This window comes from Mesorhizobium sp. M0045, assembly GCF_040323385.1.
Taxonomy (GTDB): Bacteria; Pseudomonadota; Alphaproteobacteria; order Rhizobiales; family Rhizobiaceae; genus Mesorhizobium.
The window spans coordinates 1-55,284 of the sequence record NZ_JAMYUY010000004.1 but is presented as its reverse complement, the minus strand read 5'-3'; the positions used below and the strand labels follow the sequence as shown (position 1 = coordinate 55,284).

Annotated in this window: 62 protein-coding genes and 2 pseudogenes (1 of these 64 only partly in view); 41 read left to right on the top strand and 23 right to left on the bottom strand. The window is 62.6% G+C overall.

What is annotated here, in order from left to right:
- The 7 genes in view from NKJ72_RS07580 to NKJ72_RS07550 are tightly spaced (at most 8 nt apart) and all read left to right on the top strand, a layout consistent with a single transcriptional unit that may run on beyond the window.
- Positions 1-67 carry the final stretch of a carbohydrate ABC transporter permease gene (locus NKJ72_RS07580; RefSeq protein WP_352476490.1) on the top strand. The gene continues 830 nt to the left of window position 1, outside the view, so the window shows 67 of its 897 coding nt (coding positions 831-897); its start codon lies off the left edge, out of view; its stop codon occupies positions 65-67.
- A gap of 2 nt (positions 68-69) precedes the next feature.
- A complete protein-coding gene (locus NKJ72_RS07575; RefSeq protein ID WP_352476489.1) occupies positions 70-936 on the top strand; it encodes a carbohydrate ABC transporter permease in 867 nt (288 codons plus the stop codon).
- 1 nt (position 937) lies between these two features.
- Positions 938-2,035, top strand: a complete 1,098-nt coding sequence (locus tag NKJ72_RS07570; RefSeq protein ID WP_352476488.1) for an ABC transporter ATP-binding protein — start codon at positions 938-940, stop codon at positions 2,033-2,035.
- A gap of 4 nt (positions 2,036-2,039) precedes the next feature.
- A complete protein-coding gene (locus NKJ72_RS07565) occupies positions 2,040-3,152 on the top strand; it encodes a mandelate racemase/muconate lactonizing enzyme family protein (protein ID WP_352476487.1) in 1,113 nt (370 codons plus the stop codon).
- A gap of 8 nt (positions 3,153-3,160) precedes the next feature.
- The gene (locus NKJ72_RS07560) at positions 3,161-3,490 is read left to right on the top strand and encodes an L-rhamnose mutarotase (RefSeq protein WP_023676093.1); all 330 of its coding nucleotides are present in this window, start codon (positions 3,161-3,163) and stop codon (positions 3,488-3,490) included.
- Entirely contained in the window at positions 3,483-4,559 is a 1,077-nt protein-coding gene (locus NKJ72_RS07555) for a Gfo/Idh/MocA family protein (protein ID WP_352476486.1), read from the top strand. Before NKJ72_RS07560 ends, NKJ72_RS07555 begins: the two co-directional genes overlap by 8 nt.
- A gap of 1 nt (position 4,560) precedes the next feature.
- The gene (locus tag NKJ72_RS07550; protein ID WP_352476485.1) at positions 4,561-5,040 is read left to right on the top strand and encodes a MaoC/PaaZ C-terminal domain-containing protein; all 480 of its coding nucleotides are present in this window, start codon (positions 4,561-4,563) and stop codon (positions 5,038-5,040) included.
- A gap of 240 nt (positions 5,041-5,280) precedes the next feature.
- Here the strand turns inward: NKJ72_RS07550 and NKJ72_RS07545 are convergent, their stop codons facing one another.
- The 9 genes from NKJ72_RS07545 to NKJ72_RS07505 form a co-directional block, all read right to left on the bottom strand.
- The gene (locus NKJ72_RS07545; RefSeq protein WP_352476484.1) at positions 5,281-6,237 is read right to left on the bottom strand and encodes a C-terminal binding protein; all 957 of its coding nucleotides are present in this window, start codon (positions 6,235-6,237) and stop codon (positions 5,281-5,283) included.
- A gap of 12 nt (positions 6,238-6,249) precedes the next feature.
- Complete coding sequence (locus tag NKJ72_RS07540; RefSeq protein ID WP_352476483.1) at positions 6,250-7,008, bottom strand: HpcH/HpaI aldolase family protein; 759 nt, start codon at positions 7,006-7,008, stop codon at positions 6,250-6,252.
- A 41-nt stretch (positions 7,009-7,049) separates the two neighbouring features.
- Positions 7,050-7,763, bottom strand: coding sequence for a hypothetical protein (locus NKJ72_RS07535; RefSeq protein ID WP_352476482.1), 714 nt, complete (start codon positions 7,761-7,763; stop codon positions 7,050-7,052).
- Between the two features lie 26 nt (positions 7,764-7,789).
- Positions 7,790-9,100: a TRAP transporter large permease gene (locus tag NKJ72_RS07530; protein ID WP_254818782.1), complete on the bottom strand. Its 1,311-nt coding sequence runs from the start codon at positions 9,098-9,100 to the stop codon at positions 7,790-7,792.
- Between the two features lie 3 nt (positions 9,101-9,103).
- Positions 9,104-9,616 (bottom strand): TRAP transporter small permease, encoded by a 513-nt coding sequence (locus NKJ72_RS07525; protein WP_352476481.1) that lies wholly within the window; start codon positions 9,614-9,616, stop codon positions 9,104-9,106.
- A 77-nt stretch (positions 9,617-9,693) separates the two neighbouring features.
- Positions 9,694-10,671, bottom strand: coding sequence for a TRAP transporter substrate-binding protein DctP (dctP, locus tag NKJ72_RS07520; protein ID WP_352476480.1), 978 nt, complete (start codon positions 10,669-10,671; stop codon positions 9,694-9,696).
- Between the two features lie 89 nt (positions 10,672-10,760).
- Positions 10,761-11,306: a flavin reductase family protein gene (locus NKJ72_RS07515; protein WP_352476479.1), complete on the bottom strand. Its 546-nt coding sequence runs from the start codon at positions 11,304-11,306 to the stop codon at positions 10,761-10,763.
- Positions 11,306-12,400 (bottom strand): LLM class flavin-dependent oxidoreductase, encoded by a 1,095-nt coding sequence (locus tag NKJ72_RS07510; protein ID WP_352476768.1) that lies wholly within the window; start codon positions 12,398-12,400, stop codon positions 11,306-11,308. Before NKJ72_RS07510 ends, NKJ72_RS07515 begins: the two co-directional genes overlap by 1 nt.
- Positions 12,400-13,116, bottom strand: coding sequence for a GntR family transcriptional regulator (locus tag NKJ72_RS07505; RefSeq protein WP_352476478.1), 717 nt, complete (start codon positions 13,114-13,116; stop codon positions 12,400-12,402). Before NKJ72_RS07505 ends, NKJ72_RS07510 begins: the two co-directional genes overlap by 1 nt.
- Before the next feature lie 446 nt (positions 13,117-13,562).
- Here NKJ72_RS07505 and NKJ72_RS07500 point away from each other — a divergent pair, with 446 nt between their 5' ends.
- A complete protein-coding gene (locus NKJ72_RS07500) occupies positions 13,563-13,829 on the top strand; it encodes a hypothetical protein (RefSeq protein WP_352476477.1) in 267 nt (88 codons plus the stop codon).
- Positions 13,830-13,870: 41 nt separating this feature from the next.
- Here the strand turns inward: NKJ72_RS07500 and NKJ72_RS07495 are convergent, their stop codons facing one another.
- The 7 genes from NKJ72_RS07495 to NKJ72_RS07465 form a co-directional block, all read right to left on the bottom strand.
- Positions 13,871-14,089 (bottom strand): hypothetical protein, encoded by a 219-nt coding sequence (locus tag NKJ72_RS07495; protein ID WP_352476476.1) that lies wholly within the window; start codon positions 14,087-14,089, stop codon positions 13,871-13,873.
- A 3-nt stretch (positions 14,090-14,092) separates the two neighbouring features.
- Positions 14,093-14,278, bottom strand: coding sequence for a hypothetical protein (locus tag NKJ72_RS07490; RefSeq protein WP_254818788.1), 186 nt, complete (start codon positions 14,276-14,278; stop codon positions 14,093-14,095).
- Positions 14,279-14,413: 135 nt separating this feature from the next.
- The gene (locus NKJ72_RS07485) at positions 14,414-14,626 is read right to left on the bottom strand and encodes a hypothetical protein (protein WP_254818789.1); all 213 of its coding nucleotides are present in this window, start codon (positions 14,624-14,626) and stop codon (positions 14,414-14,416) included.
- Between the two features lie 94 nt (positions 14,627-14,720).
- Complete coding sequence (locus NKJ72_RS07480) at positions 14,721-15,158, bottom strand: GFA family protein (RefSeq protein ID WP_502901834.1); 438 nt, start codon at positions 15,156-15,158, stop codon at positions 14,721-14,723.
- A 27-nt stretch (positions 15,159-15,185) separates the two neighbouring features.
- Positions 15,186-15,404, bottom strand: coding sequence for a hypothetical protein (locus tag NKJ72_RS07475; RefSeq protein WP_254818791.1), 219 nt, complete (start codon positions 15,402-15,404; stop codon positions 15,186-15,188).
- Between the two features lie 153 nt (positions 15,405-15,557).
- Positions 15,558-15,917: a response regulator gene (locus NKJ72_RS07470; RefSeq protein WP_352476475.1), complete on the bottom strand. Its 360-nt coding sequence runs from the start codon at positions 15,915-15,917 to the stop codon at positions 15,558-15,560.
- Positions 15,914-19,018, bottom strand: coding sequence for a CheR family methyltransferase (locus NKJ72_RS07465; RefSeq protein ID WP_352476474.1), 3,105 nt, complete (start codon positions 19,016-19,018; stop codon positions 15,914-15,916). Before NKJ72_RS07465 ends, NKJ72_RS07470 begins: the two co-directional genes overlap by 4 nt.
- Positions 19,019-19,365: 347 nt before the next feature.
- On the opposite strand from NKJ72_RS07465, the gene NKJ72_RS07460 reads away from it, so the two are divergent.
- A complete protein-coding gene (locus tag NKJ72_RS07460; protein WP_352476473.1) occupies positions 19,366-19,962 on the top strand; it encodes a response regulator in 597 nt (198 codons plus the stop codon).
- A 29-nt stretch (positions 19,963-19,991) separates the two neighbouring features.
- Here the strand turns inward: NKJ72_RS07460 and NKJ72_RS07455 are convergent, their stop codons facing one another.
- Positions 19,992-20,264: a hypothetical protein gene (locus NKJ72_RS07455; RefSeq protein WP_352476472.1), complete on the bottom strand. Its 273-nt coding sequence runs from the start codon at positions 20,262-20,264 to the stop codon at positions 19,992-19,994.
- A gap of 257 nt (positions 20,265-20,521) precedes the next feature.
- Here NKJ72_RS07455 and NKJ72_RS07450 point away from each other — a divergent pair, with 257 nt between their 5' ends.
- Genes NKJ72_RS07450 through NKJ72_RS07415 form a run of 8 tightly spaced genes read left to right on the top strand, consistent with a single transcriptional unit; the run spans position 20,522 to position 29,478 of the window.
- On the top strand, positions 20,522-21,628 hold the full coding sequence (locus NKJ72_RS07450; RefSeq protein WP_352476471.1) for an NAD-dependent epimerase/dehydratase family protein: 1,107 nt from the start codon (positions 20,522-20,524) through the stop codon (positions 21,626-21,628).
- Complete coding sequence (locus NKJ72_RS07445; protein ID WP_352476470.1) at positions 21,625-22,704, top strand: NAD-dependent epimerase/dehydratase family protein; 1,080 nt, start codon at positions 21,625-21,627, stop codon at positions 22,702-22,704. Before NKJ72_RS07450 ends, NKJ72_RS07445 begins: the two co-directional genes overlap by 4 nt.
- Positions 22,701-23,993, top strand: a complete 1,293-nt coding sequence (locus NKJ72_RS07440; protein ID WP_352476469.1) for a TIGR04295 family B12-binding domain-containing radical SAM protein — start codon at positions 22,701-22,703, stop codon at positions 23,991-23,993. The genes NKJ72_RS07445 and NKJ72_RS07440 overlap by 4 nt, the downstream gene beginning before the upstream one ends.
- Entirely contained in the window at positions 23,978-25,078 is a 1,101-nt protein-coding gene (locus NKJ72_RS07435; protein ID WP_352476468.1) for a glycosyltransferase family 4 protein, read from the top strand. Before NKJ72_RS07440 ends, NKJ72_RS07435 begins: the two co-directional genes overlap by 16 nt.
- 2 nt (positions 25,079-25,080) lie before the next feature.
- Entirely contained in the window at positions 25,081-26,211 is a 1,131-nt protein-coding gene (locus tag NKJ72_RS07430) for a CgeB family protein (RefSeq protein ID WP_352476467.1), read from the top strand.
- Entirely contained in the window at positions 26,208-27,302 is a 1,095-nt protein-coding gene (locus NKJ72_RS07425; protein WP_352476466.1) for a CgeB family protein, read from the top strand. Before NKJ72_RS07430 ends, NKJ72_RS07425 begins: the two co-directional genes overlap by 4 nt.
- Positions 27,299-28,408, top strand: coding sequence for a CgeB family protein (locus NKJ72_RS07420; protein ID WP_352476465.1), 1,110 nt, complete (start codon positions 27,299-27,301; stop codon positions 28,406-28,408). The genes NKJ72_RS07425 and NKJ72_RS07420 overlap by 4 nt, the downstream gene beginning before the upstream one ends.
- 23 nt (positions 28,409-28,431) lie before the next feature.
- The gene (locus tag NKJ72_RS07415; RefSeq protein WP_352476464.1) at positions 28,432-29,478 is read left to right on the top strand and encodes a UDP-glucuronic acid decarboxylase family protein; all 1,047 of its coding nucleotides are present in this window, start codon (positions 28,432-28,434) and stop codon (positions 29,476-29,478) included.
- A gap of 243 nt (positions 29,479-29,721) precedes the next feature.
- Here NKJ72_RS07415 and NKJ72_RS07410 read toward each other — a convergent pair whose 3' ends face one another.
- Positions 29,722-31,554, bottom strand: coding sequence for a hypothetical protein (locus NKJ72_RS07410; RefSeq protein ID WP_352476463.1), 1,833 nt, complete (start codon positions 31,552-31,554; stop codon positions 29,722-29,724).
- A 160-nt stretch (positions 31,555-31,714) separates the two neighbouring features.
- Here NKJ72_RS07410 and NKJ72_RS07405 point away from each other — a divergent pair, with 160 nt between their 5' ends.
- The 11 genes and pseudogenes from NKJ72_RS07405 (at position 31,715) to NKJ72_RS07355 (ending at position 40,665) form a co-directional block, all read left to right on the top strand.
- Positions 31,715-32,818, top strand: a complete 1,104-nt coding sequence (locus tag NKJ72_RS07405; protein ID WP_352476462.1) for an inositol-3-phosphate synthase — start codon at positions 31,715-31,717, stop codon at positions 32,816-32,818.
- Positions 32,815-33,411, top strand: a complete 597-nt coding sequence (locus NKJ72_RS07400) for a histidine phosphatase family protein (RefSeq protein WP_352476461.1) — start codon at positions 32,815-32,817, stop codon at positions 33,409-33,411. Before NKJ72_RS07405 ends, NKJ72_RS07400 begins: the two co-directional genes overlap by 4 nt.
- 15 nt (positions 33,412-33,426) lie before the next feature.
- Positions 33,427-34,530 (top strand): CgeB family protein, encoded by a 1,104-nt coding sequence (locus tag NKJ72_RS07395; protein ID WP_352476460.1) that lies wholly within the window; start codon positions 33,427-33,429, stop codon positions 34,528-34,530.
- Positions 34,530-35,333, top strand: coding sequence for a nucleotidyltransferase family protein (locus tag NKJ72_RS07390; protein WP_352476459.1), 804 nt, complete (start codon positions 34,530-34,532; stop codon positions 35,331-35,333). Before NKJ72_RS07395 ends, NKJ72_RS07390 begins: the two co-directional genes overlap by 1 nt.
- 2 nt (positions 35,334-35,335) lie before the next feature.
- Positions 35,336-36,097, top strand: a complete 762-nt coding sequence (locus NKJ72_RS07385; RefSeq protein ID WP_352476458.1) for a TIGR04290 family methyltransferase — start codon at positions 35,336-35,338, stop codon at positions 36,095-36,097.
- Entirely contained in the window at positions 36,090-37,022 is a 933-nt protein-coding gene (locus NKJ72_RS07380; RefSeq protein WP_352476457.1) for a glycoside hydrolase 5 family protein, read from the top strand. Before NKJ72_RS07385 ends, NKJ72_RS07380 begins: the two co-directional genes overlap by 8 nt.
- A gap of 20 nt (positions 37,023-37,042) precedes the next feature.
- Entirely contained in the window at positions 37,043-38,107 is a 1,065-nt protein-coding gene (locus NKJ72_RS07375; protein ID WP_352476456.1) for a glycosyltransferase family 4 protein, read from the top strand.
- A gap of 7 nt (positions 38,108-38,114) precedes the next feature.
- Entirely contained in the window at positions 38,115-39,104 is a 990-nt protein-coding gene (locus NKJ72_RS07370; protein WP_352476455.1) for a GNAT family N-acetyltransferase, read from the top strand.
- A pseudogene (locus NKJ72_RS07365) lies at positions 39,101-39,898 on the top strand (class I SAM-dependent methyltransferase); the annotation flags it as partial. The gene NKJ72_RS07370 and the pseudogene NKJ72_RS07365, both read left to right, overlap by 4 nt.
- Before the next feature lie 192 nt (positions 39,899-40,090).
- Positions 40,091-40,309 (top strand): hypothetical protein, encoded by a 219-nt coding sequence (locus NKJ72_RS07360; RefSeq protein WP_023676213.1) that lies wholly within the window; start codon positions 40,091-40,093, stop codon positions 40,307-40,309.
- Between the two features lie 179 nt (positions 40,310-40,488).
- Positions 40,489-40,665, top strand: a complete 177-nt coding sequence (locus tag NKJ72_RS07355) for a hypothetical protein (RefSeq protein WP_254818813.1) — start codon at positions 40,489-40,491, stop codon at positions 40,663-40,665.
- Between the two features lie 11 nt (positions 40,666-40,676).
- Here the strand turns inward: NKJ72_RS07355 and NKJ72_RS07350 are convergent, their stop codons facing one another.
- Entirely contained in the window at positions 40,677-41,261 is a 585-nt protein-coding gene (locus NKJ72_RS07350) for a sigma-70 family RNA polymerase sigma factor (protein ID WP_254818908.1), read from the bottom strand.
- Positions 41,262-41,557: 296 nt separating this feature from the next.
- Between NKJ72_RS07350 and NKJ72_RS07345 the strand changes: the two genes are divergently transcribed.
- The 3 genes from NKJ72_RS07345 (at position 41,558) to NKJ72_RS07335 (ending at position 42,559) form a co-directional block, all read left to right on the top strand.
- Entirely contained in the window at positions 41,558-41,761 is a 204-nt protein-coding gene (locus NKJ72_RS07345; RefSeq protein WP_254818814.1) for a hypothetical protein, read from the top strand.
- A 118-nt stretch (positions 41,762-41,879) separates the two neighbouring features.
- Positions 41,880-42,227, top strand: coding sequence for a DUF982 domain-containing protein (locus NKJ72_RS07340; RefSeq protein ID WP_254818815.1), 348 nt, complete (start codon positions 41,880-41,882; stop codon positions 42,225-42,227).
- 32 nt (positions 42,228-42,259) lie between these two features.
- Complete coding sequence (locus tag NKJ72_RS07335; RefSeq protein WP_352476454.1) at positions 42,260-42,559, top strand: DUF982 domain-containing protein; 300 nt, start codon at positions 42,260-42,262, stop codon at positions 42,557-42,559.
- Positions 42,560-42,600: 41 nt separating this feature from the next.
- Here NKJ72_RS07335 and NKJ72_RS07330 read toward each other — a convergent pair whose 3' ends face one another.
- From NKJ72_RS07330 to NKJ72_RS07320, 3 genes are all read right to left on the bottom strand, one after another.
- Entirely contained in the window at positions 42,601-43,098 is a 498-nt protein-coding gene (locus NKJ72_RS07330; RefSeq protein WP_352476453.1) for a hypothetical protein, read from the bottom strand.
- An 82-nt stretch (positions 43,099-43,180) separates the two neighbouring features.
- Positions 43,181-43,816, bottom strand: a complete 636-nt coding sequence (locus tag NKJ72_RS07325; RefSeq protein WP_352476452.1) for a LysE family translocator — start codon at positions 43,814-43,816, stop codon at positions 43,181-43,183.
- Positions 43,817-44,097: 281 nt separating this feature from the next.
- Positions 44,098-44,928, bottom strand: coding sequence for an SIR2 family NAD-dependent protein deacylase (locus NKJ72_RS07320; protein WP_502894251.1), 831 nt, complete (start codon positions 44,926-44,928; stop codon positions 44,098-44,100).
- A 214-nt stretch (positions 44,929-45,142) separates the two neighbouring features.
- Here NKJ72_RS07320 and NKJ72_RS07315 point away from each other — a divergent pair, with 214 nt between their 5' ends.
- From NKJ72_RS07315 to NKJ72_RS07270, 10 genes are all read left to right on the top strand, one after another.
- A complete protein-coding gene (locus tag NKJ72_RS07315; RefSeq protein ID WP_352476450.1) occupies positions 45,143-45,922 on the top strand; it encodes a heme-binding protein in 780 nt (259 codons plus the stop codon).
- Positions 45,923-46,026: 104 nt separating this feature from the next.
- A complete protein-coding gene (locus NKJ72_RS07310) occupies positions 46,027-47,784 on the top strand; it encodes a methanol/ethanol family PQQ-dependent dehydrogenase (RefSeq protein ID WP_352476766.1) in 1,758 nt (585 codons plus the stop codon).
- A 16-nt stretch (positions 47,785-47,800) separates the two neighbouring features.
- Positions 47,801-48,634, top strand: coding sequence for a substrate-binding domain-containing protein (locus NKJ72_RS07305; protein WP_352476449.1), 834 nt, complete (start codon positions 47,801-47,803; stop codon positions 48,632-48,634).
- Positions 48,631-49,164 carry a c-type cytochrome gene (locus NKJ72_RS07300; protein WP_352476448.1) on the top strand — a complete coding sequence of 178 codons (534 nt, stop codon included), beginning with the start codon at positions 48,631-48,633 and terminating at the stop codon, positions 49,162-49,164. The genes NKJ72_RS07305 and NKJ72_RS07300 overlap by 4 nt, the downstream gene beginning before the upstream one ends.
- Positions 49,165-49,202: 38 nt before the next feature.
- Positions 49,203-50,177 carry a cytochrome c oxidase subunit II gene (gene coxB, locus NKJ72_RS07295; RefSeq protein WP_352476447.1) on the top strand — a complete coding sequence of 325 codons (975 nt, stop codon included), beginning with the start codon at positions 49,203-49,205 and terminating at the stop codon, positions 50,175-50,177.
- On the top strand, positions 50,174-52,150 hold the full coding sequence (gene ctaD, locus NKJ72_RS07290) for a cytochrome c oxidase subunit I (protein ID WP_352476446.1): 1,977 nt from the start codon (positions 50,174-50,176) through the stop codon (positions 52,148-52,150). The genes coxB and ctaD overlap by 4 nt, the downstream gene beginning before the upstream one ends.
- Positions 52,147-52,752: a cytochrome c oxidase subunit 3 gene (locus NKJ72_RS07285; RefSeq protein WP_254818826.1), complete on the top strand. Its 606-nt coding sequence runs from the start codon at positions 52,147-52,149 to the stop codon at positions 52,750-52,752. Before ctaD ends, NKJ72_RS07285 begins: the two co-directional genes overlap by 4 nt.
- 1 nt (position 52,753) lies before the next feature.
- Complete coding sequence (locus NKJ72_RS07280) at positions 52,754-53,095, top strand: hypothetical protein (RefSeq protein ID WP_352476765.1); 342 nt, start codon at positions 52,754-52,756, stop codon at positions 53,093-53,095.
- Positions 53,092-53,976, top strand: a complete 885-nt coding sequence (locus NKJ72_RS07275; protein WP_352476445.1) for a cytochrome c oxidase assembly protein — start codon at positions 53,092-53,094, stop codon at positions 53,974-53,976. Before NKJ72_RS07280 ends, NKJ72_RS07275 begins: the two co-directional genes overlap by 4 nt.
- Positions 53,957-54,526, top strand: coding sequence for a c-type cytochrome (locus NKJ72_RS07270; protein WP_352476444.1), 570 nt, complete (start codon positions 53,957-53,959; stop codon positions 54,524-54,526). Before NKJ72_RS07275 ends, NKJ72_RS07270 begins: the two co-directional genes overlap by 20 nt.
- 538 nt (positions 54,527-55,064) lie before the next feature.
- On the opposite strand, the pseudogene NKJ72_RS07265 reads toward NKJ72_RS07270, so the two are convergent.
- Positions 55,065-55,284 (bottom strand): annotated as a pseudogene (locus NKJ72_RS07265) (hypothetical protein); the annotation flags it as partial.

Genomic DNA, 55,284 nt, shown 5'->3' with positions numbered 1-55,284 from the left:
CCTGTTCACCGTCTATTTCTACCGCAAGCTCGCCGCGGCGCGCACGCAGATCGCGGCGGAGTGGTGAGGATGGACCAGAACAGCCTGCATCGCGTCGGCAACAAAGCGCTCGGCATCGTTCACGGCATCGGACTGTTTATGGCCATGCTGGTCATCTGCCTGCCCGGCATCTGGATCGTGCTGTCGTCGCTGCGGCCGACCGTCGAGATCATGGCCAAGCCGCCGGTGTGGATCCCGCAGCAACTCTCGCTCGATGCCTACATAGCCATGTTCAGCGGCGTCGGCCAGGGCGGTATTCCGGTGCTCGACTACTTCCGCAATTCGCTGATCATCTCGGTGACCTCTACGGTGATCGCCATCGTTATCGGCATGGCCGGCGGCTATGCCTTTGCGCGCTACCGCTTTCGCGCCAAATCGGCGATGTTCCTTGGCCTGATGCTGACGCGCACGGTGCCTGGCATTGCGCTGTCGCTGCCGCTGTTCTTCGTCTTTGCGCGGCTCGGCATCATCGATACGCATTTCGGGCTGATCCTGGTCTATGTCGCGCTCAACGTGCCCTTCACCGTCTGGCTGATCGACGGCTTTTTCCGCCAGGTGCCGAAAGACCTTGCCGAGGCGGCGCAGATCGACGGCTGCACGCGCTGGCAGGCCTTCTGGCAGGTCGAGTTTCCGTTGGCCGGGCCTGGCATCGCCTCGGCCGGCATCTTTGCCTTCCTCACCTCCTGGAACGAGTTCGCGCTCGCCTCGCAGCTGACACGCTCGATCAACTCCAAGACCCTGCCGGTCGGCCTGCTCGACTATACGGCCGAATTCACCATCGACTGGCGCGGCATGTGCGCGCTTGCCGTGGTTATGATCATACCGGCGCTCACGCTTACCTTCATCGTCCAGAAACATCTCGTCGGCGGCCTCACTTCCGGCGCGGTGAAAGGCTGACATGGCAACCGTATCGCTCAAGAAACTCACCAAGAGCTATGGTCCGGTGGCGGTCGTGCACGGCATCGACCTCGAGGTCGCCGACCGCGAGTTCATCGCGCTTGTCGGGCCGTCCGGCTGCGGCAAGTCGACGACCCTGCGCATGATCGCCGGCCTCGAGGCGATCAGCGACGGGATCATCGAGATCGGCGGCCGCATGGTCAACGACCTGCCGCCGCGCGCCCGCAACATCTCGATGGTGTTCCAGTCCTACGCGCTCTATCCGCATATGACGGTGCGCGAAAACCTCGGCTTCTCGCTGAAGATAGCCGGCGCCGCGAAGGAAGAAATGGACCGTCGCGTAGCCGAAGCGTCCGGCATTCTCGGCCTCGACCAGTTGCTCGACCGCCGGCCGTCGCAGCTGTCGGGCGGACAGCGCCAGCGCGTCGCCATGGGTCGCGCCATCGTGCGCGATCCCGACGTCTTCCTGTTCGACGAGCCGCTTTCCAATCTCGATGCCAAGCTTCGGACGCAGATGCGCACCGAGATCAAGAAACTGCATGCCAAGGTCCGGTCGACGGTGATCTACGTCACCCACGACCAGGTCGAAGCGATGACATTGGCCGACCGCATCGTCATCATGCGTGACGGGTTCATCGAGCAGGTCGGCTCACCCGACGAGGTCTTCCGCCGGCCGCAGACACGCTTCGTCGCCGGCTTCATCGGCTCGCCGCCGATGAATTTGCACGAGGCTGACGTCGACGACGGACAGCTGCTGTTCGCCAGCGGCGAGAGACTGCCTCTGCCCAGCCAGTTCAAGGCAAATGTCGGAACCGGCGACAAGGTCGTCTTCGGCCTCAGGCCCGACGACATCTATCCGACGGGACACGGCATCAGCTCCGGCGAAGAGGTCGACGTCCACCAGCTGGAACTGCCGGTGACCGTCACCGAACCGCTTGGCAACGAGACGCTGGTGTTTGCCGAATTCAACGGTAGCGACTGGGTATCCCGCATGCTCAATCCAAAGCCGCTCAGGGCCGGAGACCGGGTCAGGATGAGCCTGGACCTGTCGCAGGCCCATCTGTTTTCTGCCGAAACGGGCAAAACATTGCGAGGTTAAAATCATGGCAAAGATCGAGAAAGTCGAACTGCGCATGGTCGACTTGGTGCCGAAGGTCAAGCGCACCGATGCCATCCAGAGTTTTGTCAGCCAGGAAACACCGATCGTCACCATCACCGACGCCGACGGCGCGGTCGGCACCGGCTACAGCTACACGATCGGCACCGGCGGCTCCTCGGTGATGCGGCTCCTGGCCGACCACCTTGCGCCGCGGCTGATCGGCCGCGACGCCGACATGATCGAGGCGATCTGGCGCGAGCTGGAGTTCGCCACCCATGCCACGACGATCGGCGCGATCACGGCAATCGCGCTGGCGGCCATCGACACTGCGCTTTGGGACCTGCGGGCGAGGAAGCAGAACCTGCCGCTGTGGAAGCTTGCCGGCGGCGCCAAGGACCGCTGCCCGCTCTACACCACCGAAGGCGGCTGGCTGCATATCGAAACCGAGGCACTGGTCGAGGATGCGCTGGCCGCCAAGGCCAAGGGGTTTCGCGGCTCGAAGGTCAAGATCGGCAAGCCGCACGGTTCCGAGGATCTTGCCCGGCTGACGGCGGTGCGCCGGGCGGTTGGAGACTCCTACGAGATCATGACCGACTGCAACCAGGGCTTTTCAGTCGACGAGGCGATCCGCCGGGCCGAGCGCTTGCGTGAACTCGACCTCGCCTGGATCGAGGAACCGCTGCCGGCCGACGACATTGACGGTCATGTGCGGCTGTCGAGTGCCACATCGACGCCGATCGCTATCGGCGAGTCGCTCTATTCGATCCGGCATTTCCGCGAATATATGCAAAACGGCGCGTGTTCGATCGTGCAGGTCGATGTCGGTCGCATCGGCGGCATCACGCCGTGGCTGAAGGTGGCGCATGCAGCCGAGGCGTTCGACATACCGGTCTGCCCGCATTTCCTGATGGAACTGCATGTCAGCCTGACATGCGCCGTTCAGAACGGCAGATATGTCGAGTATATTCCCCAGCTCGACGAGCTGACCGGCAAGAAAATGCGTATCGAGGACGGGCACGCGCTGGCGCCGGACGAGCCCGGCATCGGCATCGACTGGGACTGGGATGCGATCAAGTCGAAGAGCATCGCGGAATTCACCGTGGCGATAGTGAAATAGGAGGCGACATGCAGCGAATGGGAATGGTGCTCGGTCTCAAGCCGGAGAAAGTCGCAGAGTATGTGCGGCTTCACGCTGCCGTCTGGCCGGACGTCCTCAAGATGATTTCCGCCTGCAACATCAAGAATTATTCGATCTATCTAAGGGAGCCGGAGCACCTTTTGTTCAGCACCTTCGAGTACCACGGCACCGACTATGCCGCCGACATGGCGAAGATGGCTGCCGATCCCACGACGCAGGAATGGTGGGCGCTGTGCATGCCATGCCAGGAGCCGCTGCCGACCCGCAAGGAGGGCGAGTGGTGGGCGTCGATGGACGAAGTCTTCCACTATGACTGATGACATTTTCGATCCTGCCTCGCTTTCCCAGGCCTGGGCACAACCGTCAAAGCCCAGGCCGATCGTGATTTTCGGCGCCGGCTCGATCGTCGGCGATGCGCATTTCCCGGCCTATGGGAAAGCCGGTTTCCCGGTTACCGGGCTTTTCGACCCCGACCTGGCCAAGGCGGAAAAACTGGCGCAGAAATGTGGCGTCACCGCTTACCGGTCGGTCGAGGAAGCTGCGTCAATCAAGGACGCCGTATTCGACCTGGCGACACCGCCGGCCTATCACGCCCGCGTGCTCAGGGCGCTGCCCGATGGTGCGGTGGCGCTGATCCAGAAGCCGATGGGCAGCGACCTCACCGAGGCGACCGAGATCCTCGAAATCTGCCGCTCCAAAAACCTCAGGGCCGCTGTGAATTTCCAACTCCGTTTTGCGCCGATGATGCTGGCGCTGAAGGATGCGATCGCCAAGGGCTGGCTGGGCGAAGTGGTCGATTTCGACGCATGGCTGGCGCTGGCGACACCCTGGCAGCTCTGGGAATTCCTGTTGCAGGCGCCGCGTGTCGAGATCGCCATGCATTCGATCCATTATCTCGACCTGATCCGGCAATTGCTCGGCGATCCCAAGGGGGTTCACGCCAAGACACTCGGCCACCCCGGCCATAAGGTTGCGCAAACGCGCACCAGCGCGATCCTCGACTATGGCGACACCGTGCGCTGTGCGCTGTCGATCAACCACGATCACAAATTCGGTCGAAAACACCAGGCTTGCGAATTCCGCATCTGCGGCACCGAGGGCGCCGCTTACCTCAAATTAGGCGTCAACCTCGATTATCCGCGCGGCGAGCCGGATATTCTCGAAATCTACCCCAAAGGCGGCAAGGGCTGGATTGCGGTTCCACTCGTCGGCTCATGGTTTCCGGACGCCTTTGCCGGCCGCATGGCCAATGTCCAGCGCTACGCGTCGGGCGAGGACGCCGAGCTTGTCAGTTCCGTCGAGGACGGCTGGAGCACCATGGCGCTGGTCGAAGCCGCCTATCAATCGAGCGCGGCGCCAGCAACACCGATACCGGCGAGGCCCTGACATGGAGCAGACGATCTACTTCGAGGACTATCAGATCGGCTCGTCGCGCATGACCAGCGGGCGCACCATCACCGAGACCGATTTCGTCGTCCATGCCGGCCATACCGGCGATTTCTTTCCCCACCACATGGACGCCGAGTTCATGAAGACGACGCCGTTTGGCCAGCGCATCGCCCACGGCACGCTGGTCTTTTCGGTCGGCGTCGGACTGACGGCAAGCGTCGTCAACCCGGTTGCCTTCTCCTATGGCTACGACAGGCTGCGCTTCATCAAGCCGGTGTTCATCGGCGATACGATCCGGACCCGCACCACCATCTCGGCCAGGGAAGACGATCCGAAGCGACCCGATTCAGGCCGGGTCATCGAGCGCTGCGAGGTGATCAACCAGCATGGCGACGTGGTGTTGGTCGCCGACCACATCTACATCGTCGAGCGTCGCGACAAGCCGAGCAGAGCCTCGACGGATGGCGCTGAAACCTAAAGACAAAAAACCCGCCTTGCGACGGGTCCTCGGTGCGAATCAGCACCATACACAAATTAGTAGCATAGCTGCCGGCACAAAGCAAGAACAAAATGTGGCGCTGTCGGCAAAAAATGCGAATTCACTCTTCACCCGTTCCCGTCTCTATCCGCTTGCCGAGGTCGCGCTCAAGGGCGCCTGCCCCGGAACGTCAAGGTGGAACTGTCGACAGGCAGCGGATGGTGCCGACATCGGGAATGGTCATATCCGGTTGACCGGATATACCGGCTTGCCGCCGCGCAGGACCGATGCGACATCGGCAAACACCTTGTTGCGAACCTCCGCGTAAGACTGGGTCGAGTAGTGCGCCGCGTGTGGACTGACCAGGACGGTGTCCAGCGCCAGCAGCGGATTGTCGGGCGAAGGCGGCTCCTGCTCGAAAGTGTCGATGCCGGCGCCAGCCAGATGGCGACGCCGGATCAGATCCGCCAAGGCAACCTCGTCGACGAGGCCGCCGCGGGACACGTTGATGAGTATCGCCCCTTCCTTCATCCGCGACAGGGCTTGCGCCGACATGATGTTTCTGGTCTCCGGTGTCGCGGGAACGTGCAGCGAGACGATGTCGGCGCTGGCAAGCAACTCGTCGAAGCCGACCGGTTCAGCACCACCGGCCGTGATGCGCTCGGCCGGCATGTACGGGTCGTAGGCGATGATGTGGTAGCCGAAGACACGCGCCCGCTCGGCAGTCAGGCGCCCGATCTGGCCGAAGCCGATCAGGCCGATGATCTGCCTGTCGGGCCGTATGATGCCGGCGCCATCGGTCATTGCAGCCCAGCGGCCGGCGCGCACCGCGCTGTCGAACTGCTTCAGCTTGCGCGTCAAGGCCAGGATCAGGGCCATGGCGTGGGTGCTGACTTCAACCAGATTGGCGTCCGGCACGTAGGTTACCTGAACACCGGCACGGCTGGCGGCCTCGACGTCGATCGAGTCGAGCCCTACGCCGAACCGTCCGACGACCTTGAGCCTCTTCAGTTCCGCCAAAACGCGAGCCGTGATCGGCTCTCGCAAGACCATCAATGCGTCGGCGTCGCGGCAGTGTTCGATCAGGGCATCTTCCGTGAGCAGCGTCTTTTCGACAAACTCGGCGCTCAAGCCGTCGAGGTAGCGCAACTGCTCTTCCTCGACTGACAATACGCCGTCGGTCTTGATGATCTTCATGCCAAACTCTTGCTATGAGGCGCTGCGCGCCGAGACGACACCGGCGGCAAGGCCGGCGCCGAGAAACATCGTGTCGCTGGCCAGCACGTGGAAGCTGATGCCGTGCCGCGACCATTTGCCGACATCATCCGCCGAAGGGCGAAAGATGCCGACGGCCTTGCGGGACGCGCGCGCCGCGGCCGCGATCCTCATAATCGCGGCATTGAGCTTGTCCTGGCCGGCCGGCCCCATGGCGTCGATCGAGACCGACAGGTCGCCGGGGCCGATGAAGACCACGTCGACGCCGTCGACCTGGACGATGTCGTCGATGTTGGCGAGGCCTTCGGCCGTCTCGACCTGGATGGCGACCGTCAGGACCTCGTTGGCCGATTTGAGGTAGTCCGGAATGCTGTAGCCATAACCGGCGGCGCGGCCTGGGCCGACACCGCGTGCGCCGACCGGCGGGTAACGGCAGGCCATGACCGCCATGCGGGCTTGCTCGGCCGTGGAGACACGCGGCACCAGGATGCCCGACGCGCCGGCGTCGAGCGCGGCCGCGATCCACTCCGGCGTGTGGCCGGGAACGCGCACCATCGCGGGAACCTTGTGGACATCGGCGGCGCGGATCAGATCCTCGAGCCGTTCGCGGCCGATCTGCGAATGCTCCCAGTCGATGCACAGGAAATCGACCCCGCTCGCGGCCGCCACTTCGACCGCCACAGGGTGCGGGATGGCGCAGAAGGTGCCGATGAGGCGATCGAGAGAGATACATTTCTTGCGAAAGTCGTACATGAAATCTCCAGAAATTTTCGGCGTCGGCAAACCCTGTTTGCCTATGTGGCCCTTGACGAAGGATGCACGGCTTCCGTCGACATCGGAAAATGCCGGCTGCCGCCTGAAAACGGCGGAAAAGTCTTGTAGTCGGCGCGCATCTCCAGCCGCGCCGGCGATTGCAGCGCGTGCGTCAATGCAGCGGGACTGTCGAACATGACGCGATTGCGCTGCATATGGTCGATCCGCGGCCAGGGCAGCGAACCGCACCAATCCAGTCGCGACAGAACCTCGATGTGGCGAATGCCGGGGAAGCCCCGCATCAATTGCGGATGATGCGTCACATAGTGGTGGAGCCAGACATTCATGTCTTCGGCCGGCCCGGGATAGTGGACAAGATAGCTGCAGGGCAGCCCGGACGTCTTGACGCCAGCGTCATCGACGGGAAACGGACGCACGCACATTGCCTGTTGCATCGGCCTCGAACCGGCGATGCTCGACAGCATGCCAGGTGCGGCAAGTGCCTGCAGATGGCCGGACGGCGCCAGCGCCGCCTCCATGTCCGCCAATTCGTCGAAATAGAGCTGGAAGCCAAAGACCGGCGGTGGACCATCGTTGTTGAACATGTCCGTCGCCACTTCGGGCAGATAGATGTTGGCAAGCGCAAGGCCCGGGGTCGACGCAATCACACGCCGCACAGCGTCAACGTCTTCACCGGCGATGGCCAAATTTGCCTCGCGGTCGTCATGGAAGAAGGCAAGATAGGCAAAGCGCATGTGGAGACCCTCTGGATCGAGTTCGGCTAGATCAAATTCGGAAGAAAGAGAGCGATCTGCGGAAAGAGGACAATCAGCAGGATCAGCAGAAGCGTCAGCGCGATGTAAGGCGCCGCTGACATGGCAACCGTTTTGAGCGATGTGCCTTTCGGCGCGACACCGATCATGATGAACAGCAGCAGGCCAAACGGCGGCGTGGTGAAGCCGACCTCGTAGGCGAGCAGCAGGATCAGCCCGAACCATACGGGCTCGTAGCCGAATTGCTGGGCGATCGGCAGAAAGATCGGCAGCGTGATCAGCATCATCGAGACCTGATCCATGAACATGCCGAGCAGCAGGATGACCAGCACCATCATGAGCAGCATGGGATACGGTCCAAGATCGTAGCCGACGATGAACTGGATAAAGCCGTTGGAGGCGCCGGAGAAGGCGAATATCTGCGAGAACGTCGTCGAAGCCGAGATGATCAGGAAGGTCATGCCGGTGACCTTCATCGCATCGTCCAGCGACTTCCAGACAACCGACCAGCTGAACCGTCGGTAGACAAACAACAAGGCGAAAACCGCGGCACAGCCCAGTCCCGCCGATTCCGTCGGCGTCGCTATCCCAAGGATGATCGTGCCGACCACCATGAACACGATGACGCTCATCGGAATGATGTTGACGGCGACCGCCCTCACCTTCTCGGCCGCGGGAACGGCGGGCACCGGATAGTGCGGAGCGGCGTCCGGGTCGATCTTCGTCTGGGCGAAGATCAGCGCCGCGTACATGACAACGAGCAGCAGCCCGGGCAGAGCCCCCGCTATGAGCAGCGCGCCGACATCGATCTGGGCAAGCGAGCCGAGCAAGACGGCCAGCGAGGATGGCGGGATGATGACGGCAAGGCTTCCGGCGCCAAGCACCGGGCCGTAGGCCATATGCGGCTTGTAGCCCCGCTTCAGCATCTCGGGCACCATCAGCGAGCCCATCATGCCGGTATTGGCGAGGCTCGAGCCCGACAGCGCGGAAAAGATCGTGCCGGCGGCGAGGACGACATAGGCGAGGCGTCCGCGCAGATTGCCGATGCACAGGTCGAGCGCGTAGATGACCTTCTCGCCGAGGCCGGAGCGGAAGAACAGGCTGCCCATGACAAGAAACATCGGCAGCGGGGCAAGCGCGTAGGTCGAGACAGCGTCGGAGAAGTTGGCGACCATCTGCGTCACGCCGATCGAACCGCCGAAGAACAGGTACAGCCCGATCACATTGGTGACGAAGAACGCGAAGGCGACCGGCAGCCCCAGCCCCATCAACACCAGGATGGTGCCAACGAGCACGGCGAATGGAAACAGCCAGGCCACCGGTCAGAGCCCTTCCATTTCCAGAGGATCCAGCGTGTACAGCGTGTCAGGGCCGAGCAGATATCTGAGCCATTCCAGCGCCGAGAGGTAGAAGGCGAGCATGATGGGCAGAAAGACCAGCCATTTCGGCATGTCGAAGCTGCGCGTTTCATATTCGCCGCCCGCCACGGCACTGGTCAGGGACGACAGAGCGACGCTGCCGAGGTAGAGGCTGACGGCAATGCAGGCGAGATAGACCAGCTTTTCAAGCACCGCCCGTGCCCGCACCGGCAGCGCCTTGCGCAGGAACTCGACGAAGACATGGCCCTTGCTGTGGACCAGCCAGGGCATCGGCAGAAATGCCGCGTAAAGCAGGCCGTATTCCGTCGCGGATACTGCCCAGGCAAGCGGCCTCAGGCCCAGATTGCGGACGCATACATCAGCAACCACCGCGACAATGATGAGGCCAAGCACCACTTTTGCCACCGCCGCCAACGCAAGGCTCAGCTTCCCAATCGCTGCAAACAATCTGTCCATGCCCGACGACCCTCATGTCCACCTTTTGCCCTTGGCCCAGCTTTGACGGAGGGCGCACGAGGCACCCTCGGCTCGGGCTACTGAAAGAATTTCTTCAACTGATCGATGTTGGTGGGATCGCGTTTGGCCATTCTCGCCCAGCTCGCCTGCGTGGCAGCCGCCAGGAATTTGTCGCGCCCGGCGCCGGTCAAGCTGACAACCTTCTGCCCGCCGTCGATCATCGCCTGTGCCTGTTTTTCGGATTCGGCAAGGTTGGCGTCATAGCTCGCGCGCTCGTATTCGACGGCCGTGTCGGCAAGCAGCTTCTGCGCCTCGGGCGACAGCGTGTCCCATCTGGCCTTGTTGATCGAGATCAGCACGTCGGTTTTGAAGAATTGCGGATCGACACGGTATTTGGTGAATTTGTCCCAGCCGAAGGATGCATAGCCAAATACGGTATAGGCGTTGGCATTGACGACGCCGCGCTCGAGCGAGGTATAGACATCCCCCGGCGCTTGCACGATCACTGTCGCGCCCAGGGATTCGAGGAAATCGCGATAGAGCGGCGACGAACGGATCTTCAAACTGCCCCAGTCGATGCTGCCTTCATCGTTGAGCTTGGGTTCGTCGACGGTGAAGACGTTGAAGCCCGAGCCCGCGTCGACATGCGCCAGCAGATGGGCATTGGCCTTCTTCTCGAAAATTGCGCTGATGAAGTCCCAGCCGCCATTGTCGCGAACCTCCCAGGGCGTCTTGGTCGATGCGGAGAAAACCTCCCCTTCGGGCACGAGTTCGAGGAACTGCCCTGCCGGTGTGTCGATCACATCGATCAGGCCGCTCCTGAGCGCCGCGCCCTGCTGGATCGGCGGAATGACCTCCGGCCCGCCACGCACGTTGATCTGGACCACGCCCTTGCCCTTTTCGTTCACCTTCTGAACGAACTTCAGGAAGCTCTGGGCGTAGCCGTTCTGCGTCGGCGTAAAATGCACGGCGTTGAGGACGACCTCTTCGGCCATGGCGATACCCGCCACGCCCGACATGAGTGCAGCCAGAACAAGGGATTTCCAAATGCGCATTGCAGTATTCCCTCCGATAGATTCACTTCGCCGGGGCCCATCATCGGGCCGATCTGAAATTGCACGCTACGCCGCCACACGAACGGCGGTTAGTTGACATCATCTCCTACTGTCAGGAACCGCCCATGCGCGTAGAAGACCGGCGATCGGTGAGCGCGATCCAGCGCAACGGCCGAGACGATGCCGATGACGATCATGTGCGACGCCCGCACGATGATTTCGGCCACCACGCACTCGAACATTGCCCGCGCGCCGACAAGCAAGGGCGCGCCGGTTTCGCCGCGCACCCATGATCCGGACGAGAACCGCGCGGCGCCCTTGGCTTTGGTCATGCCGCCAAAGGCACGCACAACGTTCTCCTGGTCGCCGGCGGGAAGATTGACCGAAAAAGGCAAACCTTCGCGAATGGCCGAGGCAAAGGTGCTGCCGCGGTTGACACAGGCAAGCAGCGAAGGCGGCTCGGCACTGAACGAGCAGAGAGCCGTCGCCGTGATGCCGCAAAAGCCGATCTCGTCATGCTCCGACGCGAGGATGGCGACGGAGCCCGCCACGGCCCGCATAGCCTGCTTGAACGCGCGCGGATCGATGGCGCTGTGCCCATCCACCCATAGCGTCGGAATGGCGGCGGCCGGCATCAGTTTACTCGAAGCCCGGCCTGGCGCATCAGCGGCAGCACGCGGTCGCAGAAGAAGGGCAGTTCGTAGGTGTAGTTGACGAATGTGAGGGCGGCGCCGGAATAACCCTGTTCCATGATCTCGGTGAGGTCGTCGACGATCTTTTCCGGCGTGCCGATGAGCGGGAAGGTCCCGGCACCGCCGGCGAACCTCTGCCGATACTCGGTGAAGGCCTTCGCGTCATGCGAGTTCGCGAATTCCTTCTTCTTGCGCATATGCTCGTCGACCGCACCCTCGTCCGCGCATTCGAGCGCGTAGTGCCGGTAGTAATCCTCGGCTTCCTGCTGGGTCTCCCGGCAAACGACGTGACAGACCGTATAGACGCCGACTTCGCGCCCGACTTCGGCCGCGCGGTTGGTAATGTCGACTACATGCGCACGGCCGTCGGCAATTTCGGAAAACGTCGAAAACAGATAGTCACAGTGGCGCGCCGCGTAGTTGCGCCCCGGCGCGCCGAAGGCGGCGTTCATGGTCACCGGTCGTGGCACTTGCAAGCTTGGCGGGCGGCTAACGACACTCTTCAGATCATAGAACTCGCCGCTGAAGTCGAACGGCTCCCTCGATTGATAGGCACGCACGATGATGTTGATCCATTCCTCGGCCTGATCGTAGGTCCGCTCGCCGACCGTCTGCCCGAACATAGCGAACTCGTCCGGGTTCCAGCCGCAGACGATGTTCAAGCCGGCACGCCCGTTGGAGATGTGGTCGACCGTCGCAAGCGCTTTGGCAGCCTGCAGCGGATGAACCAGCGGCACATGCACCGTCATGAACAGGCCGATGTTTTCCGTGGCGACAGCAAGACCCGCCGCCCAGGTGAACGTCTCGAACGACCATTCCCGGACATGCGTCAAACCGCCGAAGCCGCGCCAGCGGGCGATCGGCAGCAGAAACTCGAGGCCGGCGCGGTCGGCGATGCAGGCGGAATTGAGGTTGTCTTCCCAGCGGGCACGCCAGCGCTCGGGAACCGTGGTCATTGCCAGGCCGCCATCGGCGTTCATGGAAAAGACGCCGAGCTTGAACCTGTTCGGCCCTTTCAGCGGGTGCTGCTTCCTGATCATGGTTTCCCCGGCTGCGACATGCTCTCACCTTCACCGGTGGAATGTTGAGACGGTGGGCTCAGCTTCATGAAACGCTCCTCGGCGTTCTGAATGAAATGGGTCATGCGGTCGTAAGCGGCGACGGCGTCGCGCTTGACGAATGCCTCATAGATTGCGCGCATGCCGGCCACGACGACGGCCTGCGTCGGCTGGTGCGACAGCGTCCTTAAACGGACGACGAGGACATGGTCGGCGAACCTTGCAATGGTTTGTGAAAGGCGCTGGTTCGCGACAGCGCCGAGCCAACAATTCCTGAATGCCGAATTGGCCTGGAAGAAGCGGTCGGCATCGCCGGCGGCGGCCGCAGCCTCCGCCTCCCGAAGCGCGGCCGCAAGCGTCTTGAGGCCAGCGGCGTCGAGTGTCCGCGCAGCGTGTGCGGCGGCCCGCGGCTCGAGCAAGCGGCGGACCTCGAAGATGTCGGCGACATCCGTCGCGGTAAGCGTGGGCAGGGTGAAGCCGCGTGTGGTGCCGACGAGATAGCCCTCATGCACCAACTGCATCAAGGCGTCGCGGACAGGCATTCTGGAAATGCCGAGCTGGGCGGCAATGTCGACATCGACGAGCTTCTGGCCAGGCGCCAATTCGCCATGCTGTATGGTCAGACGGATTTGTTGATAGACCTGGGCACGCAGATTGCCATCGCCAACCCGTTTGAGCTCTATCGTTTCCGTCATCCACGCCTTCCCATGCGAAGATTTCGTATATTGTTTGAGGCTGGTGTCCTCGCAGTATCCGTTGAAATGCAGCTACATATCGATAGAATTCGACCTGCAGGCCACGTTCCAGTGCGAAGTGGAGCACAGGCTGGATCGCCTGGCAAGATGTTTTAAGTTTATAATGTATACTGTTTGGGTTCGTTGTCCGGAAGGCAGAGGGTCACGCCATCCGTGCGGTCGCGTCCGCGCGACGGCGGGGGAGAGCCAGCGATCCGCGCGGTTCGGTAAAAAACATACAGACGTTTTCGCGTGACACATCGAAGCTGGCGGATTTAACTAAAGATACTTGCGATCTGCGCGCGCCGGCACGCCCACCCGATCCCCTCGCCGGTGCGCATTACTGGATCGCCCGCCGTATCGAAAGGTGCGGCGGGCTTTTCGTTTCGTTTGGCGGGGAGGCGCTTATGCGAGACTTGCCCAGGGATATCGACGCAGACGTCGTGATCGAAATCAGCAAGCTGCTCGACGACCGGGCGAAGTCCGTGCCGGTGCCGGTGCACAAGTTGGCGGCGATGATCCGACAGGGCGTCGAGACGCGTCTGACCAATCACTCCATCGAAGAGCTGATCGTAGAGATGGCCGCGACGCGAGGGCTTCCGATGCTGTTTGATTTGCCGGCGGCAAATGTCGACAATGTCGTGCCGTTCGCCTCGGCGCGCCGTCCCCGCTGAAATTTCGTTCGAGCCACCGATCTTCGCGTCGCCACCCGATTTCACTTGCCCTGATGCGCAGGCCGGGTGTCGCCTTTCTTTTCGGGGTCGTGGGTATGGTGGCTGTCGCGTTCGCCGCCACCACCGGAGACCTTGCTGTGGCTGCGCCGGTCGGAATCGGCCGGCGGCTTTTCGATGCTCAGCGGCTTCTTGGCGTTTTCGTGCGCTGCGCCGGGACCACCCTGGCGGATGCTGGCAGGAGTCTTCTTCGACGTGGACATGGCCTAGCGATCCTGGACGTTGCCTTGATGGGTGGTGTTGACCTTCGTATTGCCTTGCTGGCCCTGCTTGTCGGGATCCGGCACGGTCGATTGGCCGTGCGGTGCTTGGTCGGCGGCTACCGGTTTTTTGTCACCGGCTCCTTTTGGGCTCAGATTCTCCGGTGGAACAGGGGGAGGTTTTGTGCTCATGGCGTTTCTCCTTCCGCCACCCAAACAAGCGGCTCGGGAGAAAGGTTCCCGAGGGTCCGATACGAACGGCGCTTGTCGCAACGAGCCAGGTCCCGGACCACGGCTTGAGGCCAAGGGACGCCTGCACATCCGGGGTTATTTCTTGATGATGGTTCCGTGGTTCAGATCGAAGGCCTCGGTACCGAAAGCCTGCCTGTAGAAATCCTGCTGCAGTTCGCCCCATTCGCCGAGATAGGCGCCGCAATTGCTGCAATAGATCGGCGTCGAATCCTTCGGATTGTCGGGAATCTCCATCAGGATCGTCCCGCATGCCTTGCAATCGAGCTTGTCATCCAAACGGCGGCCCATCGGCGCATCATGGCGCGTTTTCGGCCGCGCGCCAATTGTTGTTTTCGTACCAAGCCCCGAATGGCACGTTTTCCAACCTGCAACGGATTGCAGGCTAGCGGTCCGCCGGATTTCCGAAGGCAGGATCTCGCCGCCTCGAATACGTCCCCACCCGCGGCAGATCGTCTGGAAAGTCGACCCAGGGCAGCCTCATGTCCCAATATGCGTGGGCCTGTGGCGGAAATCGTTCGGGATGATCGAGGAAGCCGATCGTCAGATAGAGTTCGTCCGGCAGGCCCTGGTCGACATAGCCGATCGATGTCCCGCAATCCGCGCAGAAGGACCGGAGCACGCCTCGGGACTTCGAAAAGGTCTTCGGTGTGCCGGTGAGCAATGTGAATTCAGAAGGCCGATAGCCGACCCACACCGTTAGCGGGCTTCCTATCGCCTTGCGACAGTCGTCATCGTGATCGGAGCAAATCCAGAAAGGCTCGCCGCGCATTTGCGCCGTTATGGCGCCGCAAAAACAGGAACCTGTTTCAGTTCGTGGCATTGGCTAACTTCATTGCTGGACCGGCCTTCATTGCTGGCCTGGCATTTCGGTATTTTCCTTGGGGTTCTTCTTGATGCCGGCGGCAGGCGAAGTATCGGCCGGAGCATTGCCACCCTGGTTCTGTTCAGGGGCTCTTTTGAGCGGCGAGGTTTGCCAGCCCATATCGCCGTACAAAAAGCCTATGAGAAAGCCGACGATGATGATGGCCGAAATCACCATCGCAATTAACGCGTTACGTCGCTCCATTTCGCGCGGCTCCTTTCTTCGAGCCGAACAAACGATGGCGGAAATGGTTCCGGCAGGCCTCGACCCGGAATCGGCGGCGGCAGGCTGGCACCACGCCGCGCCCGACCGACAAGCCGCTGGATTGAAAGGGCGGGCCGCTGGAATGACAGGAATTCAGCCGGCGCGCGCGAGCTCATCCACGGCATTCAGGATCGCACTCTGGCTCGCCGGCTTCTGCACGATCCTGCAAGTGCGGAACTCGGCCGGAATTTCGCGTTCGCCGTACCCGGAGAGGAAGGCGAACGGAACACCGCGCGTTTGCAACGCTTCCGCGATCGGATAGCTGGTTTCGTCGTTCAACTGGATATCCAACAACGCCGCGTCGATGCCGCCTTCGCCAACGAGCCGAAGTGCCGCCGTCACCGACGACACCGGTCCAACCACCTGATGGCCGGCTTTGCGCAGGTAAACCGCCGCGTCGTCGGCGATCAGCCATTCGTCCTCGACAATCAGCACGCGCATCTGTCCGGTCACGACGAGCCCTCGCGGGTCAGTGGGAATGCGATTTCCGCCTCCAAACCATTCGAGTGGAAAGTTGTTTCAACCTTTCCGCCCAGTCGGTAACCGATTTCTCCGCGTAGAAGGGTAAGGCCGAAGCCGCTGTCGGTTGGCTGCTTGATGCGAGGGCCGCCCTTCTCGCGCCAGACGAACCTGAAGGTCCCGTCCGCCACCGACCATTTAACAACTATCCGCCCGGCTGGCTTCGACAATGCGCCATATTTGGCGGCATTGGTCGCCAGCTCATGAATCGCCATGCCGAACGAAAGCCCTTGTGCCGGCTTGAGGCTTACCCTCTCGCCATCAAGCTTAAACCGTTCAGGCCCGAAGGGGTCGAGTTCCTGGCGCAGCAATTCCTCGACGGAGGCTTCCGTCCAGCTCTCACGCGAGAGCAGACTGTAGGCACGTGACATTGCATGCAGGCGACCTATCAAGGCGTCGGCGAACTCGTCTTTCGACGCCGAGTATTCACGCGTACGGTTGGTGATGCTGGCGACAACCGCCAGCATGTTCTTGACCCGGTGGTTCAGCTCGGAGATGAGCACCTGCTGACGCTCTTCAGCCTGCGCCAGTGTCGTCACGTCGATCAGTGTCACGACCACGCCGTGGATGCTGCCGCTCTTGTCCCGATAGGGGTTGATGCGAACCAGGTGAGAGCGGTCGTTGTCGTCGCGCGCAAGATGATGGTTCAGGGTCTCTCCCGACTCGAACACAGCCTGGATGTGCCCCTTCAGCTCGGGGTAGTCGAGCCGGCTCGAAAGATCGGTCAGCGGCCGGCCGACATCGGATGGACGCAAGTTGAAGAAGGACGATGCCGCGGGCGTAAAAGTCCGCACCACAAGGTTGCGGTCGAGGAAGATGGTCGCGATTTCTGTGCTTTCGAACAGGTTTTTGAGATCGTTGTTTGCGCGATCGAGCTCCTCTATCTTGCCAGTCAACTCGGCGTTGATGGTGTTGAGCTCTTCGTTGAGCGACTGCATCTCCTCCTTCGAGGCCTCAAGCTCTTCGTTTGTCGACTGCGCCTCTTCATTGACGGAGACGAGCTCCTCGTTCGAAGACTTTACTTCCTCCAGCGCGGTTTCATATTCCTCGATGGTCGACTGCAGCCGATCGCGCGTGTCGCGCAACTCCCGTTCGAGTTCAGACGCGCCGTCGGTGCCACTGCTTTTGCCTGCCGGCTCGAGGCGTAGCTGGGCCTGTGCCACCGGATTGAACAGGACGAGGTAGAGGGACTCGCCATTGCCGCGCCCGGTGTACGGTTCGACCGTCAGCGTAATGAACTGAAGCTGTCCGTCGTCTTCCTCGACAGCTATGTTCTCCCGCACGACCGTGCGGCGCGTCGTGACTGCTTCCCGCAACGCGGCGCGCAGATCAAGTCTCAGCCCACGACGGGCCAGGGTCAGCAACTGCCGGCTCGGGGCGCCTTGCGGCGCTTCCAGATATTTGCCCGTCCGCGCCGAATAGTAGACGATGTCGCCATCGCCATTGACCAGCACGTGAGGCGGGGCGAACCGCTCCAGCACCTGAGCCTCGATCGCCTGGCGGAGAGAACGGCCGGCGGCATCCTTCTTCGAGCCGCCGCTTGCGACCGGAAAGGCAGCCGTGCGGCCATTGCCGACCAGGACCGGCGGCCGTGGCGTGGCATGTTCCCGCGCCTGGAATATCCGGTGCTTCTTGTCGACCGTGGCAAACAGGTCGCTGTACTGACCGACGCTTTCCGACGTGCCCAGGAACAGATAACCGCCCGGCCTCAGCGCGTAATGGAAGATCGGAATGACCCGGTTCTGGATCTGCGGGCCGAAATAGATCAGCAGGTTGCGGCACGAAATCATGTCGATGCGCGAGAAGGGAGGATCGCGGATTACGCTGTGCGGTGAAAAAATGCAGAGTTCCCGCACCTCTGGACCCAGCACATAGCTCTCGCCGTCGCTGTGGAAAAAGCGTTGCCTGCGCTGTGGCGATAGCCCGTGCAGCAACGCTTCGGGATAACGCGCCGCACGCGCCACCGCGAGCGCCGGCTCGACGATGTCGGTCGCGAATATCTGGACGCGCGGCGGCGCCGAAAGCTTGTCAATACGCTCGCGCATCAGCATGCCGATCGAGAATACTTCCTCGCCGGTGGCGCAGCCGGGCACCCAGACGCGCACCGCATCGGAGGCGCTCTTGCCTTCGAAAATCTGCGGTATGATCTTGTCCTCCAGCAATTTGAACGCTTCGGCGTCGCGAAAAAAGCTGGTGACATTGATGAGCAGGTCGCGAAACAGCTTCGCCACCTCGTCGGGATCCCTCTTCAGCCGCTCTATATAGGTGGTGATCGACTGTAGCTGCGTGATCTGCATGCGCCGCCTTACGCGACGCAGGAACGTCTTGGGTTTGTAGCCGGAAAAGTCGTGACCGGAATGGCTGCGCAAAATGGCGTAGATTTCATCGCGGGCCCGATCCATCTCTGCCTTGTGCTCGTCGTCCGCTTCGACGAGGCCGTTCAGCACATCGAAGCCGCGGGCAAACGCCTGAAGCTTTGCGCCGATCTGCTCGGCGGGCGCCGCTATGTCGATCAGGCCGCTCGAAATCGCACTCTGCGGCATATCTGGATTGCGGGGGCCGTAGCCGTTGGAGGCCTGGGCAATGGTCAGCCCGCCATGCTCCTTGATGGCCCGGGCGCCGAGCGTGCCGTCCGAATCGCCACCCGACAGGATAACGCCGACGGCATACTCGCCCTGGTCCTCGGCCAATGCGCTGAAGAAGATGTCGATCGGCTTGCGTTCGCGGTTGAGCGTGTTCGGCCGGCGCAGCGAAAGCGCGCCGTTACGGATGGTGAGGACGACGTTTTGCGGCATCACATAGACCTGGTCCGGTTGCACCGCCACGCCCTCCTCGGCCACGACGACCGGCATTTCGGTGTAATGTCGGATGACCTCGTGCAGCAGGCTCTCCCGTTCCGGGCTGAGATGCGTGACGACGACAAACGCCATGCCGGTGCCGCCGGTCAGTCCTTTGAACAGGCCCTCCATCGCGGGAATGCCGCCAGCGGATGCGCCGACGCCGACAATAGGAAATCTTCCATTCTGGAACACCATGCCATGCCCCGGTAACAGCCGCGCCCGCGAAACCGCCAAATCGGCCCTCAGACTAGAACCGGGCCGAGCCTCGGGCCAGTAAATAGTCCACGAACGGAACAAAGCACCGCCGGTGGGCATTAACATCCGGTTTTCGTGGCGGTTCCAATGGCAAAACGACCATCTGAGACAAAGCCGGCAAAACAAATCTCGTTACGCTCGCCGGATCTGGCCAAGGTCCCGGTATCCGAAGAAATCCCGCCTCGCCTGCTCGCGCTCGCGGAACGGTTGCAAGAGGCTATGGCCCGCCATTTTGGACAAGTCCGCGCCGACAGCCGTAGATCCCCGTAGCAAGAAGGAACAATGAGGTGCGCGACCTGCAAGGCTTGCATATTCTGATCGTCGAGGACGAATGGATGCTGGCGGGCGATCTTGCACGCTATTTCAGCAAGATGGGCGCCGTGGTGCTTGGCCCCGTGGCGACGGTCGAACAGGCATCGAAACATACGGATGAGGCGGAAGCCGCGATCCTGGACGTCAATCTCAACGGACGACGGGTATTCCCGATCGCGGACGAACTGATGCGCCGCGGCGTGCCATTCGTGTTTTTCAGCGGCGACGAAGACATCATCATTCCGGAGCGGCTTCGCCACGCCAGCAGCCTGAGAAAATCCTCGGACGGCCAAGCCGTGTTCGATGCTCTTTTCCCGCCCGAGACGTCAACATCGAAAGAGGGCCAGGTGCCGGAGCCGTCCGATGACGTATTTTCGCTTCTGCCGAAGCTCAGGCTCGCGGCACGTCTGCTGCTGGGAGACGTGGACGCTTCCGACCGGCTGGTCGAGCGGACGCTGGAGCAGGCGATCGGCGAGATCGACAGCAGGCGATCCGGCTCCTCCACCGAGGACTGGCTCAACGGCATCATGCGAAACATCGTCAGGGCACGTGGAGCGAACCTGCTGCACTGACCGCGGCAGTTGCCGGCAATCGGACGAGGTCAGCCTTTCCGGCTGCGCTCGACGAATTTGTTGAAGCGGCTGGTTTTGCCGCCGCTGGTCTCTTCCTGGTAGAGGAAGGCCAGTTCGTTCTCATCGAATATCCTGAAGAACTCGTCCCACTCGACGGGCTCGAACGTCTCTTCAGGCTCGCCGAAGTCGATGCGCAGTATGCCGCCCTCGCCCTTGGTGCGCACCACCGCCGGCCGGCCATCGCGATCCTCGGCCCAACGGCGGATTTCATCATGATCGGTGGTCGTCTTCGATTCAGACATTCCAATCTCCCTTCGATTCCACCGCACACCGCGAGATCCCGGTCTGCCTTCGTACAACCAGCAGATGCATTGCTGCCGAGCATATGCGCGCGGTTGGTCGATTATGGCTCCTAACACCAAGCGCGCTTCGATGTTCCCGCGCCCAGCCCAAGGCGGTCGCTTCCGGAGCGCAGCGCTCGGGAACTTTGTTGAAGCAAGGGAACAAACCTTTCGCCCGGAAGTTTGGGGCGGCAAAGCCATTCGTATGAGGAGTTGTCGTGAAACGTATACTGGTCACGGGAGGCTGCGGTTTTATCGGCCGCCACGTCGCCCAGGAACTCGTTGAACATGGCTATGGGGTTTCAATTCTCGATGCGTTGCTGGACCAGGTGCATGGCGGCGAGGCAATCAGCCTGCCGCCAGGCGCCAAGCTGATCAAAGGCGACGTTCGCGATCGCGAGGCCATCGCAGAGGCGGTCGACGATGTCGACGCGATCATTCACCTGGCGGCCGAAGTCGGCGTCGGCCAGTCCATGTACGAGATCGCCCGCTATGTCGGCGCCAACGACCTCGGCACCGCCACGCTGCTGGAAGCGCTGATCAAACGCCCGATCGAACGGATCGTCGTTGCTTCGTCGATGAGCGTCTATGGCGAGGGTCTCTATGCCACGCCGGACGGCCGGCGCATCGACAATGCAAGACGGCAGCCGGACGACATCCGCAATGGCCAATGGAATCCCCTGTCGCCGGAAGGCGAAGTCCTATCGCCGCTGCCGACCGACGAGCAGAAACCGGTCGACCTCGCCTCGATCTACGCGCTGACAAAATACGCCCAGGAACGCGCCGTGCTGATCTTCGGTGATGCCTATGGCGTCGACGCAGTGGCACTGCGCCTGTTCAATGTCTTCGGCGCCGGACAGGCGCTCTCGAACCCGTATACCGGCGTCCTGGCGAACTTCGCCTCGCGCATCGCCAATGGCCAGCGGCCGCTGATTTTCGAGGACGGCGAACAGCAGCGCGATTTCGTGCACGTGCGCGACGTTGCCCGCGCCTTCCGGCTGGCGCTGGAACAGCCCCAGGCGCGCAGCCACGTCATCAACATCGGCAGCGGGCGGGCGTACGCAGTCAGCGACGTCGCCCGGCTGCTCGCCGAAGCAATGGGCGTGCCTGGCCGCCAGCCGGAAATCCTCGGCAAGGCACGCTCCGGCGATATCCGCAATTGCTTTGCCGACATATCGAAGGCGCGCGAACTGCTCGGCTTCCAGCCGCAATTCCGGCTGGAGCATTCGCTCGGCGATTTCGTCGCATGGGTGCGCAACACCGTCGCCATCGATCGCAGCGCCGAGATGAAGCGGGAACTCGAAGCGCGAGGGCTGGTATCATGAGACCGGATTCACCCGATTTTCGCGAAGCGCCTGTCGCCATTATCGGCGGCAGCGGCTTCATCGGCTCCAACCTCGCCGACAGCCTGTTGTCGGATGGCGAACCGGTTCTGGTCATCGATAATCTGAGCCGTCCCGGCGTCGAGCAGAACTTGGAATGGCTGACGCAAAAGCACGGCAGCCGTCTCATCATTGAAATCGTCGATATCCGCGAGGCCGAGGCGCTGATGCCGCTGGTGGCTGGTTCGAAGGCGGTTTTCCACTTTGCCGCGCAGACCGCCGTCACCACGAGCCTGGTTCGGCCGGACGAGGATTTCGACATCAACCTGCGCGGAACGTTCAACGTCCTGGAAGCCGCTCGCCGCAGCGGCAAACGCATCCCCGTCGTTTTCGCCAGCACCAACAAGGTCTATGGGCGGCTCGCTGACATTGCGATGCGCGAAGACGACGGCAAATATGCGCCTTGCGACGCCAGCATCCAGGCGCACGGCATTGACGAGACGCGCGGCCTTGATTTCTGCACGCCCTATGGCTGCTCCAAGGGCGCGGCGGACCAGTATGTCCTCGACTACGCCAAGTCATACGATCTTCCGACGGCGGTGCTGCGCATGAGCTGCATCTATGGACCGCGCCAGTTCGGGACGGAGGATCAGGGCTGGGTCGCCCATTTCCTGCTTAGCGCGTTCTCCGACCGGCCGATCACTATCTATGGCGACGGCAAGCAGGTGCGCGACATCCTGCATGTTGCCGACGCGGTAGCGGCCTACCGCGCGGTGCTCGACCGGATCGAAGAAATCAAGGGCCAGGCATTCAATCTCGGCGGCGGACCGGAAAACGCCGTCAGCCTGCGCATACTACTGAACGAGATTTGCGACATAACGAAACGGGACGTTTCGATCCGTTACGACCGCGAACGCACCGGCGACCAACCATTCTTCGTCGCCGACACACGCGCGATCGAGGCGGCGCTAGGATGGAAAGCGCATGTCTCGTGGCGAAACGGCATCCGCGACCTCGCCGACTGGCTGCATCGTCATCGCGTCGACCCGCATCCCGAACCGGCGAGGTACGTGGCATGAAGGTCGCTCTGGTCAATCCGTCCTGGACCTACCAGGACAGCATCTATTTCGGCTGCCGCCAGCCGCATCTGCCGCTCGAACTCGGCTATTCGAAAGCCTTGCTCGAAGCCGCCGGCCACGAGGTACTGATGCTGGACGGGCAGATCCAGAAGCTCGACAATGCCGCGCTTGCCGATCGCGTCGCCACTTTCGAGCCTGATATGACCGTCGTCAGCACCGCGCCGACCTACCTGTTCTGGCGCTGCGCACCGCCCGAGTTGCGCGTGCCAGCTGAGTTCCTCAACCATCTTGCCGGGTGCGGCGGCCGCACCGTCGCCGTCGGGCCGCATGGCTCGGCGACGCCGGCGCCGACTTTGCGCAAGCTTGGCGTCGACATTGTCGTGCGCGGCGAATGCGAGGAAGTGGTCGCGGAACTCGCCCGGCGCAACGACTGGAATGCTGTGCCGTCCACCGCCCATTTTGAGGATGGAGAACTGGTTTCGAACGGCGGCGTGCGTGCGAGCTCGTTCATCGATCACCCAGCGCTCGAATGGCCATCGGACTGGATTGCCGCCCATTCGCACCACCATCACCGCTTCGACGACAACCAGGTCGGCTTTGGCGCCGAGGTCGAGGCTTCGCGCGGCTGCCCGTATAATTGCAGCTTCTGCGCCAAGATCGATTTCCGCGACGCCTATCGCCGCCGGAACCACGAAGCGGTGATCGCCGAGATCGACCGGCTGATCGCACAGGGCGTCGGCTACATCTACTTCATCGACGAGATATTCCTGCCGCAAAAGGCATTGCTGGAAGCGCTGGTCGATCGCGGTGTGAAGTTCGGCGTGCAGACGCGCATCGACCTCTGGAAACCGGAACTGCTGAAACTGCTCGGCGCAGCCGGCTGCGTCTCGATCGAGGCGGGGCTCGAAAGCCTGACGGTGGAAGGCCGCGCCATGCTGGCAAAACGCTGCCGGCTGGGAACCGAGGAACTGGCTGCGTTGCTGGTCGACGCAAGGCGCCATGTGCCGTTCGTTCAGGCCAATCTCATCGGCGTGGTCGAAGACGATCCCGCGCTGGTCGACTATTGGCGAAAGCACCTGATCGACAACGGCGTTTGGGCCAACGAACCGGTGCCGCTTTATCCCTATCCGAGTTCGCCCAGCTACCGCGAACTTTGGGGCGAGCCGGACGATCTCGCCTGGGAGCGCGCGCATGAACATTACCTCGCATCCTTCCGGACGTTCAGCGACATCCAGGAGAAGCGTCCGCGTCCGCTGGCTGAATTGGAGGCCACATGTTGCGGACACTGAGCCCGCCGCGTCGCATCCTGATGACTGTCGATGCCGTCGGCGGCGTCTGGCGCTATGCGCTCGATCTGGCCAGGCAACTGGTCGCCGGCGGCGATAGCGTCGTGCTTGCCGGGCTTGGTCCGGAACCGTCCAGGCAGCAGGCCGAGGAGGCCCAGTCATTCGCGGCGCTGACCTGGCTCAACACGCCGCCCGACTGGATGACCCGCAACGAGCACGACCTCGACACATTGCAGCAGGAGCTGCTCCCGCTCATCCGTGACTACGCCATCGAAATCGTCCATCTCAACGCGCCGACGCAGGCTGCGGGGCTCGACGTGCCCTGCCCGGTCGTGGCGGTGTCGCATTCCTGCGTGGTGACATGGTTCCACGCCGTCAAAGGACAGGCGGCGGACGGCGATTGGGCTTGGCAGAAGGACCGCAACCGGCGCGGTCTCGACGACGCAGGCATGGTCGTTGCACCCAGCCGCAGCCATGCCGACATGCTGGAAACCTGCTACGGGCCGATCGCCCGCCTGAGCGTCGTCGGCAACGGTGCACGGCCCGGGCCGAAGAGCGAAAGGCGGGAATCGGTCGTTTTCGCCGCTGCGCGCTGGTGGGACGAAGGAAAGAATGCGGCGGTGCTGGACCGGGCCGCCTCACTGACGCAATGGCCGATCTTCGTCGCCGGCTCGCTGCAAGGGCCGGACGGCCAGCATGTTGGCTTCAGCCACGCCGTTCCCGTCGGGCCGGTACCGCATGAGGAAGTGCGCTTGCTGATGGCGCGGGCCGGCATTTTCGTATCGCCGTCGCTCTACGAACCGTTCGGCCTGGCCACGCTGGAAGCCGCGATGTCGAAGACGCCTTTGGTGCTCGCCGATATTTCGACCTATCGCGAACTGTGGGACGACGCGGCCATGTTCTACGACGCGCGCGATCCGGGCGATCTCGCCAGATGCATCAGCAGCCTTTGCAGCGACGCGCAGCGCCGGCGAGAACTCGGTGAGGCAGCGGCCCGCCGAAGCCGCAGGTTTTCACTGGCAAGACAGGCGACCGCCATGCGCGGCGTCTACGACAAGGCGGCCCTGGCCACCATGGCGGATAGTTGATTATGCGGTTTTTGTTCTACACCCATTCGATCGTTTCCGACTGGAACCACGGCAACGCACATTTCCTGCGCGGCATCATGCGTGAGCTGGTCGTGCGCGGGCACCAGGCTATCGCGCTGGAGCCCGCCGACGGCTGGAGCCGGTCGAACCTGCTGGCCGAGAAAGGATCCTTCGCGATCGAACGATTCCGGAAGGACTTTCCCGAGTTGATGCCGGTCACCTATGACGCCGCCTTCGACCACGAAGCCTGGATCTCCGATGCCGATGTGGTGATCGTGCATGAGTGGACCGAGCCGGGTCTTGTCGCGCGGCTGGGCAGGGCGAAAGCGAATGGCGGGCGTTTCACGCTGCTGTTCCACGACACGCACCATCGCGCCATATCAGCCACGCAAGCGATCTCCTCCTTGCGGCTTGAACATTATGACGGCGTGCTCGCCTTCGGCGAGGCGCTGCGGGAAAGCTATCTCCGCGCCGGATGGGGCAAGCGGGTCTTCACCTGGCACGAGGCAGCCGATGACCACCTGTTCCAGCCGCATCCTGAAATCGAGCGTAGTTCCGACCTTATCTGGATCGGCAATTGGGGCGACGACGAGCGCAGCGCCGAAATCAGGGAGTTCCTGGTCGGCCCGGTACGTGAGCTCGGCCTGAGCGGAACCGTCCACGGCGTTCGCTATCCGCCGGAGGCGCTCGCCGACCTTGCGGCCGCCGGCCTGCGCTACGAAGGCTGGATCGCCAATGCCGACGTGCCGAAGGCATTCGCGGCGAACCGCATCACGGTTCACATCCCGCGGCGTCCATATCGCGAAAGCCTGCCCGGCATCCCGACCATCCGCATGTTCGAGGCGCTCGCCTGCGGCATTCCGCTTGTTTCGGCGCCCTGGTCCGATGTCGAACGCTTGTTCAGGCCCGGCACCGATTTCCTGTTTGCAAATAATGGCTTCGAGATGCGGCGTCATCTTCGCGCCGTGCTGCATGATGCGGATCTCGCCGCTTCTCTGGCGACGTCGGGCCTCGAGACCATCCGCCTGCGGCACACATGCCGGCACCGGGCGGATGAATTGTTCGGCGTGCTCGCCGAATGCGGGCACCGCCGAGCCGCCGACACGATCCTTGCAAAGGAGGCAGCCGAATGAAGATCGCATTCTACGGATCGAGCCTGCTGTCGTCCTATTGGAACGGCGCGGCAACCTATTACCGCGGATTGCTCAAGGCCCTGGCAAGGCTCGGCTATGACATCACCTTCTACGAGCCGGACGTCTACGATCGCCAGAAAAACCGCGACATGGAGGCGCCGGACTGGTGTGCCGTGGTCGTCTACGAGGCCACCCCGCATGCCATGATGCAGGTGGCCGCGTGGGCGGCGGAGGCGGATATCGTCGTCAAGGCGAGTGGCGTCGGTTTCGCCGACGACGCGCTGTTGCGGGCGGTGCTCGATCACGCCCGTGCCGATGCGCTGACCGTATTCTGGGATGTCGATGCGCCGGCGACGCTCGGCCAGTTGCGCGATGAACCCGACCATCCGCTGCATCGCGCGTTGCAGGAAATCGACCTCGTGCTGACCTATGGCGGCGGCGACCCGGTGGTCTGGGCCTATCGGGCCATGGGGGCGGCCGAATGCGTGCCGATCTACAATGCGCTCGATCCGGAAACGCATCATCCGGTCGGCAAGGATATGCGTTTCGCCTGCGATCTCGCCTTCCTCGGCAACCGGCTGCCGGACCGCGAGGCGCGCGTCGAGGCCTTCTTCCTCGACCCGGCCGGCCGCTCGGCCGATCAGCGCTTCCTGCTCGGCGGATCTGGCTGGGGCGACAAGCAGATGCCCGCCAATGTCCGATGGCTCGGCCATGTCGGCACGCGTGATCACAATGCACTGAACGTCACGGCCAAGGCGGTGCTCAACATCAGCCGCGACAGCATGGCGGCCAATGGCTTCTCACCGGCGACGCGCGTGTTCGAGGCAGCCGGCGCCGGCGCATGCCTCATCACCGACGCCTGGCTCGGTGTGGACCTGTTCCTGAAACCCGGCGAGGAAATCCTGGTCGCGCGCGATGGCGAGGATGTCGCCGAGATCATGCAAAGCCTTAGCGCTGAACGGGCCAAGGCGATCGGGGCATCCGCGCTTCGGCGGGTACTTGGCGAACATACCTATACGACACGGGCCGTTTTGGCCGACGCCATTTTCAGGCGCCATTTCGAGCGTCCGACCGTGGAGGCGGCCGAATGACGAAGCCGCTCGACATCGTCTTTCTTGGCCTCTCGCTCTCCTCATCCTGGGGAAACGGCCACGCCACCACCTTTCGGGGGCTGCTTAAAGGTCTCCACGAACTCGGTCACCGCGTCACCTTTCTCGAACGCGACGTGCCGTGGTACGCAAGTCACCGGGATCTGCGCGATCCCGATTTCTGCGCGTTGCGCTACTATGAAACGACCGACGATCTTCGCCGCAATTTTGCGCGCTGCCTGCGCGATGCCGATATCGTGGTCGTCGGCTCCTTCGTTCCCGAAGGCCCTGAAATCATCGACGTCGTGGCATCACTGTGCACAGGTCAGTTCTGCTTCTACGACGTCGACACGCCGGTCACGCTGGCAAGGCTTTCAACCGATGATTGCGAGTATATTGCCAGGCGGCAGGTCCCGTATTTCGATGTCTACTTCTCTTTCACCGGCGGGCCGACGCTTGCCCGTCTGACGGCGGAATTCGGCGCGAGGCGGGCCGAGCCGCTCTACTGCTCCGTCGACCCGGAACGGCATCACGGAACCGGTGACCCAATCCGCTGGGATCTCGGCTATCTCGGCACGTACAGCCCCGACCGCCAGGCGGCGCTGGAGGCCCTGCTGTTCGAACCGGCGCGTCGCATGCCGGAGCGTCGCTTCGTCGTTGCCGGCTCGCAATATCCGCGCGAAATCGCCTGGCCGGACAATGTCGATCGCATCGAACACCTGCCGCCGGCAGACCATGCCGCCTTTTACAGCCGCCAACGCTACACGTTGAACGTCACGCGCAGTTCCATGATCGCGGCCGGATGGTCGCCCAGCGTGCGACTCTTCGAGGCAGCGGCCTGCGGCACGGCGATCATCAGCGATAGCTGGGCCGGACTGGACAGCCTGTTTCCAGGGCGGACGATTCACACGGCGCGCAGGACCGAGGACATAATCGGTATCCTGTCTGGAGAATCCGACGGCGCCCGGCTTGCCATGGCCACGCAGGCGCGCGTGCTCATCCTGGCAGCTCACACAAGCATCGCAAGAGCCCGCGAATTCGTTGCGCTGCTGGCGCAGGCCAAATCGCCACGTTCTGTTCTCGATCTGGACGTCGAGAGCGCAGCATGACCCGCAGACGGGAGAAGATAGAGATGCAGCTATCAAGAAAGGCGCAACGGACCAGGACCGTGCTTGTCGCCGGCGGCGCCGGCTTCCTCGGTTCGCATCTTTGCGAGACAATGCTCCAGGCCGGCTGGCGCGTGATCTGCGTCGACAATTTCCTTACCGGCCGCATGGAGAACATAGCATCGATCGCCGATCGTCCGGATTTTCGGCTGATCAAGCAAGACATTTGCCGGCCGTTGGAGCTTGGCGAACCGGTGGATCGCATCTTCAACATGGCATGCGCGGCATCGCCGCCGCGTTACCAGGCCGACCCGGTCCACACGACGCGGACTTGTGTGATCGGGACGCTCAATCTGCTGGAGCTCGCCGCCCGTAGTGGCGCCCGCTTCCTGCAGGCGTCCACCAGCGAAATTTATGGCGATCCCGAACAGCATCCGCAGAAGGAAGACTATGTCGGCCACGTGAACTGTATCGGCCCCCGCGCCTGCTATGACGAAGGTAAGCGCACCGCCGAAACCTTATGCTTCGATTATTTGAGAATGGGAAAAGCCGATATCCGTGTCGCGCGCATCTTCAACACCTACGGCCCCAGGATGGACCCTGCGGACGGACGGATCGTTTCCAATCTGATCATGCAGGCACTCGAGAGACGGCCGCTGACGATATTCGGCGACGGGCTGCAGACCAGGTCGTTCTGCTACGTTTCCGATCTGGTCGACGGCTTGATCCGGTTGATGGACGTCGATCCCAATCCACGCCAGCCGGTCAATCTGGGCAATCCGGGGGAGTTCACCATCCTGCAACTGGCGAGCTTGGTGAGAGGCATGACCGCAACCAAATCGGGCCTGAAATTCCTGCCGCTGCCGCAAGACGATCCTCGTCGTCGGCAACCCGACATTTCCCGCGCAAAGAAGCTTCTCGGCTGGTCGCCAAAAGTGCCGCTCAGGCAAGGTTTGATGCGCACGATCGGCTATTTTGCCGAGCTTGAGACGGCGCAGATGATCGACAGAAGACGTCAAATTGCCGCCACCGTGCGTTCTGCCTCAGGCCGGCTGCAAAACCTGCCGGCCTGAGGCGGGGAGCGTCTGGCCGCTGCATGATCGCGCGGTCGTTTCGGATTTGGTCACTTTTTCTCGTCGCGGGAACAACCCGTCCAGCTTCTGGTTCTGCCAAGGTACCGGCATGGAGACGATTGTGCATCCGAAGCGATCCGCCAAAGACATCGAGCAAATGGCCGCAAAGGAGACGGCTGCCTTCCTGCGGCGCGCCTCCATCACCTATCTGGAATGTTGCGTGAGCCTGATGATGACGCATCTTCAGCGGGAGGAGGTAGTCGCCATCCTCGAAAAGGAAGCGGACATGCTTCGCCGGCTGGACTGATCCTGGTCGAAGGGCCGCAGCTCCCCTTGGTTCTCCAGGAAACGAAGCAACATCGAGGTATAACGTCTTGCCGCGACCGCCAGCCGGATCTGTTCCCTATCATCGCCAGATCGTGCAGCCATGCTCCACAAGCCAAGCTGGAACGCAAGATAGCAGGGCTCATAGTATTGGACCAGATTGGCATCGACGGGACGGGAGGCTCTCGCTTCCACGGCCTTGCAAAGCGCCCCAGTCGCCGGGTCGGAGAGGCTGTACTCGACACGGGCGCCGGCAATGTCCCAGGCGATGTCCTGGCAGCCGATCAGATCGTGCGATCGGCAATGATCGAGGGCGTCCGTCTTGACCAGCGTTCCACTGCGCGAAAGGATGAACTCCCACGGATGAAGCCGCCCGTCGATCTCGACCCGCTGCATGGTCTTGGCTGGAGCCTGTCTCGAGAACCAGGTCTGCAGCTCCGCCGCGCGGCGTTCGCCCAGCGCTTCACTTATATTCCGCACGGCCATGTCCGCAAGCGCCTCCAGCGAGGCGCCTGGCTCCGAGGCCGGCAGATTGGCTGCGCGCCAAGCGAGATAGCGCGCCAGGTGAGCGACCAATTTTTCTTTCGAAAGCGTTGCCCGGTCCAGCGTTGTGCCGTCGATCCAGCGTTCGACCAGAAAGCCATGGCACAGCCCGGCGACTTCCGGGCCAAAGGCTGCGTCGTGCAGCCTCCTGGCGGTCTCGGCCTTGTGCATTCCGATTTCACCGAGGCCGACGAATTTGACCGACCATTTTTCCTGGCCGGCGGAAGCGAGGAACTTCCGCCGCTCGAAGCCGCGATGAACGGGCGGCCACTGATCCTGCGAGCCATAATGCAAGCGACGCCACTCTCCGGCGGATATTTCCATCAGGCTGACCGCTGTGCGGCCGATCATTCTAGCCACCCAATCCCGCAGCGCCGGCAGAGCGGATCCAGCGGGGAAAGTCCGTTCGAAATCCGCGGTGTGTTTTTGGCACACCGTCCATGCCTCACGGATGTCCGCCGACGTCTCGGGGCCCGGGCCACCCAAATGACTTGGGAACAGATGGATGCGCCTGGTATCGATGCCCAGCGCTTGTAGCCATGCGACGACGGCATGGAACGAGCTGCCGGACAGACCCGGGCCCTCATCGACGATGGCAAAGCGGGCCGACGGCTTCGTCATCCAGCCGCTGATCAGCTCCGGATCGGCGGCAAGCCGCCTGCGAAACGGGTGGCCGGTCGGACGGACGCTGACGGGTGCTGGCGCGCCGATGGCTGCAGCCACCATCGCTGCAAGCCCAAGGCCGATGCTGCGGATGCCGATTACGCATGTGTTCGCATCGAGACCCGACTGCCGCGCGGCGACGAAATAGCTCTCCGGATAAAGCGCGTAGTGAGCGTAGCCCTCAGCCGCGCCGGTCAGAATGTCGCCATCGCATTCGAGTTCGGCCAACATTCGCGGCACTTCGGCATCGACCGGGCCGTCGACGGCGAATCCGGCCCTCCACGATCTGCCCACGTCCCGGGCCAAGCCGACCAGGAGATTTGCGCCCGCGATCCTTTGTGGGGAATTCCTGTCCGTGCCCCTGGCCTCGAATTCCGCGTCGGCAAGGCCCTGGACCAATTCCGAGACCTTGATGAACAGGCCGACCAGGGCTGCGTGCCGTCCGATCCCGCTTGGCATGTCCGCGATGTGCCCGGCCGCATCGCAAGCCGAGGCGAGAACATATCGCGCGCTCTCAGTTTGCTTGTGGTCGCCATAGACGATCATTGTCTCGTCCCGGTTGGCCTCACCCCCCGGCTGCACAACTCGGCGGGCGCTACTTTGATCCACCGTCGGTTGCACGATTTTTACAGCCGGCAAGGAACAATCCGGGAGGAAGGCGGTTTGGCACGAAGAACTTACCTTCAACAGCATAGGCAGCGGTTTCGTGGGATCGAAGAAAGTTCGGATCGGAATAGTCGGCGTCGGTAACTGCGCCTCCTCCCTTGTTCAGGGCATCACCTATTACCGCGACGCAAGGAGCAATGAGCCCATACCCGGGCTGATGCATGCCGATCTTGGCGGCTACCATGTCAAGGACATCGAGGTGGTCTGCGCTTTCGACGTCGCCAAGGGCAAGGTCGGACGTGATGTGGCAGACGCGATCTACAGCGCGCCCAACAATACTTTCCGCTTTGCCAACGTTGCGCCTACCGGCGTTCGCGTCGAACGCGGACCGACGCTGGACGGCATCGGCAAATATCTGCGCGACGAGATCGAGGAGTCCGACGAGCCGGTCGCCAATGTCGGCAACATCCTCGCCGAAAGCGGCGCCGAGATCCTGGTGTCCTATCTGCCTGTCGGTTCGGAGGAGGCAACACGCTTTTACGCCGAGTGCGCGCTCGAGGCGGGCTGCGCCTTCGTCAACTGCATACCAGTCTTCATCGCCTCGCGGCCGGAGTGGCGCCGGCGCTTCGAGCAGCACGGGCTGCCGCTGATCGGCGACGACATCAAGAGCCAGGTTGGTGCGACGATCGTCCACCGGCTGCTCGCCAACCTGTTCCGCGAGCGCGGCGTGCGCATCGATCGCACCTACCAGCTCAATTTCGGCGGCAACACCGACTTCCTCAACATGCTGGAACGCGAGCGGCTGGAATCAAAGAAGATCTCAAAGACGCAATCCGTCACCAGCCAGATCGACGTCCCCCTGGAGCCCGGCAACATTCACGTCGGGCCGAGCGACCATGTCCCGTGGCTGACCGACCGCAAGTGGGCCTATATCCGGGTCGAAGGCACGACCTTCGGCGGCGTGCCGCTGAATGCCGAGCTCAAGCTGGAAGTGTGGGATTCGCCCAATTCGGCCGGAGTCGTCATCGATGCGGTGCGTTGCGCCAAGCTGGCGCTCGACCGCGGCATCGCGGGCGCGCTGACCGGCCCCTGCAGCTATTTCATGAAATCGCCGCCCGAGCAGTTCACCGACGCGGAAGCCCGCCAGCGCACGCTCTCTTTCATCGCCGGCAAGGACGAGCCGATGCTCGATGCGGCGGAATGACGACGACGTTTTTTCTGGTGCGCCACGCCGCGCACCACAATGTCGGCTGTTATCTTGCCGGGCGGATGGCCGGCGTTTGCCTCGGCGAAGCCGGCAGGGCACAGGCCTCGCATCTGGCTGACCGTATGGCACGCGAGCCGGTAGCGGCAATCTTCTGCAGCCCGCGCGAACGCACGCAGGAGACTGCCAATCCGATGGCGCTCGCCTGTAATGCCGGTGAAATCGTGATCCGCGAGGAACTCGATGAGATCGACTTCGGCACTTGGTCGGGAAAGACCTTCGAGGAGCTGAACAAGGATGCCGACTGGCGAGCGTGGAACGACCAGCGTCAGCAGGCGAGAACGCCGAGCGGCGAGACCATGCTGGACGTGCAGCAACGCGTCGTCTTGCTGATCGAACAGGTCCGCGGCACCTACCAGAACCAGTGCGTTGCACTGGTCAGCCATGCCGACGTCATCAAGGCCGCGGTGTGCAAAGTGCTCGGCCTGTCGCTGGGGAACTGCTTTCGCTTCGATATCGACCCAGCGTCGATCACCACGGTTGTTTGGGGGGAGTGGGGGTCGAAGCTGATCAGACTCAACGAAGCTGCCTGACGAGGAATTTGCCGGATGCGCATGGTCATTTTCGGTCTTACCGTGACATCGTCGTGGGGCAACGGCCACGCCACGCTGTGGCGCGGATTGATCCGGGCGATGGCCGGGCTGGGCTGGTCCATCACCTTCTTCGAACGCAACACCCCCTATTATGCCGGTACACGCGATCTCGACCAGTTGGATGGCGGCAACCTTGTCCTTTACCCGGATTGGAACGACATCCAGCGCGTTGCCGAGCAGGCGATGAAAGAGGCCGATGTCGTCATCGTCACCTCCTATTGTCCCGATGCCGTGAGCGCGTCGCGCCTTGCTCACCAGGCCTGTCGCGGGCTGAAGGTCTTCTACGATCTGGACACGCCGGTGACGCTGGCTCGGATCGAACAAGGCGAGCCTCCGGCCTATTTCGGGCCGGAAGGGCTTCGCGATTTCGATCTCGTGCTGAGCTACACGGGAGGAACCGCGATCGACGCATTGAGGTCGACGCTGGGTGCACGCCGCGTCATGCCGCTCTACGGCCATGTCGATCCAGAGCGACACCGGCCCGCCCCGCCCAGGCCGGAGTTTGCCGGCGACCTGTCCTATCTTGGAACCTATGCGGCAGACCGCCAGGCCGGGGTCGAGAGGTTGCTGGTCAGCCCGGCTGCGCGCCTGCCGGATCGCCGTTTCATTATTGGCGGCGCACAATATCCGCAGGAATTCCCGTGGAGCGACAATATCTTCTTCGTCCGGCATCTGCCGCCGGCCGACCACCCCGCCTTCTTTTCATCATCACGACTGACCCTGAACGTGACCCGCGAGGCGATGGCCGAACGGGGCTGGTGTCCTTCCGGCCGGCTGTTCGAAGCCGCCGCTTGCGGGGCTGCGATGGTGAGCGACACATGGCCCGGACTGGAGGCCTTTTTCCGGCCCGGTGAAGAGATCGTCGTGGCCAACAGCACCGACGACGTGATCGGCGCGCTCGACCTGTCCGACGCCGAGCTTGACGCGATCCGCCGCCGTGCGCGCGAGCGGGTGCTGGACGAACACACCTCGGCGCGACGCGCGAAGGAATTCGACCGCATCCTGTCCGATGCACTGCACGGCTCCACGCATGGCGAGCCGTTGAAGGAGGCAGTTTGATGTTGGGCATCGTGCCCGCAGCCGGACGGGGGAGCCGCATCCAGCCGCTCGGCTTTTCGAAGGAGCTTCTGCCGGTCGGCAGCCGCATCGACGGCAACACCGAGCGGCCTTGCGCGGTCAGCGAATACCTGGTGCGCCGCATGGTGCGCGCCGGCGCCGACAAGATCTGCTTCGTCATCGGCTCGGGTAAGTCGGATATCCTGGAATATTATTCTGCCGGCTATGCCGACGCGGCCGCTCTGTTTGTGGTGCAGCCCTCTCCGGTCGGCCTTTGCGACGCCATCTTCCGCGCCGCACCGCTCGTCGCGGCGGCCGACGAGACCGTTCTGGTCGGGTTGCCCGACACGATCTGGTTTCCCGAAGACGGGTTCCTGGCCCTCCCGGACGACGGCCTGTCCTTCCTGCTGTTTCCGGTGGACCAGCCGGAGTTCTTCGATGCCGTCGTTGTCGACCCGGACGGCCGGGTGAGGCAAATCCAGGTCAAGCAACAGAATGCCGCGTCAAACTGGATCTGGGGTGCGTTCAAGATGCCCGGCCGCACCCTTCATCAGCTCGCCGCGCTGTGGCGGGAACGGGACCGGTGCGACGAATATATCGGCACACTGGTCAACGCCTATCTCGCCGCCGGGGGCGAAGCCTATGGCATCAAGGCTGGCATCGCCTATGTCGATGTCGGCACCTTCAACGGCTACCGCACCGCATTGCGGCTGCTTGAAAGCGCCGCCGGTACCAAGGACGACCAAGCCGCCATTACGCTGCCCGGCCACCAGCACGTCCCTATCCTCGCAGGCGAAGGAGGCTAGCCATGCTGCATTCCGATGCCGAGATCCGCCGCCGTATCGATGCGCTCGGCCCATGGTTCCACAATATGGAACTGGCCGGCATCGAAACCGCTCCCGACCATTTCCTTGGCAATTATCCGCTGATCAAATGGCGCAAATTCGCCGACGCGATTCCCGCCGATCTTTCCGGTAAGGCGGTGCTCGACATAGGCTGCAATGCGGGTTTCTACTCGATCGAGATGAAACGTCGCGGCGCCGGCCGCGTGCTAGGCATCGACTTCGATGAAGCTTACCTGGCGCAGGCGCGCTTTGCCGCCGAGGTCGCAGACTGCGACATCGAATTCCGGCAGCTCTCGGTCTACGACGTTGGCGCACTGCATGAGCGGTTCGACATCGTGCTGTTCATGGGCGTGCTCTACCATTTGCGCCATCCTCTGCTCGCACTCGATCTGATCCGGGAGCACGTCGCCGACGACCTGATGATCTTCCAGTCGATGCAACGCGGCAGCACCAACGTGCCGGCGCTCGAGCAGAACTATCATTTCTGGACCCACGACCTTTTCGACCGGCCGGAATTCCCAAAGCTGCATTTCATCGAGCATCGTTACGCCGACGACCCGACCAACTGGTGGATTCCCAATCGCGCATGCACCGAAGCCATGCTTCGCAGCGCCGGCTTCAAGATCGTGCTGCAACCGGAACAGGAGGTCTATTTCTGCCGCACCGCCGACGTGCCGGCCGGCGGCGGCGCCGTCTACCCATCGAAAGGACAGATAAATGATTGAAGCCGCGATGATCTGGAACGAGCCCAATAACAAATCCCACTGGGATCCCGAGCTCGACCCCGACTGGAGCGGCTTCGCCGCTACGGCAATCATGGCCGCCGACGCAATCGCGGCGGAGAATCCCGCCTTGACCAAGGTGCTGGGCGGCATCTCGCCGATCGATGCCGGCTTCATGACACGGATGAAGGAATTCGGCGTGCTCGATCACGTAGACGCGGTCGCCGTACACGGCTTTCCGCTCGACTGGAACCTCTGGCAGATCCACGAATGGCCGCAGAAGATCGGCGAGATCTCGGCTGTCACCGATCTTCCGGTATGGGTCAGTGAGGTCGGCGTGTCGACCTTCGGCGCCGAGGAGGTACAGGTCTGGGGCCTGCGCCGGACCGCGGAATTGCTGATCGGCAACGCACCGCGCATCCAATGGTACAGCCTCTACGACCTGCCGCGCGAGTGGGAAGCGACGACGCGCCATCGCGAGGCGGAAGGCTCGTCTTACTATCGCCATTTCTACATGGGCCTGCTTCGCCAGGACGGCACGCCAAAGCCCGCGCTCGAGGAGTTCCTGCACCACACGCCGGCATTAGGACTGGTGCAGTGGTTCCATTTCGAAGATCACCGGCTTGATGACGCCGTTGCCTGGATGAAACGCCTCGGCGTCACCAATCTGCGTACCGGACTTTCCTGGGCCGACAGCTTCAGGCCGAACGCGCTTGACTGGTTCGACCGGCAGATGGAGGCGTTGGCCGACTTCGACGTTACCGTTACTTTCTGCTTCACGCCGGAGCATCGCGGAATGATGCCGCACCACAGCAGTCCGCCGCTGGTGCCGGAGGAATTCGCCGAGTTCTGCGCGGCAATGACGCGCCGCTATGCCGGCAGCATCGCTGCCCCTTCCGTCGGCAGGCTACGCGCCTCCGCGGCGTGAGGAGCTTCGGCTCTCCAGCCATGACGCTTACCGTCCTCAACGTCGCCTATCCCCTCGCCCAGGTCGGGCCGGATGCGGTCGGCGGCGCCGAGCAGGTGCTGTCGATGCTCGACCAGGCGCTCGTACAGGCCGGACACCGCTCGATCGTGATCGGCTGCCAGGGCTCGAGCGCTGCGGGCACTCTCATCGAGACGCCGGCCGAACCGGGCGTGCTCGATGAAGCGGCGAAGCGCCGGGCGCAGCGTGCTCATCGCGCTGCAATTGCTACCGCACGCGCTCGCTGGCCAATCGACGTGGTTCATTTGCACGGCATCGATTTCGACGCCTATCTGCCGGGCGACGGGCCGACATTGGTGACCCTGCATTTGCCGCTCGACTGGTATCCGGCCGACGCTCTCAATCCGACACGGGAGGATCTGTGGCTGCATGCGGTATCAGCGGCTCAGCAAAGAACCGCGCCGCCGGGAGCCAGGCTCATCGAACCGATCCCGAACGGAGTGGACATCGACGCGCTCAGCGAGCGGCAGACCAAGCGCGACTTTGCCCTCGTGCTCAGCCGCGTCTGCCCGGAGAAGGGCATCCATCTGGCGCTGGACGCAGCCAAGAGGGCCGGTGTGCCGTTGGTCATCGGCGGCAAAGTCTATCCTTACGAAACCCACACCGCGTATTTTCGCGACGAGGTCGGACCTCGGCTGGACGACCGGCGCCGCTTCCTTGGTCCGGTCCGCTTTGTCGCCAAGCGGCACCTGCTGAACACAGCCCGATGCCTGGTCATCCCGAGCCTTGCCGCGGAAACCAGTTCGCTGGTCGCCATGGAGGCGCTCGCCTGCGGCACACCCGTGGTGGCCTTCCCGAATGGCGCACTGCCGGATGTGGTCGAGCACGGCAAGACCGGGTATCTGGTCGGGGATGTCGACGAGATGGCGCAGGCCATCCTTGCCGCGTCCGGCCTGGATCCCGAGACCTGCCGGGCCGAGGCGCAGCGGCGCTTTTCACTCGACCGCATGGTTTCCTCCTACATGGACGCCTATCGGGCGCTGGCACGGCTCGGCACAGACAGCGGGCAGCTCGCGACGGCGAAGTGAGCGGAACATGCTTCGCGGTGAGATCATCGACGATCCGGCCGGCCTCGAAGCCCTTGAGCCGCACTGGTGGGAACTCTGGTCGCTCAGCCGCCCGGCGACGCCGTTCCAGTCTCCCGCATGGTTGCTGCCATGGTGGCGGACATTCGCTCCCGGCGAGCTAGCGACGGTCGCCGTTTGGCATGGCGACGATCTGGTCGGCCTGGCGCCACTCTATCTGGAACGCCAGGGCTCCGGCGCGCGGCTGCTTCCGCTCGGCATTTCGTTGAGCGACTATCTGGACGTCCTCTGTATTCCCGAAACCGCCGAACCGGTCGCCGTCGCCATCGCCGACACGGTTCTTTCTCTCGGCTGGTCGCAGTGGATCTTGCAGGACCTGCCTCCCGGCGGCGCTGGCCTTGCCATCAGGCATGCCGCGCTCGAATCGTGCCAAGCCGTCAGTCATGCCGCTTGCCCGGTGCTCGCTCTCGCCGGCGACCAGACGCTTCAGGGCTGTGTTCCGGCGCGGCGGAGGCGCCAATTGCGCCGCGCCCTCAGGGCCGCGTCGAGACGCGGCAAGGTTTCCATCGAATCCGCTTTGTCCGATCCGCAGACATTCCTCGATCACCTGATCCGCCTTCACCGCGCGCGCTGGGCCGGACACGGCGACGGCGTTCTGTCCGATTCCCGCGTGGAAGCATTCCACCGTCAGGCGCTGCCGCAGCTGGTCGCACAAGTGCTTGCCCGATGCTGGCTTATCACCATCGGTGACGCGATCGTGGGCGCCTATTACGGGTTCCATCATCGGGGCCGCGCTTACGCTTACCTCGGTGGCTTCGATCCGGCCTATGCTGAGGAAAGTCCCGGCGCGCTGCTCATCGGCCAGGCGATAAGGCAGGCGATCTGCGAAGGCGCGGAAGAGTTCGATTTTCTGCGCGGACAAGAGGCCTACAAATACAGTTGGGGCGCCGTCGACCGGTGGACGATGCGCAAGATCTGGACGCGGAGCAAAGGGCGATGAGCGCGACCCAGCCAGGATCTCGGCGGTCGACATCAGCAAGGCGGGTGCTGGAGGACTGCATGGCAGACGGTGCCAGCGTCGAAGCCGTCATCGCCAGGCTGGCTCTCCGTTTCGAGACAGGAATCGAAGCCGCAGAACTGGCGAAGATTGCACAAAACACGCATTCGGCCGATCCGCGAAAGACGGCAAAACTACGACGGATTGCGGACCTGCTTCAGCGCAGGCCTGAGATCTTCGCCACGCTGCGCAAAACAGGTGCTGCCGTTCGGCACGAGCGTGGCGATGGCGAGACCGACGATGCGGTCGTCAACCGGCTGGCGGCAGGGTTTGACGCGGCGGCGGCGATCTCCCCGGCGGCGAGCGTCCAGCTGTCGTCGCTGGGCGACGAGGAAAAGCTCGCGGCCGCTACGGCTGAAATCGTTGCATGGCTGGAGGGGCGAGGCTTTACCGGAAGCGGCCGCGACATACTGGATATCGGCTGTGGCATCGGTCGGTTCGAACAGGCGCTCTCCGCTCTGTCGCACCGGATCGTCGGCAGCGATATATCCCCGGCGATGATCTCGATCGCCCGCCGGCGATGCGCCGGGCTCGGCAATGTAGAATTCCGCCCTACCCGCGGTTTCGATCTTGCCGATTTTCAGGATGCCAGCTTCGACCGCGTGCTGGCCGTCGACAGCTTTCCCTATCTGGTGCTGGCCGGCCTCGCGGAACGACATTTCGTGGAAATCGCACGCGTGCTGAAGAGGCCAGGCATGGCCGCGCTTTTGAATTATTCATATCGCGGATCGCCGGCGCTGGATCGCGCCGACGTTCATAACTTCGCCAATGAAAATAGCATGCAAGTTGTCGTCGACGGCGAAAAGCCGTTCCGGCACTGGGATGGCGATGCCTTCCTGCTTACGATTTCCGGCGGAACATTGCGGCCCAACGCAGGTTCGGATGCCGAACGGGAAAAGCCGCTATTCGACAGCAGGAAGGAGGACGAGATGGCGTCCGGCAGCAAGAAGCACATCGGTCGCGGCAGTCACGGCAAAGGCGCCGGCGCTGGCGCGATGACCGATCTTCCCAAGGACAAGATCGGAGAGAACGCCGTTCTGTCCAACAGAGACAAGAAGCAGCACACCAAGGAGCGTGGGCTCGACGGCAATCGGGTCAAATCCGAGCAGTACCAGGATCATTCAGCGGATCGGCGGCCTGAAGACTGATCGTTGCGGCAGCATATGGCTTGCAGCCGGTGAGCAATTGAAACGCAGCGAGAGCCCAACCGCTGACGAAGCTGTGCAAGGACCGAAGCCGGTCGCATGGATGGCCTGCAAATTCTTGCAAACTCGCACTGTTGCCACCAGAGTGAGATGAAGGGACCAACATTTGCCAAGAGAACGCGATGTCTCGCGCAAGGGAAGATTCCGTCGGCACGCGCGCCGATCTGACGATAGACCGGGAAATCGCTTCCTTGCTTGCGGCAATCGAGCAGGAAAGGGTTCCTGACCGGCTGACCAAACTTGCGATCGAATTGCAGCATGCGCTTGTCGAAAGACGCTTGCGCGGAACCAGTAACTAACGTGACATATATTAGCGGCGCCTCTCGGCTTCGAAGTCCAGTTGTCCTTCGGACAGATAGCTGCGCCTTTCCATCAGGGTTTGCGAGGAACTTTCGCCTAGGTATTCAAGCACGCCGGCGCGGGCCCTGTTGAGCCGGCTCTTCACGGTTCCCACCGCGCAACCGCATATTTCGGCGGTTTCCTCATAACTGACGCCCAGCACGCCTATCAGCATCAGAACCTCGCGCTGATGCTCGGGAAGGCTCTGGATGGCCTGGTGGACTTCCTTGCCCTGTACGGACCATTCCTGCGTCGCTTCCGAGATCGGCCGCAGCGAAGCACAGTCGAGCAGGCCAGGCGCTTCCCTCACGGCGGCCCTGACACGCGTGTAGTAGGTGTTGCGCATGATCGTGAAGAGCCATGACTTCATACGCGTTCCAGCTTCGAACTTGTCAATGTTGGCCAGGCCCTTGGTCAGCGTCTCCTGGACCAGGTCGTCGGCATCATCGGGAGTGCGGCAGAAGGTGCGGGCGAAAGCCCTCAAAGCGGGTATGAGGTCGACGATGGAAACGTCTTCGGTTTCGCGGGTCGCTAAGGCGTAGGCTGTGGGTGGCAATGGTCCAGCTCCCGTCCAGAATGAGTTCGCGAGCGCAGACCAGTTAAATGCATTGGGCGAAAGATCGTTCCGGTTGGCGAAAATCACCCGACTCCAGAAAACCGGAGAGGGCTTGGCTGAGCAATCCCGGCCGACGGCGATATTTTTGACGGAACAACCATCGGGATCGCGGAGTTCAAAATCAAGGTCGTCCGACAATTCGGGCGCCGCCATTTGGCGCGTCGAAATGCGATTCGCAGCGAGCCTTGGCCGCGACCTCAAGGGCGGCCTGCCACCTCAAGAAACAGGAGGAGTCCATGACAGGAAACAAGCACGCCAAAGGCAAAACGCCGGCCGATAGCGATCTTGCCAACGATCCCGGCATCGGCAGTTCCAGGGGCACGATCAAGGAGGGCGACCGGCTCGATCAGGGCACCAATACGTTCGAAGGCGATGTCGAGAACGACACCACGCCGCAAGGCGGTATCAATCCTCGGCAAAAGATGCGGACCAACAAGTGACCGGCCGCGCACGATCGAACAAACCTGCTGCAACCCGTGCAGCAATCCCGCGTTAAAGAGCATGAGCCTCGGGTCCGCCCCGGGCGTTGATGCGACAGGCTCTTTCGCGGAGACACAGATGACAAAAAAATTGTTTGGCCGCCCCGTTCCAATTCTCGTCGGCCTTGGTTTCCCTCGCTATGTCGAAAATATCTGGCAGGCCTATGACGTCTTAAATGAATGGCCGAGCCGCGGTCCGGCGCACAAGGCGGCGTTCGACGCCTGTCGCGCTGGGCTGGCTGACGAGGTCGACGTCGAGACGGTGCGCGCGGCGTTCGATAAATTCGCCCGCAAGGCGGGCATTCTGGCCTACGATATCGCAGCCGAAACACCAGCACGCGCCAAAACAGCTGCGAAGGCCTACGACGTTTGGCTGAAACGCCCATCGGACAGTCGTGTAGACCCTGAAGACACGCAGCTTGCTTGAAGCGACACCTTGCTTGAACCGGGAGGAATACGGTGCAGAGAATAGAGTTCGATACACCTGTTTGCATCTATTTCGGCAAGCCTGGGCGATCGCGATTGGTCAGTTCCGTTTTCGAAGCAGTGCATTGCCTGAAAAGCGAGAAATGGCCGGCGCGCAATGCCCCACTGGCGCTGGCGGCCGCTGATGTATTGAATCGCGCCCGAACCGGTGAAATTACGGCCGGCAAAGCGCGGCAAGCGTTTGTCGACGCCGCGTGGGAGGCAAACATTCTCGTCGAAGGCGAGCCGCATGACGGGCATGCCACGACAGCCTTCATATCGGACTGCGGGTGAAGCGGCAGGCTGCCTCCCTGCAGTTCCGCCCAAAGCTTGGTTTATCGCGAATGATTGGCGTTCTCGGCCTTTTTCTCGCGCTGTTGCCTGAGGACCTCGTCGGTTCCGACCAGCTTCTTCGATCCGCCGGGAATCGCGGTGGACACAACAGCCGGTGGGTCGCTTGCCGGGAAGGAATCTTCCAGGCCTGCCTGCAACTGGTCTTCCAGCGTTTGCGGCTCTTCAGAGCGGCCGGGGGTCCTTCGGGTATCTACGCTCTCCAGGGGCTGTGTCATGTCCGGTGAAGACCTGACTTCTCGAATCCAGCCATAGAGCTGTTCGATGGCAAATTCCTTCATCGTGTCGAAATCGGCCTTTTCGTCACGCAATGCCTCGATTTGGTCGACCATGGTCTTCTCGAAACGTTCGAGGCTATCGCTTCCGCAAGCCCGGCAGAGACGCACCAGCGCCTCGCGCAGTATGAGTGGCGCAAAGTGCGCCGTGGCCTCAAGCCTGAGCTGCTGCAAACGCTCCGGGGTAGCGGCTTGGAACTTCGACATGCTCGACCTCTTCGCCTTGTGGAGCATGTCAACGAAAATTGTCGGCGGATGTTCCATCGGCGGCCGCTGCATCGCTCGATCCTCAGCGGTGCGCGCCACCACCGACTGCCATGCGGATACCGAGACCGACGACGACGCAGCCTGCCACCCGCTGCTGCCAGAGCCTTACCTTCGGTCGTTTCATAATCCAGGCCCCGAGCGTGCCGGATGCGAGTGCATATGTGCCCAGCACCAGCACACCGGTCATTTTCTGGGTGCCACCGAGCAGCAGCAATTGCAGCGTGACCGATCCGCGAGCAGGATCGACGAACTGCGGAAGGAATGCCACCATAAAGGTTATCGGCCAAGGATTTATCAGATTGGCGATCATTCCTTCGCGTGCGGCCACAAGCGGTCCGACATTGCGCGCCTCCTCGACGGCGACGCTGGCTGAGGGCAACAGCACCAGACGCGATCCAAGCCAAACGAGATAAGCTGCACCCGCCCAGCGAAGCATGGCAAAGGCAAGCGGCGATGCCTGAAGCAGCGACGATATGCCGAGGGCAAGGAGCGGCAGCTGGACCATACCGGCGCCGAGAGTCATTCCGAGGACGGTGAACAGGGCAATATCACGGCCCTGCCCGATGCCGCGCGCAATCACCAGCAGACTGTCGGGCCCCGGCGGCATCTGCATCAGGATGACCGTTCCGACAAAAGCCGTCCACGAAGCGGGATCCACGCCGCTACTTCGCCCCGGTTTCGTAAGATGCCTTCGCGCTGTCCTTCAACCGGCCGGCATCTCGCATCGTCTTGAGTGCTTCGTCCCTCGTCAGGCCGCACCTGCGGGCAAAAAAATCGATCTCATAGGCCAACTCGGCCGACAGGTCGTGTTTGGCATGCATTCTTCGCTTGTGTTTGCGTGCGCCCATTCAGGCTCGGTCCCGGATACGTTAGTCCTCCCGAACTCACATCGGATCAGTCGGTTCCACTGCCGGACCAATCCGCTTTCCGCAGGTTTTCTCACGCGCTGTCTGGCCGGCCCACCCTATCCTTGAGTTCGTTCAGGAACGCGAGCAGCGCGTCCTCAGGATCGTCGGCCTCTTCGGTCAGCATATCGATGCCCCAGTGGCCAAGAACAGCCTCCTGGACGATGCTCGGCTGCGACATGAAGATGAAGGATTTCGGGCGGCTCTTCTCGTAGCCCGACCGCCGCCAGGTCTGCCAAAGCCTGTGCAACAGCAGACGGATGTTCATATCAGACATGCTGTAGCCGATGAACAGGATGGTGCGCCCCAGTGCGTCGGCGCGAAACTTCACGTCGAGCGGCGAATCGAACGAAAGCCGGTCGAAATAGTCGGTCTCCGCCAGGACCAGCGATTTGTCGTCGTCGAAATCGCCGTGGAATTTGATGATCTGCGTCACCTCGCCGGTCGTCTTGGGCAAGTCCTTTGCGTTGGCCACCTTCACAAAGGGCCGGCCATGAATCTCGAAGGCAACCTCGAGGTTGCGATCATAATTGGTGGTGTAGATGATCGGAAAATCGAGCGATACGATGAGCTTGTGGATTGCCGACCGCTGCACTTCTTCCCGCGAGACGCTCCATTCACGATCCATCCAACTGCGCAAAGGGCCGAGGCTCCCCTGCTTCAGCCGGTAATATTCGGCAAGCGCCTGATAGCTGGCCTCCGGTGCGCCGATCATGTCCTCGTCAAGGCCGAGCTCGTTTTGCATGTGTTCGATGAGCTTTTGCCAAGACGGCAAGCCGACGCTCATCGACACCCCGGCTCCAACGAACAAGATAGCTCGTCGCTCTTTCACCGATTGAGCCAGTTGCTCGACTGCGGACAGCATTCGACACAACTGCCAGAAGTGCTGCTCTGTTCCGACGGCGCATGGACCATCGCAAGAATAACTCCGATTTCCGGTTGAGTGCCAACACCCAGATCGGCTGTCCCGAGTTCCGGTCCCCGAGTTTGTCCGACCGAATCCGATATTTATTTCGTTCCCTTTGGCACTTCTGCGCCTCCTACGCGTTGGAGAGTGTTCAACAAAGACAGCGCAGCTAATGGATCGCCATCGGATTGTCTCGGTAGCATTATGTCTGTTCCTGCTTACGATCGGCGCCGTCCAGCAAAAGGCTTGGGCTCAAGCACCTTGCCCGGCCGACCATGACAAGTTGCTGGCCGCCCTCAAGGCCAACGTCAAATCCAGCGGCGGTCCCGGCAATGGCGGCTTCGACACTAATGAATGGGCGGCAGTCGTGGCTCGCGACGGAACTGTCTGCGCCGTCGCCTTCAGTGGGCCCACCGCCGACGCCCAGTGGCCTGGCAGCCGGCTGATCGCCGCCGAAAAAGCCAATACCGCCAACGGGCTCAGCCTCGCCCACATGGCGTTGTCCACCGCGAACCTCTATGCGCCGGTGCAGCCCGGCGGTCCTCTATTCGGCCTGCAGGCCACCAATCCGGTCAATCCAGCGGTGGCCTATGCCGGCGATCCTTCGACGTTTGGAAGCTCCAGCGATCCATTGCTGGGAAAGTCTATCGGCGGTGTCGTCGTGTTTGGCGGCGGCCTGGCTCTCTACGACGGCAAGGGGATCGTCGGGGCCCTGGGGATAAGCGGCGATTCCTCCTGTGCCGACCACAATGTCGCCTGGCGTGTGCGCGCCGCGCTCGGGCTGGACAAGGTCCCGGCAGGCGTCAACCCAAACCGCAAGGACGCTATCATTTACGACCTCGATCCCGGCGGCAAGAGCGCCTCCGGCTGGGGCCATCCATTGTGTGCCGGAAGCGAGGCAGACGTGGCGGCGGAGCTTGGCGCCGGGGTCGGCGGCTCGATACGCAAATGAGGAAAGGGCGACAGGTGGCGGCGAAAACTCGTGTGTCAGCCAAAGGCGGAAACAGGCCAATGGCTGCGAGGCTGGGATGGACGCTGCTGGCGGGGTTTGCACTGATGACGGCGGCGGTTGCTCAGTCTTTATCAGGCCCTGCGATAAATCCGCCGGCCGCAGCTGCTCCGCCCGACGACGGCCAGTGGGCGATGCCGGCAAAGAACTACGCCTCGACCCGCTACAGCGAACTTGCGGAGATCACCGAAGACAACGTCAAAAACCTGCAGGTGGCCTTCACCTTCTCGACCGGCGTCAACAAGGGTCAGGAGGCTGCGCCCCTGGTCGTCGGCAACGCGATGTACATCGTGACGCCGTTTCCCAACATCCTCTATGCGCTTGACCTCACCAAGCCCGGCGCGCCGATGAAGTGGAAATTCGAGCCCAACCCCGAGCCCGCCGCGCAGGGCGTTGCCTGTTGCGACGTGGTCAACCGCGGTGCGGCCTTTTTCGACGGGCGCATCTATTTCAACACGCTCGATGGTCATGCCATCGCCGTCGATGCGGCAACCGGCAAACCGGTCTGGAACACCCATATCGGCAACATCAATATCGGCGAGACCATCACGATGGCGCCGCTGGTGGTGAAGGGGAAGGTACTGGTCGGCAATTCCGGCGGCGAAATGGGCGTACGCGGCTGGATCAAGGCGCTCGACGCCGGCGACGGGCACGTCGTCTGGACGGCCTACAATACCGGCCCGGACGCCGAGGTGCTGATCGGCCCCGATTTCAAGCCGCATTACGACATGGACAAGGGCAAGGATCTCGGGGTGACATCGTGGCCGCCCGACGCCTGGAAGATCGGCGGCGGCAATGTGTGGGGCTGGATCTCCTATGACCCGGACCTCAACCTGATCTTCCACGGCACCGGAAATCCCGGTCCGTGGAATCCGGATCTGCGGCCCGGCGACAACAAATGGACCGCCGGCATCTTTGCCCGCGATCCCGACACCGGCGCAGCCAAATGGTTTTACCAATGGACCCCGCACGATTTGCACGACTACGACGGCATCAACGAACAGGTGCTGCTCGACATGACCTGGCAGGGCAAGCCCCGCAAGGTGCTGGTCCGACCGGAACGCAACGGCTACGTCTATCTGTTGGACCGCACTACGGGCGAAGTACTGTCGGCAGTGCCGTTCGGGCCTGTCAATTCCAGCAAGGGCGTCGACCTGAAGACCGGCCGACTGATTGTAAATCCGGATAAGAAGACCGGCACCGGCAAGGTCGTCCGCGACATCTGTCCCACCGCATCGGGCCTCAAGGACTGGCAACCTTCGGCGTTCTCGCCCAAGACCGGCCTGCTCTACATCCCGCATAATAACATGTGCATGGACGAAGAAGGCGTCGAGGTGAATTACATCGCCGGCACGCCCTATGTCGGCATGAACGTGCGCATGATTCCCGGGCCGGGCGGCAATCGCGGTGCATTTACTGCCTGGGATGTCGCCGCCGCCAAACCGGCGTGGAGCCTGAAGGAGAACTTTCCGGTGTGGAGCGGCGCCGTCGCCACCGCCGGCAACGTCGTATTCTATGGCACGATGGAAGGCTGGTTCAAGGCGGTCAGCGCCAGGACCGGCGAACTGCTTTGGCAGTTCAAGACGTCGTCCGGCATCATCGGCCAGCCGATCACCTATCGCGGCCCGGACGGGCACCAATATGTTGCGGTTCTTTCGGGCGTCGGTGGCTGGGCCGGTGCGATCGTATCCGGCGATCTCGACCCGCGCGACGCCACCGCCGCGCTCGGCTTCGTCAACGTCATGAAGGATCTGAAGGATGTAACCACGCCGGGAGGTACGCTGTATGTGTTCCGGCTGCCTTGAGACGATCGGCCGCGTTATGTGCTCACGGAAAACGCGTTCGCGGCGGCTTGCCGCCGCGGTTGGCGCACTGGCGCTCTCGCTTGTGGCCGCCGTTGCCGATGCGCGCGAGTTGAGGATCTGCGCAGATCCCAACAACATGCCGTTCTCCAATGCCGCCCGGGAAGGCTTTGAAAACAAGATTGCCGAACTCGTCGCCCGGGAGCTGGGTGCGACTGTTTCCTACACGTGGTGGGCACAGCGGCGCGGCTTCGTCCGCAACACGCTGAAAGCCGGCCTGTGCGATCTGGTGCCCGGCACGCCCGCCAATCTCGAGATGCTGCGCACCACGGCGCCCTACTACCGGTCTTCCTACGTCTTCGTGACACGCAGGGATGCGCCGGAAATCGCGTCCTTCAACGATCCTCGCCTGCGCGATCTGCACATCGGCGTCCAGCTGATCGGCGACGACGGCGCCAACTCGCCACCCGTCCAGGCGCTCGGCAGTCGCGGCATCGTCGGTCATCTCGTCGGTTTCCCCGTCTATGGCGACTATTCGGCGCCGAACCCGCCAGCGCGCATCATTGAGGCGGTCGCGAATGGCGACATCGACATGGCCGTCGTCTGGGGACCGTTGGCCGGCTACTTCGGTGCCAGGCAAAAAGTACCGCTGCGGATTACGCCGGTTGCACCGCGCATCGACGGTCCGCTGCTGCCGATGATCTACGACATCTCGATGGGCGTGCGCCACGACGACGATGCGCTGCGCAGCGAGGTAGACGCAGCGCTCGCCAAACACCGCGCCGAGATCGATGCAATCCTGGCGGCATATGACGTGCCTCGCCTCGACGTCGCCGGGGCGGCAGCGCGATGAACCGCGGCCTTCCATGCGTGCTGTCGGCGATGCTCGTTCTTGCCGGTTGCCAGCGTGAGGAACGCGACACGCGTCCACAGTCGGCGCTCGGCTCGGGCGACCAACCGGCAGCCGTCACAGCCCTCGAGCCGGGCGGCCAGCGGCCAGCCTCGTCCAACAACAAGGCCGGAGTGTTCGAGGCCAACGCCTTCCACCTCAGCGAGGGCAAGCGTCTGTTCAACTGGTTCAACTGTTCCGGCTGCCATGCCAATGGCGGTGGCGGCATGGGCCCGGCGCTCATGGACCAGAAGTGGCTCTATGGCAGCTCGATCGAAAGCATCCACGCCACGATCAGGGACGGTCGGCCAAACGGCATGCCGAGCTTTCGGGACAAGATCCCGGACGACCAGATCTGGGAGCTTGCCGCCTTCGTCCGCGCGTTGAGCGGCAACGCGCCAAAATCGGCTGCGCCGAGCCGCGACGACGACATGATGCCCCATCCGTCCGAAAATCGCCTGCCGGATGCCGCGACTCTGGGGAAGTCGCCGTGAACCGCCTTGTCTGCAGCGTGTGCTGCGGCGCAGCCTGCATGCTGCTCCTTGCAGGATGCAGCGGCTGGCAATCCGCGCTTGACCCAAAAGGCCCGGCCGCGGGCGAGCTTGCATGGCTGATCTGGTTCTTCACAGCACTGTGCACGGTGGTCTGGCTTTTGGTGATGGCCGTGCTGATCCTGCCATTGGCCCGACGCCCCGCGCCGGTCGGCGATCCGCTTGTCCTCGACGCTGCCGCCGAGCGCGGCAAGATGCGAATTGTCGTCGCCGCACTCGCCGCTACCGCCCTGATCCTGGTCGGCCTGACGCTGCTGAGCTACTTCGCTAACCGGACGCTCGCCGCCATCGGCTCGGATGCGGCGCTGACGATCCGGGTGACCGGGCATCAATGGTGGTGGGAGGTGCGCTACGAAAACGATCAGCCGAACCGCATCCTGACGACCGCCAATGAAATCCACATCCCGGCGGGCGAGCCGGTGCGGCTTGTAGTAACCTCGACCGACGTCATCCATTCCTTCTGGGTGCCGAACCTCTCGGGCAAGCTGGACCTCATTCCAGGCCACGAGAACGTTCTCGATCTGAAGGCTGACAAGCCCGGCGTCTATCGCGGCCAGTGCGCCGAGTTCTGCGGCGCGCAGCACGCCAATATGAGCACCTTCATCATCGCCGAACCTCGGCCCGTCTTCGACGCGTGGCTGAACGATCAGCTGCGGCCGGCAGCTGCCCCCTTGTCGACCGAGGCCAAAACCGGCCACGACCTGTTCCTTAAACGGCCATGCGTGATGTGCCACAAGATCGGCGGCACCATCGCCGGCGGTACGGTCGCTCCCGACCTTACACATATCGCAAGCCGGCGGACGCTCGCTGCCGGAACGCTGGCGATGAGCCGCGGCAATCTCGCAGCCTGGATAGCCGATCCGCAAGGGATCAAGCCAGGTGCCCACATGCCCGTGGTGGGACTGAACGGGGACGAGCTGAATGCGATGGTAGCCTATCTCGAGGGCTTGAAATGAGTAGCGCCGACCTAGCCCATGGGCGAGACCTCGCCCAGCAACGCGCCGCAGCACAAAAGGGTGACCTGGCTCCCGAGCGCGACGGCCCTCGCGATACCGGCCTCGACGACGCCAGCCTCGAGCGCTGGCTGGCGCGGACATGGCAGACCGTGCCGGGCATCATCGGTGCGCTCTCGAGCGTCGACCACAAAATTGTCGCGCGGCGGTACCTGATCACCGCTTTCGTCTTCCTGTGCCTCGGTGGCCTCAGCGCCGTTGCCATGCGCATCCAACTGTCGGGGCCGGAGCGCGGGCTGATCGGGCCGGACCGCTACAACCAGCTGTTCACAATGCATGGCGTGACCATGATGTTCCTGTTTGCAGTGCCGATCGTTCAGGCGACCGGCATCTATCTCGTGCCGCTGATGGTCGGCACCCGCAACATCGCCTTTGCGCGCCTCAATGCATTCAGCTTCTGGATTTATCTCTCCGGTGGCCTCTTCGCCTGGGTGTCGTTTGCACTCGACATGGCGCCCGACGTCGGCTGGTTTTCTTACGTGCCGCTGTCCGGTCCTGAATTCGGGCCAGGCAAACGCTCCGACGTGTGGGCGCAGATGATCACCTATACCGAAGTGTCGTCGTTGGCGGTCGCGGTTGCCACCATCGTCACCGTGCTGAAGCAACGCGCGCCGGGCATGTCGCTGGACAAGATTCCGCTCTATGTCTGGGCGATGCTGGTCACCTCTTTCGTCATCGTGTTCGCCATGCCGGCAGTCATGATCACGTCGACCTTCCTGATCCTCGACCGTCTGGTCGGCACCCATATCTTCAATCCCGCCGAGGGTGGCGACGTCCTGCTGTTCCAGCACCTGTTCTGGTTCTTCGGCCACCCCGAAGTCTACATCATTTTCCTGCCGGCCACCGGCATGGTGTCCTCGATCATCGCCGCTTTCGCCCGGCGTCCGGTATTCGGCTATCTGGGCATGGTTCTGTCGCTGATTTCGGTCGGCTTCCTGTCGTTCGGCCTGTGGGTTCACCACATGTTCGCAACTGGCCTGCCCAAACTCGGCGCGAGCTTCTTCACCGCCTCGAGCATGCTGATCGCCATCCCGAACGGGCTGCAGATCTTCTGCTGGCTGGCGACATTGTGGGACGGACGCCCGATAATCAGGACGCCGCTGCTGTTCGTGTTCGGCTTCTTCTTCACGTTCGTCGCGGGCGGCCTGACCGGCGTGATGCTGGCGTCGGTGCCATTGGACCTGCAAGTACACGACACCTATTTCGTTACCGCGCATTTCCACTACGTGCTGATCGGCGGGTCCGTATTCCCGCTGCTCGGCGCGACCTATTTCTGGTTCCCCAAGATCACCGGCCGGATGATGAGCGAGCGTCTTGGACGCTGGCATTTCTGGCTTGCCTTCATAGGCTTCAATGCGGCGTTCTTTCCGATGCACATTGTCGGCCTGTGGGGCATGCCGCGCCGAGTCTACACCTATCCGGTGGAGGTCGGCTGGGGCAACATCAACCTGTTCATCACAGCCGGCGCGGTCGTTCTGTTCCTAAGCTTCGTTCTGTTCACCATAAACCTGGTGTACAGCGCCTCGAGGGGCGCCCCGGCCGGGGACAATCCCTGGAATGCGGGCACGCTTGAATGGGCGACAAGCTCTCCGCCGCCGAGCTATAATTTCGCTCGGATTCCGGTGGTTACCCACTCCGAGCCGCTCTGGGCCGAACGTGACACGCTGCCTGTCGCGACCGGGCTTCGCGTCGACGCGCGCGAACTTGTCATTTCGACTGTGGCAGAAGCGCATCCAGATGTGCGCGAGAAGTCGGCGACGCCGTCGATCTGGCCATTGTTCGCCGCGCTCGCCGTCGGCGCCACCTTTCTTTATTCGATCTTCAGCCCGTGGGCGGTGGTCTGGGGAGCCGGGCCAATCGCCATCACTTTGATCGGTTGGTTCTGGCCGAAAGGCGATCCGGAGGATGAGGAATGAAACAGCGTCCTGCCGCCGATCTTTCCAAACTCCCGACCTTCGGGATCGGACCGCGCAGCCCGACCTGGTGGGGCACTCTCGCCTTCATGGCGCTGGAGGGCACCGGCTTCGCGCTCGCCGCAGGCGCCTATCTTTACCTCGCCTATCTGTCGCCCGAATGGCCATTGGGCGTGCCGCCGCCCAACCATTGGCCGGGCACCATCGTCACGCTGTTGCTGCTCGCCAGCGTGGTGCCCAATCACATACTGAACCGCTACGCCGAAGCGTGTGCCATGGTGCCCGTGCGCATCGGCCTGATCGTCATGACGCTGCTCGGTATCGCACCGCTTGTCGTGCGGTGGTTCGAATTTCCGGCCCTCAACATCTATTGGGATACCAATGCGTACGGCTCAATGCTGTGGGTCCTGCTCGGCCTCCACACCACACACCTGATCACCGACGTCGGCGACACGCTGGTGCTGACGGTCCTGATGTTCACGCGACATGGCTATAGCGGGCGGCGTTTCGGGGATGTTGGCGACAACGTCTTCTACTGGGATTTCGTGGTCGCGACCTGGATCCCGATCTATCTGTTGATCTATTGGATGCCGAGGCTTGACTGAGATGCGTGCGCTTCGCTTGGGCACATCATGGGGCGGGCTGTTGTCCGGGCCTTTGGCCTGGGCGGTGTCGACGCAGCTGAATTACGCGGTCGTGGAGTGGCAGTGCGCCCACGGCATTCCTGTCATACCGGTCGTTGCGCTGATGCTGACAGTGCTGGCCTTGCTCGGCGGGGCGCTGTCGTGGCGGGCGCGACAGCAAGGTGGCGCCGCCTTTAAACCGGACCGTGCGCGCGGCACTGAAGGTTTCGTCGCCAATATCGGCATTCTCAGCGCGTTGCTGTTTGCGCTGGTAATCGTCATGCAAGGCGCCGCCTCGCTCATTCTCGACGGCTGTCTGCGATGAACTTCGACGCGCTTTTCTCGACCTCGATCTGCTACGGTGCCGGTGCCCCGCAGGCCGGCTGGACGCTGGCGTTGCCGATCACGCTGCCGCTAACCATGGTCGCACTGCTTTACGCAGCAGGCGCCTTTCGGCTGTGGCGGCGGAGCGCCCGCAGCCGCCCGTTGCGGATGCGGCAAGCCCTGCTGTTTGCGACCGGCTGGGCCATTTTGGCGGCAGCACTGGTCAGTCCGCTCCATGCATTGGGTGAGCGCGTCTTCACCGCCCACATGATCGAGCATGAGCTGTTGATGGCGGTGGTGGCACCCCTGCTGGTCGCCTCCCGTCCGGCGGCGGCGATGATGTGGGCATTGCCGATCAAGCTGCGGCTGGCATTTGGCGCAGCCGGGCAGGCGAAGATGCTTCGAACCGTTTGGGCCGCCATCAGCCGCCCTGTTGCCGCGACCTTCCTGCACGGCGTCGCGATATGGGCGTGGCACGTTCCGGCGCTGTTCGAGGCGGCGCTTGCACGGGGTGTCCTGCATTATGCGCAACATGCCTGCTTCTTCGGCACAGGGCTGCTGTTCTGGTGGGTGCTGCTGCCGCGTTCAGGCCGCGAACAAGCCTATGGCAGCGCAGTCATGCACCTCTTCTTCACCTCGCTGCATACCGGCCTGCTCGGGGTGCTGCTGCTGGTCTCGCCAAGGCTGTGGTATCCGGTGAACGCAGCCGGTGCGAAATTGTGGAACCTTAGTCCGCTCGAGGACCAGCAGCTCGCCGGTCTGGTGATGTGGGTTCCGGCCGGCCTGATCTATGGCGGCGCGGCTTTGCTGCTGGCCGGCCTGTGGATCCGCTCCAGTGGACAGAGAAGATGGGAGACGTCGCATGCGCTCCAAGCTGTCTAAGCTGGTCATTGGTGCCGGGACGGCAATTGTCGTGCTGGCCGCAGCTTGGACGGCGCTGACGTTGTGGCCGGAGCGCCTCATCAGGGTCGCGCATAAAACGGACAATGCCACCAGCAGCATCGGTGTGCGCGCCACATCGCGCTTTACTCCGTCCGGACCCATACTCGGCGCCGCAGCAATTGTCTTGCTCGTTGCAGTCCTGGCCGGGATCGCGTTGTACTTCGAGCAAAGCCGTCGAGTGGAGCAGAAGGCCGACAATGCAACCGGCGGTGTTGGCGCCCGCGCTATACCCATCATGATGGCCAATGGCTGTGCTGGATGCCACACGATCACCGGCGTTCCCGGCGCGCAGGGAATGGTCGGTCCACGCCTCGACGCCAGCTTGGCCACCCGGGTCTATATCGGCGGCGTATTGTCCAACAACCCGCGAAACATGGTCCGTTGGATACGGGCCGCAAGGGAGATCAATCCGCACGCGGCAATGCCTTCGACAAGGATTTCCGAGCAGGAGGCGCGGGACGTCGCTGCCTACCTCTATTCGCTGAAATGACATCGTTGCTCGCCTAGTCGAGATCAAACCCTGCCGGCAGTCTACCGATGCCGGTTTGCCGGGACCGGCAATCGTCACCGCCTTCGGCTCGATGCCTTAGTTGCCGACGAACCTTTCGGAACCGGCCCGCATCGGCGAGGCTGCCCGCGATCAGTCGGACATCGCCAAGCGCCGCTATGCCCGGTAATCTGCTGTGCGGATTGTTTCGCGGGCATCTCGGATATGAGCTTCTTTGGCGAGTGGGCCGAGTGCAATCTCGACGTCGTCGTCCCAGTCGAATTGACGGGGTGGTTGTTTTTTTCAGAATTGGACAGTGCTGCTGAGAATTGCGTGCCACGCCGTGGGCAGACACGCCTCATGGAGCCGAAGAACCGAACGGATTTAGAGCGAAGAATCGGAACGGACCGGAGCGCCTCGGCTAATGACTTGAGCGTCGCAATCACATTTGTCAGCGGAAGGTTGCGGGCTCCTAGCCGACTTCGATGTTCCAACCGCGAGGCGACCGCGGTCGGAGTCGCCACGAACGACCGTAGCGCAATCACGTCGTTTCGGGAGACTCGTTCGGTTTGGGAGCCTCGTCGGTCTCCGGCAAACGATCGCGAATGGCTTCCTCGGTTTTGCTTGCCGTCTTTTTCACGACTTTATCGACGCGGTCGACCAACGTCTCGGCGTTGCCACTGGAACCCTGTCGGTCAGCCTCTTCCTTTACAGTCTCATATGCTTCGGCGGCGACCTGCTTGGCTTGCTCGACGCCTTCC

Bases quoted from the DNA above. Each gene is read 5' to 3' on its own strand.
- NKJ72_RS07575 (WP_352476489.1), top strand. From the start codon at position 70: ATGGACCAGAACAGCCTGCATCGCGTCGGCAACAAAGCGCTCGGCATC.
- NKJ72_RS07570 (WP_352476488.1), top strand. From the start codon at position 938: ATGGCAACCGTATCGCTCAAGAAACTCACCAAGAGCTATGGTCCGGTG.
- NKJ72_RS07565 (WP_352476487.1), top strand. From the start codon at position 2,040: ATGGCAAAGATCGAGAAAGTCGAACTGCGCATGGTCGACTTGGTGCCG.
- NKJ72_RS07560 (WP_023676093.1), top strand. From the start codon at position 3,161: ATGCAGCGAATGGGAATGGTGCTCGGTCTCAAGCCGGAGAAAGTCGCA.
- NKJ72_RS07555 (WP_352476486.1), top strand. From the start codon at position 3,483: ATGACTGATGACATTTTCGATCCTGCCTCGCTTTCCCAGGCCTGGGCA.
- NKJ72_RS07550 (WP_352476485.1), top strand. From the start codon at position 4,561: ATGGAGCAGACGATCTACTTCGAGGACTATCAGATCGGCTCGTCGCGC.
- NKJ72_RS07545 (WP_352476484.1), bottom strand. From the start codon at position 6,237: ATGAAGATCATCAAGACCGACGGCGTATTGTCAGTCGAGGAAGAGCAG.
- NKJ72_RS07540 (WP_352476483.1), bottom strand. From the start codon at position 7,008: ATGTACGACTTTCGCAAGAAATGTATCTCTCTCGATCGCCTCATCGGC.
- NKJ72_RS07535 (WP_352476482.1), bottom strand. From the start codon at position 7,763: ATGCGCTTTGCCTATCTTGCCTTCTTCCATGACGACCGCGAGGCAAAT.
- NKJ72_RS07525 (WP_352476481.1), bottom strand. From the start codon at position 9,616: ATGGACAGATTGTTTGCAGCGATTGGGAAGCTGAGCCTTGCGTTGGCG.
- dctP (WP_352476480.1), bottom strand. From the start codon at position 10,671: ATGCGCATTTGGAAATCCCTTGTTCTGGCTGCACTCATGTCGGGCGTG.
- NKJ72_RS07515 (WP_352476479.1), bottom strand. From the start codon at position 11,306: ATGCCGGCCGCCGCCATTCCGACGCTATGGGTGGATGGGCACAGCGCC.
- NKJ72_RS07505 (WP_352476478.1), bottom strand. From the start codon at position 13,116: ATGACGGAAACGATAGAGCTCAAACGGGTTGGCGATGGCAATCTGCGT.
- NKJ72_RS07500 (WP_352476477.1), top strand. From the start codon at position 13,563: ATGCGAGACTTGCCCAGGGATATCGACGCAGACGTCGTGATCGAAATC.
- NKJ72_RS07495 (WP_352476476.1), bottom strand. From the start codon at position 14,089: ATGTCCACGTCGAAGAAGACTCCTGCCAGCATCCGCCAGGGTGGTCCC.
- NKJ72_RS07490 (WP_254818788.1), bottom strand. From the start codon at position 14,278: ATGAGCACAAAACCTCCCCCTGTTCCACCGGAGAATCTGAGCCCAAAA.
- NKJ72_RS07485 (WP_254818789.1), bottom strand. From the start codon at position 14,626: ATGGGCCGCCGTTTGGATGACAAGCTCGATTGCAAGGCATGCGGGACG.
- NKJ72_RS07480 (WP_502901834.1), bottom strand. From the start codon at position 15,158: ATGCCACGAACTGAAACAGGTTCCTGTTTTTGCGGCGCCATAACGGCG.
- NKJ72_RS07475 (WP_254818791.1), bottom strand. From the start codon at position 15,404: ATGGAGCGACGTAACGCGTTAATTGCGATGGTGATTTCGGCCATCATC.
- NKJ72_RS07465 (WP_352476474.1), bottom strand. From the start codon at position 19,018: ATGGTGTTCCAGAATGGAAGATTTCCTATTGTCGGCGTCGGCGCATCC.
- NKJ72_RS07455 (WP_352476472.1), bottom strand. From the start codon at position 20,264: ATGTCTGAATCGAAGACGACCACCGATCATGATGAAATCCGCCGTTGG.
- NKJ72_RS07445 (WP_352476470.1), top strand. From the start codon at position 21,625: ATGAGACCGGATTCACCCGATTTTCGCGAAGCGCCTGTCGCCATTATC.
- NKJ72_RS07440 (WP_352476469.1), top strand. From the start codon at position 22,701: ATGAAGGTCGCTCTGGTCAATCCGTCCTGGACCTACCAGGACAGCATC.
- NKJ72_RS07435 (WP_352476468.1), top strand. From the start codon at position 23,978: ATGTTGCGGACACTGAGCCCGCCGCGTCGCATCCTGATGACTGTCGAT.
- NKJ72_RS07430 (WP_352476467.1), top strand. From the start codon at position 25,081: ATGCGGTTTTTGTTCTACACCCATTCGATCGTTTCCGACTGGAACCAC.
- NKJ72_RS07425 (WP_352476466.1), top strand. From the start codon at position 26,208: ATGAAGATCGCATTCTACGGATCGAGCCTGCTGTCGTCCTATTGGAAC.
- NKJ72_RS07420 (WP_352476465.1), top strand. From the start codon at position 27,299: ATGACGAAGCCGCTCGACATCGTCTTTCTTGGCCTCTCGCTCTCCTCA.
- NKJ72_RS07415 (WP_352476464.1), top strand. From the start codon at position 28,432: ATGCAGCTATCAAGAAAGGCGCAACGGACCAGGACCGTGCTTGTCGCC.
- NKJ72_RS07410 (WP_352476463.1), bottom strand. From the start codon at position 31,554: ATGATCGTCTATGGCGACCACAAGCAAACTGAGAGCGCGCGATATGTT.
- NKJ72_RS07400 (WP_352476461.1), top strand. From the start codon at position 32,815: ATGACGACGACGTTTTTTCTGGTGCGCCACGCCGCGCACCACAATGTC.
- NKJ72_RS07395 (WP_352476460.1), top strand. From the start codon at position 33,427: ATGCGCATGGTCATTTTCGGTCTTACCGTGACATCGTCGTGGGGCAAC.
- NKJ72_RS07390 (WP_352476459.1), top strand. From the start codon at position 34,530: ATGTTGGGCATCGTGCCCGCAGCCGGACGGGGGAGCCGCATCCAGCCG.
- NKJ72_RS07385 (WP_352476458.1), top strand. From the start codon at position 35,336: ATGCTGCATTCCGATGCCGAGATCCGCCGCCGTATCGATGCGCTCGGC.
- NKJ72_RS07380 (WP_352476457.1), top strand. From the start codon at position 36,090: ATGATTGAAGCCGCGATGATCTGGAACGAGCCCAATAACAAATCCCAC.
- NKJ72_RS07375 (WP_352476456.1), top strand. From the start codon at position 37,043: ATGACGCTTACCGTCCTCAACGTCGCCTATCCCCTCGCCCAGGTCGGG.
- NKJ72_RS07370 (WP_352476455.1), top strand. From the start codon at position 38,115: ATGCTTCGCGGTGAGATCATCGACGATCCGGCCGGCCTCGAAGCCCTT.
- NKJ72_RS07360 (WP_023676213.1), top strand. From the start codon at position 40,091: ATGGCGTCCGGCAGCAAGAAGCACATCGGTCGCGGCAGTCACGGCAAA.
- NKJ72_RS07355 (WP_254818813.1), top strand. From the start codon at position 40,489: ATGTCTCGCGCAAGGGAAGATTCCGTCGGCACGCGCGCCGATCTGACG.
- NKJ72_RS07345 (WP_254818814.1), top strand. From the start codon at position 41,558: ATGACAGGAAACAAGCACGCCAAAGGCAAAACGCCGGCCGATAGCGAT.
- NKJ72_RS07340 (WP_254818815.1), top strand. From the start codon at position 41,880: ATGACAAAAAAATTGTTTGGCCGCCCCGTTCCAATTCTCGTCGGCCTT.
- NKJ72_RS07330 (WP_352476453.1), bottom strand. From the start codon at position 43,098: ATGTCGAAGTTCCAAGCCGCTACCCCGGAGCGTTTGCAGCAGCTCAGG.
- NKJ72_RS07320 (WP_502894251.1), bottom strand. From the start codon at position 44,928: ATGCTGTCCGCAGTCGAGCAACTGGCTCAATCGGTGAAAGAGCGACGA.
- NKJ72_RS07315 (WP_352476450.1), top strand. From the start codon at position 45,143: ATGGATCGCCATCGGATTGTCTCGGTAGCATTATGTCTGTTCCTGCTT.
- NKJ72_RS07310 (WP_352476766.1), top strand. From the start codon at position 46,027: ATGACGGCGGCGGTTGCTCAGTCTTTATCAGGCCCTGCGATAAATCCG.
- NKJ72_RS07305 (WP_352476449.1), top strand. From the start codon at position 47,801: ATGTGCTCACGGAAAACGCGTTCGCGGCGGCTTGCCGCCGCGGTTGGC.
- NKJ72_RS07300 (WP_352476448.1), top strand. From the start codon at position 48,631: ATGAACCGCGGCCTTCCATGCGTGCTGTCGGCGATGCTCGTTCTTGCC.
- coxB (WP_352476447.1), top strand. From the start codon at position 49,203: ATGCTGCTCCTTGCAGGATGCAGCGGCTGGCAATCCGCGCTTGACCCA.
- ctaD (WP_352476446.1), top strand. From the start codon at position 50,174: ATGAGTAGCGCCGACCTAGCCCATGGGCGAGACCTCGCCCAGCAACGC.
- NKJ72_RS07285 (WP_254818826.1), top strand. From the start codon at position 52,147: ATGAAACAGCGTCCTGCCGCCGATCTTTCCAAACTCCCGACCTTCGGG.
- NKJ72_RS07280 (WP_352476765.1), top strand. From the start codon at position 52,754: ATGCGTGCGCTTCGCTTGGGCACATCATGGGGCGGGCTGTTGTCCGGG.
- NKJ72_RS07275 (WP_352476445.1), top strand. From the start codon at position 53,092: ATGAACTTCGACGCGCTTTTCTCGACCTCGATCTGCTACGGTGCCGGT.
- NKJ72_RS07270 (WP_352476444.1), top strand. From the start codon at position 53,957: ATGCGCTCCAAGCTGTCTAAGCTGGTCATTGGTGCCGGGACGGCAATT.